This window comes from Camelimonas sp. FR25 (assembly GCF_059740505.1).
Genome location: NZ_JCAWFG010000073.1, coordinates 57,672 through 105,544, shown reverse-complemented (window position 1 = coordinate 105,544; position 47,873 = coordinate 57,672). Strand labels below are relative to the sequence as shown.

General features: G+C 67.6%; 43 protein-coding genes and 1 riboswitch (1 of these 44 only partly in view). Of the genes, 27 read left to right on the top strand and 16 right to left on the bottom strand.

The genetic code is table 11. From position 1 onward, the window contains the following. Positions 1–257: 257 nt before the first annotated feature. Together AC6A67_RS08710 and AC6A67_RS08705 are read left to right on the top strand one after the other, a co-directional pair. Positions 258–995 carry a YoaK family protein gene (locus AC6A67_RS08710; RefSeq protein WP_498036155.1) on the top strand — a complete coding sequence of 246 codons (738 nt, stop codon included), beginning with the start codon at positions 258–260 and terminating at the stop codon, positions 993–995. Between the two features lie 89 nt (positions 996–1,084). Beyond that, positions 1,085–2,218, top strand: a complete 1,134-nt coding sequence (locus tag AC6A67_RS08705) for a cupin domain-containing protein (RefSeq protein WP_498036154.1) — start codon at positions 1,085–1,087, stop codon at positions 2,216–2,218. 163 nt (positions 2,219–2,381) lie between these two features. Here AC6A67_RS08705 and AC6A67_RS08700 read toward each other — a convergent pair whose 3' ends face one another. Both AC6A67_RS08700 and thiC read right to left on the bottom strand, forming a co-directional pair. After that, positions 2,382–3,074, bottom strand: a complete 693-nt coding sequence (locus AC6A67_RS08700) for a YoaK family protein (protein ID WP_498036153.1) — start codon at positions 3,072–3,074, stop codon at positions 2,382–2,384. A 443-nt stretch (positions 3,075–3,517) separates the two neighbouring features. After that, positions 3,518–5,389: a phosphomethylpyrimidine synthase ThiC gene (thiC, locus tag AC6A67_RS08695; protein WP_498036152.1), complete on the bottom strand. Its 1,872-nt coding sequence runs from the start codon at positions 5,387–5,389 to the stop codon at positions 3,518–3,520. Positions 5,390–5,592: 203 nt separating this feature from the next. Continuing rightward, positions 5,593–5,741, bottom strand: a riboswitch (TPP riboswitch). A gap of 205 nt (positions 5,742–5,946) precedes the next feature. Here thiC and AC6A67_RS08690 point away from each other — a divergent pair. Then, positions 5,947–6,732 (top strand): SDR family oxidoreductase, encoded by a 786-nt coding sequence (locus tag AC6A67_RS08690; RefSeq protein WP_498036151.1) that lies wholly within the window; start codon positions 5,947–5,949, stop codon positions 6,730–6,732. A 146-nt stretch (positions 6,733–6,878) separates the two neighbouring features. On the opposite strand, the gene AC6A67_RS08685 is transcribed toward AC6A67_RS08690, so the two are convergent. From AC6A67_RS08685 to AC6A67_RS08675, 3 genes are all read right to left on the bottom strand, one after another. Further along, the gene (locus AC6A67_RS08685) at positions 6,879–7,724 is read right to left on the bottom strand and encodes a class I SAM-dependent methyltransferase (RefSeq protein WP_498036150.1); all 846 of its coding nucleotides are present in this window, start codon (positions 7,722–7,724) and stop codon (positions 6,879–6,881) included. Between the two features lie 32 nt (positions 7,725–7,756). Next, positions 7,757–8,446, bottom strand: a complete 690-nt coding sequence (locus AC6A67_RS08680) for a pyrimidine 5'-nucleotidase (RefSeq protein ID WP_498036161.1) — start codon at positions 8,444–8,446, stop codon at positions 7,757–7,759. A 304-nt stretch (positions 8,447–8,750) separates the two neighbouring features. Continuing rightward, positions 8,751–9,671: a crotonase/enoyl-CoA hydratase family protein gene (locus AC6A67_RS08675; RefSeq protein WP_498036149.1), complete on the bottom strand. Its 921-nt coding sequence runs from the start codon at positions 9,669–9,671 to the stop codon at positions 8,751–8,753. Positions 9,672–9,997: 326 nt separating this feature from the next. Here AC6A67_RS08675 and AC6A67_RS08670 point away from each other — a divergent pair, with 326 nt between their 5' ends. Continuing rightward, positions 9,998–10,783, top strand: a complete 786-nt coding sequence (locus AC6A67_RS08670) for an SDR family NAD(P)-dependent oxidoreductase (protein ID WP_498036148.1) — start codon at positions 9,998–10,000, stop codon at positions 10,781–10,783. A gap of 112 nt (positions 10,784–10,895) precedes the next feature. On the opposite strand, the gene AC6A67_RS08665 is transcribed toward AC6A67_RS08670, so the two are convergent. Further along, complete coding sequence (locus AC6A67_RS08665) at positions 10,896–12,044, bottom strand: extensin-like domain-containing protein (protein WP_498036147.1); 1,149 nt, start codon at positions 12,042–12,044, stop codon at positions 10,896–10,898. Positions 12,045–12,700: 656 nt separating this feature from the next. Here AC6A67_RS08665 and rpmH point away from each other — a divergent pair. From rpmH to AC6A67_RS08630, 7 genes are all read left to right on the top strand, one after another. Next, the gene (gene rpmH / locus AC6A67_RS08660) at positions 12,701–12,835 is read left to right on the top strand and encodes a 50S ribosomal protein L34 (RefSeq protein WP_132008764.1); all 135 of its coding nucleotides are present in this window, start codon (positions 12,701–12,703) and stop codon (positions 12,833–12,835) included. Positions 12,836–12,860: 25 nt separating this feature from the next. Beyond that, positions 12,861–13,382 (top strand): ribonuclease P protein component, encoded by a 522-nt coding sequence (rnpA, locus tag AC6A67_RS08655; RefSeq protein ID WP_498036146.1) that lies wholly within the window; start codon positions 12,861–12,863, stop codon positions 13,380–13,382. After that, positions 13,379–15,157, top strand: a complete 1,779-nt coding sequence (gene yidC, locus AC6A67_RS08650; RefSeq protein ID WP_498036145.1) for a membrane protein insertase YidC — start codon at positions 13,379–13,381, stop codon at positions 15,155–15,157. Before rnpA ends, yidC begins: the two co-directional genes overlap by 4 nt. 419 nt (positions 15,158–15,576) lie before the next feature. Further along, positions 15,577–16,314, top strand: coding sequence for a ribosome biogenesis GTP-binding protein YihA/YsxC (yihA, locus tag AC6A67_RS08645; protein WP_498036144.1), 738 nt, complete (start codon positions 15,577–15,579; stop codon positions 16,312–16,314). A gap of 31 nt (positions 16,315–16,345) precedes the next feature. After that, complete coding sequence (locus tag AC6A67_RS08640) at positions 16,346–16,717, top strand: DUF423 domain-containing protein (protein WP_498036143.1); 372 nt, start codon at positions 16,346–16,348, stop codon at positions 16,715–16,717. A 182-nt stretch (positions 16,718–16,899) separates the two neighbouring features. After that, a complete protein-coding gene (gene argB / locus AC6A67_RS08635) occupies positions 16,900–17,787 on the top strand; it encodes an acetylglutamate kinase (RefSeq protein WP_498036142.1) in 888 nt (295 codons plus the stop codon). A 30-nt stretch (positions 17,788–17,817) separates the two neighbouring features. Continuing rightward, a complete protein-coding gene (locus tag AC6A67_RS08630) occupies positions 17,818–17,988 on the top strand; it encodes a hypothetical protein (RefSeq protein ID WP_498036141.1) in 171 nt (56 codons plus the stop codon). A 313-nt stretch (positions 17,989–18,301) separates the two neighbouring features. Here the strand turns inward: AC6A67_RS08630 and AC6A67_RS08625 are convergent, their stop codons facing one another. Next, the gene (locus AC6A67_RS08625) at positions 18,302–22,213 is read right to left on the bottom strand and encodes a hydantoinase B/oxoprolinase family protein (protein ID WP_498036140.1); all 3,912 of its coding nucleotides are present in this window, start codon (positions 22,211–22,213) and stop codon (positions 18,302–18,304) included. 255 nt (positions 22,214–22,468) lie between these two features. Between AC6A67_RS08625 and AC6A67_RS08620 the strand changes: the two genes are divergently transcribed. The 4 genes from AC6A67_RS08620 to AC6A67_RS08605 all read left to right on the top strand — a co-directional run bounded on the left by AC6A67_RS08620 (position 22,469) and on the right by AC6A67_RS08605 (position 25,617). Then, positions 22,469–22,930: a hypothetical protein gene (locus AC6A67_RS08620; protein ID WP_498036139.1), complete on the top strand. Its 462-nt coding sequence runs from the start codon at positions 22,469–22,471 to the stop codon at positions 22,928–22,930. A gap of 16 nt (positions 22,931–22,946) precedes the next feature. Continuing rightward, complete coding sequence (locus AC6A67_RS08615) at positions 22,947–23,711, top strand: ribonuclease T2 family protein (protein ID WP_498036138.1); 765 nt, start codon at positions 22,947–22,949, stop codon at positions 23,709–23,711. A gap of 15 nt (positions 23,712–23,726) precedes the next feature. Further along, positions 23,727–24,581: a 23S rRNA (adenine(2030)-N(6))-methyltransferase RlmJ gene (locus tag AC6A67_RS08610; RefSeq protein ID WP_498036137.1), complete on the top strand. Its 855-nt coding sequence runs from the start codon at positions 23,727–23,729 to the stop codon at positions 24,579–24,581. 424 nt (positions 24,582–25,005) lie between these two features. Then, positions 25,006–25,617 (top strand): glutathione S-transferase family protein, encoded by a 612-nt coding sequence (locus tag AC6A67_RS08605; RefSeq protein ID WP_498036136.1) that lies wholly within the window; start codon positions 25,006–25,008, stop codon positions 25,615–25,617. A 290-nt stretch (positions 25,618–25,907) separates the two neighbouring features. On the opposite strand, the gene AC6A67_RS08600 is transcribed toward AC6A67_RS08605, so the two are convergent. After that, positions 25,908–26,642 (bottom strand): outer membrane protein, encoded by a 735-nt coding sequence (locus AC6A67_RS08600; RefSeq protein ID WP_498036135.1) that lies wholly within the window; start codon positions 26,640–26,642, stop codon positions 25,908–25,910. A 629-nt stretch (positions 26,643–27,271) separates the two neighbouring features. Here AC6A67_RS08600 and AC6A67_RS08595 point away from each other — a divergent pair. Continuing rightward, positions 27,272–28,069, top strand: a complete 798-nt coding sequence (locus tag AC6A67_RS08595; protein WP_498036134.1) for a glycosyltransferase family 2 protein — start codon at positions 27,272–27,274, stop codon at positions 28,067–28,069. A gap of 41 nt (positions 28,070–28,110) precedes the next feature. Next, complete coding sequence (locus AC6A67_RS08590) at positions 28,111–28,884, top strand: SDR family oxidoreductase (RefSeq protein WP_498036160.1); 774 nt, start codon at positions 28,111–28,113, stop codon at positions 28,882–28,884. Positions 28,885–29,019: 135 nt separating this feature from the next. Here AC6A67_RS08590 and pgeF read toward each other — a convergent pair whose 3' ends face one another. Genes pgeF through lgt form a run of 3 tightly spaced genes read right to left on the bottom strand, consistent with a single transcriptional unit; the run spans position 29,020 to position 31,810 of the window. Further along, the gene (gene pgeF / locus AC6A67_RS08585) at positions 29,020–29,781 is read right to left on the bottom strand and encodes a peptidoglycan editing factor PgeF (RefSeq protein WP_498036133.1); all 762 of its coding nucleotides are present in this window, start codon (positions 29,779–29,781) and stop codon (positions 29,020–29,022) included. Next, the gene (locus tag AC6A67_RS08580) at positions 29,778–30,953 is read right to left on the bottom strand and encodes a class I SAM-dependent methyltransferase (RefSeq protein WP_498036132.1); all 1,176 of its coding nucleotides are present in this window, start codon (positions 30,951–30,953) and stop codon (positions 29,778–29,780) included. Before AC6A67_RS08580 ends, pgeF begins: the two co-directional genes overlap by 4 nt. Continuing rightward, entirely contained in the window at positions 30,950–31,810 is an 861-nt protein-coding gene (gene lgt / locus AC6A67_RS08575) for a prolipoprotein diacylglyceryl transferase (protein ID WP_498036131.1), read from the bottom strand. The genes AC6A67_RS08580 and lgt overlap by 4 nt, the downstream gene beginning before the upstream one ends. Positions 31,811–32,264: 454 nt before the next feature. Between lgt and AC6A67_RS08570 the strand changes: the two genes are divergently transcribed. The 5 genes from AC6A67_RS08570 to AC6A67_RS08550 all read left to right on the top strand — a co-directional run bounded on the left by AC6A67_RS08570 (position 32,265) and on the right by AC6A67_RS08550 (position 36,724). Continuing rightward, positions 32,265–32,588, top strand: a complete 324-nt coding sequence (locus tag AC6A67_RS08570; RefSeq protein ID WP_498036130.1) for an accessory factor UbiK family protein — start codon at positions 32,265–32,267, stop codon at positions 32,586–32,588. Positions 32,589–33,360: 772 nt separating this feature from the next. Then, complete coding sequence (locus AC6A67_RS08565; protein ID WP_498036129.1) at positions 33,361–33,864, top strand: type III secretion system chaperone family protein; 504 nt, start codon at positions 33,361–33,363, stop codon at positions 33,862–33,864. Positions 33,865–34,103: 239 nt separating this feature from the next. Then, entirely contained in the window at positions 34,104–34,925 is an 822-nt protein-coding gene (gene proC / locus AC6A67_RS08560) for a pyrroline-5-carboxylate reductase (protein ID WP_498036128.1), read from the top strand. 135 nt (positions 34,926–35,060) lie between these two features. Further along, complete coding sequence (locus AC6A67_RS08555; RefSeq protein ID WP_498036127.1) at positions 35,061–35,846, top strand: TetR/AcrR family transcriptional regulator; 786 nt, start codon at positions 35,061–35,063, stop codon at positions 35,844–35,846. Between the two features lie 434 nt (positions 35,847–36,280). Then, entirely contained in the window at positions 36,281–36,724 is a 444-nt protein-coding gene (locus AC6A67_RS08550) for a translation initiation factor 2 (RefSeq protein ID WP_498036126.1), read from the top strand. Positions 36,725–36,851: 127 nt separating this feature from the next. Here AC6A67_RS08550 and AC6A67_RS08545 read toward each other — a convergent pair whose 3' ends face one another. The 3 genes from AC6A67_RS08545 to AC6A67_RS08535 all read right to left on the bottom strand — a co-directional run bounded on the left by AC6A67_RS08545 (position 36,852) and on the right by AC6A67_RS08535 (position 39,776). Further along, positions 36,852–38,294 (bottom strand): ATP-binding protein, encoded by a 1,443-nt coding sequence (locus AC6A67_RS08545; protein WP_498036159.1) that lies wholly within the window; start codon positions 38,292–38,294, stop codon positions 36,852–36,854. Positions 38,295–38,421: 127 nt separating this feature from the next. Then, positions 38,422–39,153: a response regulator gene (locus AC6A67_RS08540; protein ID WP_498036125.1), complete on the bottom strand. Its 732-nt coding sequence runs from the start codon at positions 39,151–39,153 to the stop codon at positions 38,422–38,424. 83 nt (positions 39,154–39,236) lie between these two features. Further along, positions 39,237–39,776: a MarR family winged helix-turn-helix transcriptional regulator gene (locus tag AC6A67_RS08535; RefSeq protein ID WP_498036124.1), complete on the bottom strand. Its 540-nt coding sequence runs from the start codon at positions 39,774–39,776 to the stop codon at positions 39,237–39,239. A gap of 362 nt (positions 39,777–40,138) precedes the next feature. Here AC6A67_RS08535 and AC6A67_RS08530 point away from each other — a divergent pair, with 362 nt between their 5' ends. After that, positions 40,139–41,017: a branched-chain amino acid aminotransferase gene (locus AC6A67_RS08530; RefSeq protein WP_498036123.1), complete on the top strand. Its 879-nt coding sequence runs from the start codon at positions 40,139–40,141 to the stop codon at positions 41,015–41,017. A gap of 228 nt (positions 41,018–41,245) precedes the next feature. On the opposite strand, the gene pgsA is transcribed toward AC6A67_RS08530, so the two are convergent. Continuing rightward, positions 41,246–41,839, bottom strand: a complete 594-nt coding sequence (pgsA, locus tag AC6A67_RS08525) for a CDP-diacylglycerol--glycerol-3-phosphate 3-phosphatidyltransferase (RefSeq protein WP_498036122.1) — start codon at positions 41,837–41,839, stop codon at positions 41,246–41,248. 112 nt (positions 41,840–41,951) lie between these two features. Continuing rightward, positions 41,952–44,126: an excinuclease ABC subunit UvrC gene (gene uvrC, locus AC6A67_RS08520; protein ID WP_498036121.1), complete on the bottom strand. Its 2,175-nt coding sequence runs from the start codon at positions 44,124–44,126 to the stop codon at positions 41,952–41,954. 704 nt (positions 44,127–44,830) lie between these two features. On the opposite strand from uvrC, the gene AC6A67_RS08515 reads away from it, so the two are divergent. From AC6A67_RS08515 to AC6A67_RS08500, 4 genes are all read left to right on the top strand, one after another. Further along, positions 44,831–45,775 carry a ribose-phosphate pyrophosphokinase gene (locus AC6A67_RS08515; protein WP_498036120.1) on the top strand — a complete coding sequence of 315 codons (945 nt, stop codon included), beginning with the start codon at positions 44,831–44,833 and terminating at the stop codon, positions 45,773–45,775. A 224-nt stretch (positions 45,776–45,999) separates the two neighbouring features. Continuing rightward, positions 46,000–46,734 carry a 7-cyano-7-deazaguanine synthase QueC gene (gene queC, locus AC6A67_RS08510; protein ID WP_498036119.1) on the top strand — a complete coding sequence of 245 codons (735 nt, stop codon included), beginning with the start codon at positions 46,000–46,002 and terminating at the stop codon, positions 46,732–46,734. Between the two features lie 321 nt (positions 46,735–47,055). Further along, positions 47,056–47,652: a superoxide dismutase family protein gene (locus AC6A67_RS08505; protein ID WP_498036118.1), complete on the top strand. Its 597-nt coding sequence runs from the start codon at positions 47,056–47,058 to the stop codon at positions 47,650–47,652. A 126-nt stretch (positions 47,653–47,778) separates the two neighbouring features. Further along, positions 47,779–47,873, top strand: the 5' end (the start) of a protein-coding gene (locus AC6A67_RS08500) for an enoyl-CoA hydratase-related protein (RefSeq protein ID WP_498036117.1). The gene runs 799 nt beyond the window's last position; 95 of the gene's 894 nt are visible here — the first part of the coding sequence; it begins with the start codon at positions 47,779–47,781; the stop codon falls past the right edge of the window.

Below are 47,873 nucleotides of genomic sequence, written 5' to 3'. Positions count from 1 at the left end.
CCACGCTGGGGTCACACAGTCAGCACGATCATTCCACAGTATCCGACTGTACGATGACGGCGCCGGGCCATGTTCCGGCAGATCAGAATAGAATCATTCCAATAACTGTCATCACAAAGACGTGAACAATCGTTAAATTGGTCAATTGTTGGCCAAAAGCATGGCGCTTCCGCGACGAGGCCCCAGTAGGGTTGGCTTGAACTTGACCGTGCCACGCGGACGGCGACTGCCGTCACGGAATGGGAGATTGCGCCGGTATGACAGCCGCAACGGTGGGGGAACACCCCGAACTCACGCGCTACCCGCTGATGGAGAAACCGCTAGTCGGCTTCCTGCTGGCGGCGATGGCCGGCTCCATGAACGCCTGGACGCTGGCCAATGCCCAGACCTTCGCCACGGTGCAGTCCGGCAACGTGGTGCAGAGCGGCTATCGCCTGGTGCAGGGCGACTGGCAGGCCTTCTGGTTCTCCACCCTGTCCGTGCTGGCCTTCGGCATTGGCTCCGCCCTGTGCGGCGCGCTGATGACCGCCATGCTGCGCAAGGGCAAGGTCTATACGCCGGTGGTGCTGTTTGGCATTTGCGTCGTGCTGCTGGCGCTGGCCTTCTGCGCCCGTGGCGGCGTGATGGAGCCGCAATATATCGCTTATGCGATCAGCTTCCTCGCCGGCGCCCAGGGCAATGCCTTCCACAAGAACCGCGGCATGCTGTTCGGCGCCGTGGCTGTCACCTTTGTGGTGCAGATGGCGTTTAACTTCCTGATCCAGGCGCTGTTCTCGCGCACCGGTATCAACGGCAAGTCTAACCTGTCGTGGGCGGGCATCTTCTTCCTCACCCTGCTTGGCTTCGCCGGCGGCGGCGCCATTGGTTTCTTTGTCGACCAGCAATTCTCTGGCGCGGCGATTTTCCTGCCGGCGGCCATCGCTCTGGCGCTGGGCTTTATCGCGCTTGGCGAGCCGCGTGAGGCGGACCCGACCCCTGGCGGTCTGATCGGCTGACGCCTGCTCGCGGCGACGCTTGCCTGCGGCGAGACCTGCTCGCCGCAGCGACGTGAGTCGCCGCCACCCCATAACCTTCTGGAGGCCCTATGACTGATCTTGTGCAACCCATTCGCGGCAGCCTCGGCGCCGATATCGTCGGCCCGCGCAATCCCCAGGTCGAGGCGCAGAACCCGGACATCCTGTTGCCGCCTGCCACCGACCATGGCGGCATTCCAAACCTGAAATTCCCCTTCGCCATGGCCCACAACCGTCTTGAGGACGGCGGCTGGGCGCGCGAGGTCACCCAGCGTGAGATGGGCTCGCTGAAGGAGCTGGCCATCGTCAACATGCGCCTGCCCCCGGGCGTGGTGCGTGAGATGCACTGGCACAAGGAGGCCGAGTGGGCCTATGTGGTCAAGGGCCGGGTGCGCTTCTACATTATCGACGACCAGCGCCAGACGCTGGTGGAAGACCTCGGCCCCGGCGATCTGTGGCTGGCGCCGGCAGGCTTCCCGCACGCCATTCAGGGCCTCGAAGAGGGCACCGAATTCGTGCTGGTGTTCAACGACGGCAATTTCTCCGAAAACCAGACCCTGCTGGTGACCGAGCTGTTCGCCCACACCCCGCGCGAAGTTCTGGCCAAGAACTTCGGCGTGCCGGTTGAGGCGTTTGACGGCATTCCGGCTGAAGAGAAATACATCTTCCGCCAGCCTGTGCCGCCGCCGCTGGACGAGGTGCGCCGCGACCTGGGCGCCGTCAATTTCACCGACAAATACGTGTTCCGCGCTGCCCAGGCCGAGAAGACCGAGTGCGTCGGCGGCTCGGTGACGGTGATTGATGAGCGCAATTTCCCGGTCACCAATCTGGCCGCGCTGATCATCGATCTGGAGCCAGGCGCCATGCGCGAGATTCACTGGCACCCCGACGCGGACGAGATCCAGTATTATCTCTCCGGCCAGGCGCGCATGACGGTGTTCGACGCCGTCGACAACGCCCGCACCTTCGATTTCGTGGCGGGCGACGTCGGCTATGTGCCGAAGACCCTGGCGCATTACATCGAGAACACGGGCACGGAGCCCATGCGGGTGATCAATGTGTTCCACACCGGCAAATATCGTGACGTGTCGCTCAACAACTGGCTGGCGCTGACGCCGCGCCATCTGGTCGAGGGCCATCTGGATGTGGGCGATCCGCTGATGTCGTCGTTCACCGCCGAACGTCGCCCGGTGACCAGGGGCTGATAAGCCGCGATACAAAAAGGGGCGCTCCGGCGTCCCTTTTTTATGGCCCCGCCGCGCCCTCATACCAGAACCCGATGAGCTTCACTCATCGGGTTCTGGCCAAGCCCGTGCGGCGCCTGAGCATTTCAGGATGCGGATGCGTCAGCATCCGCGCATCCTGGCATCACAGATCCGCGGCGGGGGACGGCGCGCGGCTGGCGATCCACAGATGGATCAGCGCAAGGGCTGTGGCCCACAGCACCGGCGTCAACAACGCCACGATATCGCCGGCGTAAAGCGACAGCGCCGCCCCGACGACGGCGCCGCCGCCCAGCGCCAGCCACGACAGCGCATAGGGCGCCAGCGCTGAAAACGGCGCCCGCCCCAGCGACCAGCGCGCCGCGCCTTGCGCCGCCGCGACAAACGCCCCGGTGACGAAGGTGCCGCCGACGGGAGCGCCGCTGATCAGCCGACGCACATTGTTGAGCAGCCCCATGGCGAAGGCGAGCGGCAGCATGTGCAGGGTGCTGACGCCAGAGGTGCGCACCAGGGTCAGCGCCACCGCCAACGCCACCGCCGCCGCCAGAAACAGCGGCGCGTGCGAGCCAGAGCGGCTCACCTCGCGCATCATCGCCCCACAGAACACGCCGGCGAAGAACGCCCCCAGCACGCAGGCCACCCGCAGCGCCCAGCCCCCCTGGCCGCTGGCCAGCGCCACCGCCAACTGGGTGCTGTTGCCGCTCATAAACGAGACGAACACGCCGCCCAGCAGCAGCCAGCCAATGGCGTCGACACAGCCAGCCAGCGCCACCTGACACAGCAGCAGCGTGGTCTGGGCGGCGCGCGGCAAATGATCGACCGGCGACGGCAATTGCATGGGCTGCTCCTGGATCACACACGGCGGGGCGCCGCCCACAAGGCGCGGCCGCGCATCATGGCGCGCGCCTGGCCGGGCGGCAATGCGGCGGGCGGAGCGTTGCGACCGGCGACGGGTGGGGCGGCTGATGTGGTGGAGGTGGTTGAAGACGTGGATGGTCGGGTCAAGCCCGACCATGACGGTGTAGAAGCGAAAAGGCGGCGAGACAGGACTTTCGCCGCCCCCCTCTCTTCACCCACGTCCCCTCACGCCCTCACCCCTCGGCCCGTCACCTGCTGCCCTCTCCACTCTCGCCCTCTCCCGCTCCCCGCCGTCATGCCCGCGCTTGTCGCGGGCATCCACGCGTTACCTCTGGCCGTTCACAGTCCAGCCGTCTGCGCCCGGCATGCGCGCCGCCTGTGAACCGCCAGAACCACCCGCAACGCCAGGCGCGTATCGGCGCCTCAGTCCCGCGCCGCCTCCACATAGATCTGGCCGCCGACTGCGGCGAATTCGGCGCTTTTGGCCTGCATGCCGCGCATCGCCGCCTCCTCCAGCGCCCGCCGCTCATTGTCGCCCATGGCGGCGACCTCGGCGCGCAGGTCCTGGGTGATCTTCATCGAGCAGAACTTCGGCCCGCACATCGAGCAGAAATGCGCCACCTTGTGGGCGTCCTTCGGCATGGTCTCGTCGTGGAAGGCGCAGGCGGTGTCCGGGTCGAGCGACAGGTTGAACTGGTCTTCCCAGCGGAAATCGAAGCGCGCCCGCGACAGGGCGTCATCGCGCAATTGCGCCGCCGGGTGGCCCTTGGCGAGGTCAGCCGCATGGGCCGCCAGCTTGTAGGTGATGACGCCGGTTTTCACGTCATCACGGTTGGGCAGGCCCAGGTGCTCCTTGGGGGTGACGTAGCAGAGCATGGCGGTGCCGAACCAGCCGATCATCGCCGCGCCAATGGCCGAGGTGATGTGGTCATAGCCAGGGGCGATGTCGGTGGTCAGCGGGCCAAGCGTGTAGAACGGCGCCTCGCCACAGGCCTTGAGCTGCTTGTCCATATTGGCCTTGATCTTGTGCATCGGCACGTGGCCAGGGCCCTCAATCATCACCTGGCAGCCCTTGTCCCAGGCGATCTTCGTCAGTTCGCCCAGCGTCTCCAGCTCGGCGAATTGCGCGGCGTCATTGGCGTCGGCGATCGAGCCAGGGCGCAGGCCGTCGCCCAGCGAGAAGGTGACGTCATAGCGGCGCATGATGTCGCAAATCTCGTCGAAGCGCTCGTAGAGGAAGCTCTCGCGATGGTGCGACAGGCACCAGCGCGCCATGATCGAGCCGCCGCGCGACACGATGCCAGTGACGCGGTTGGCGGTGAGCGGCACGAAGGGCAGCCGCACCCCGGCGTGGATGGTGAAATAGTCCACCCCCTGCTCGGCCTGCTCGATCAGCGTGTCGGCGAACACGTCGAAATCGAGTTTCGCCGGATCGCCGCCGACCTTCTCCAGCGCCTGATAGATCGGCACCGTGCCGATCGGCACCGGGGAGTTGCGCATGATCCAGCTGCGGATGTTGTGAATGTTGCGGCCGGTCGACAGGTCCATCACCGTATCCGCGCCCCAGCGCGCCGCCCACACCAGCTTCTCCACCTCTTCGGCGGCGCTCGACACCACCGCCGAATTGCCGATGTTGGCGTTGATCTTGACCAGGAAGTTCCTGCCGATGATCGTCGGCTCAAGCTCGGGGTGGTTGATATTGGCGGGGATCACCGCCCGGCCCCGCGCCACCTCAGACCGTACGAATTCCGGCGTGATGAAGGTCGGGATCTCCGCGCCAAAATCCTCGCCATCGGCCCGCCGCGCAGCCGCGCCATCCGCCATGGCCTGACGCCCGGCGTTCTCGCGATGGGCGATGTAGATCATCTCTTCGGTGATGATGCCGGCGCGGGCGAACTCCAGCTGGGTCACCATCTGGCCGTCACCGGCGCACAGCACCGGACGCTGCGCCGGGCAGGCCGGCACCAGCCGCGCGCCGCTGGCCCCGCCATTGTCCTCCGGGCGCACGGCGCGCGGCTGCACGGTGGCGAAGCCACGCCCGGCGACCCAGCTGGCGCGCGGCTGCGGCAGCCCCTGGGTCAGATCGATGCTCACCTCCGGGTCGGTGAACGGCCCCGAGGTGTCCTGCACCAGCAGCGGCGGCTCGCCGGCGCCCGCCGACAGGGTGATTTCGCGAAACGGAACGCGGATATCGGGTCGCTCAGCTGTGGGGCTGTAGATCTTGCGCGAGCCGCGAATGGCTGCGGTGGTGACGGCGGCTGGCGCGCTGGCGCCCTGAAAGATGGCGTCGCTCATGGCATGCACCCTGGTCGTTGTGGCTGGGAAGCGGACCGGGCGCACACAACGAGGGGACACATGGACGCCATGGGCGCCATGGACCAGACATCTGGCCAATAGGGGCGATGCAGGCGCGCGCAGGCGCCGCCGGGGAGCCGGCGGGGCGACATCCGCCACAGGCGGAACGCAAGATGCGCGCTAAAGGCGCATGCATGGGGCGCAACACGAGCAAGTTCCTGTCCCTCCGCCGGTATGACCCGGTTCAGGTTCAAAGGGTCACCACAGCGTGGGCGCATGGCCGCCGGTTTCCCGGAATGACGCGCCGACAGGTGGAATCTCAGCCCGCTCACGGGCCCCCCTCGGAATGGCGCCAGACTGCGCTACAGCCGCGCCAACGTCAATCGCCGCAAGCTGCGTCGTCCGCCGGCGAGGCGCCCACCGGGCGCGGCCGACTCGCGTGACACGCCGGCCGTTCAGGCGCCGCGTCTGGAACGCCGCTCTCGCCACACCTCTCTTGCCTCGCCGCTCTCGCCCCGGCACAACCGGCGACACGCAGCGCAACCATGGAGGCGGGCATGAACAGCAGCGAGACCCAGGGCGTCGCCCCGTTCCGGCTCGATGGTCAGGTGGCGCTGGTGACTGGCTCCGGGCGCGGCCTCGGGCTGGAGATCGCGCGCGGTCTCGCCCGCGCCGGCGCCGTCACCGTGCTCAGCGGCCGCAACGCCAGCCAGTTGGAGCAGGCCCGGCGGCGACTGGCGGCGGAAGGCGGCGACGTGCATGCACTGGCCTTTGACCTCACCGACGACGTAGGCGTGACCGAGGCGCTGGCCACGCTGATGCAGCGCTTTGGCCGTCTCGACATTCTGGTCAATAACGCCGCCGCCCGTGACCGGCGCAGTCTGCAACAGTTCGGGCCCGGCGACATGCAGGCGCTGCTCGCCGCCAATATCACCGCGCCCTTCGAGCTCAGCCGCAAGGCGGCGGCGCTGATGCAGGCGGCGCGGCATGGCCGCATCATCAACATCACCTCCATCGCCGCCAGCATCTCGCGGGCGGGGGATGCGCTTTACACCACCTCGAAAGGCGGCCTCGACGCCATGACCCGGGCGCTGGCCGCCGAGCTTGGACCGCATGGAATCACCGTCAACGCCGTGGCGCCGGGCTATTTCGCCACCGAGGCCAACGCGGCCATGGCCGCCGACGCCGACATCGCCGCCTGGCTCGGCCAGCGCACCTCGCTAGGCCGCTGGGGCCGCCCGGAAGAGATCACCGGCGCCGTGGTGTTCCTCGCCTCGCGCGAAGCCTCCTACATCACTGGCCATTCGCTGGCGGTGGACGGCGGCTTTCTGGCGCATTTCTGAGGCGCGACAGCCGCTGACCGCAGGACGCGGCCCCTGCGTCGCGCATACGAAAGTGCGGTGAGCACGACTCATCGCACTTTGGTCAAGCCCGTGCGGCGCCTGAGCAATCCAGGATGCTGATGCGTCGGCATCTTCGCATCCTGGTATCAGGCCCTGGCGCTGACCACCCAGATGGCGGCGTCGAACCAGATGCGGCCGTCGCGCTCATGCTGCTTCAGCATCTCCATCACTTTGGCGCGCGCCGGCTCCATGGCCTCGGGTTGTTCGCGCAGCACCCCGGCCAGCGGGCCGATGCGCAGCGCCTGCTCCAGCGCCACCTCAAATGGCTGGCCGCCGACCTGCTGGTCATGCGCGGTGATGGCGATGTCGCTGAAGCCAGCCTCTTCGAGAATGGAGCGGATGCGGCTGGCGTCGGCGAAGGCGAAGGGCCCGGGAGCCAAAGGATCAGTTTTCGGCGGCTTGACCGGGAAGGTCGCATAGGCCGCCCGATAGGGCGCCAGCAGCACCGGGTTTTCATCGGGCCTGCGCCAGCAGACGAAGGCCAGCGGCGCGCCCGGCTTCATACTGGCGCGGATATTGGCGAAGGCCGCCGGCGGATCATCGAAAAACATCACGCCGAAGCGCGAGAACGCCGCGTCGAAAGCCGCGCCCCCCGCCGCCAGATCGGCGATCTGCGCGTCAGCCTCGACAAAGGAAGCGTTGGTCACGCCCTGCGCCGCCGCCAGCTCGCGGGCCCGCGCCAGCATGGGCGCGGAAATGTCGACGCCGACCGCCGCGCCAGCGCCGACCTGCGCCGCCAGCTCCAGGGTGTTGCCGCCGCAGCCGCAGCCAATGTCGAGCACGCGCTGACCGTCGGCGAGCGGCAACAGGGCCAGCGCCTCAGCAGACAGCGGGGCGAATTGCGCATCGAGCAATTCCTGCAGATCCACCCAGGAGCGCACGGCGCCGGTGTTCCAGAATTCCGCCTGGGCCGCATTGGGTCGCGCTGTCATCATGTCCTCCCGCAGGCCATGCGGGCGCCATCTCAGCCCCGCGTCACGCCTTCGAGGAAGCTGACCAGATCATCGGTGATGTGGTCAACATGCGCCAGCTCCTCCCGCGCCTGTTCGAACGGCTCGCGATAGGGGTCGGGCGTCGCCGGCAGCACCAGCGCCGTGGTCATGCCCAGGGCGTGGGCCGGGGCGAGATTGCGCGCCATATCCTCGAAAAACGCCGCGCGCGCCGGGTCTACCTCATAGTGCGCCAGCAGCGTGTCATAGGCGCCCTGCTCCGGCTTGGGCACGAAATTGGCGGCGAGAATGTCAAAGCAGCCGTGGAAATGGTCGTGCAGGCCGAGCTTGCGGCAAATGTTCTCGGCATGGCGCGCCGAGCCATTGGTGAAGATCAGCTTGCGCCCTGGCAGCGCGCCAATCGCCGCCGCCAGCTGGGCGTTCGGGGCCAACAGGGTGAGATCGACGTCATGGACGAAATCAAGATAATCGCCTGGATCAAGCCCATGCTCATCCATCAGGCCGCGCAGCGTGGTGCCGTGGCTGTGATAGTATTTTTTCTGCAGGATGCGGGCTTCGACCGGGTCGAGCCTGAAATAATCGGCCACGAACTGGGTGATGCGCTGGCCGACCTGCGGCCATACCTGCGCCTCATGCGAATACAGCGTGTTGTCGAGGTCAAAAATCCACGTATCGACGTTGGCGAAACCGCGCGCGTCCGACATGTCGCCTGTACTCAAGGGAAGCTCCAGCCTGTACCGGCGCCTGCGGGTCCGTTGTGCCTGCGCCGGTCGGCTATGTAACGCCAAATACCGGCGTTCGCACCCGTTTTCATATGGACCGCCCCCCTCGCTCCCGCCAACAAAAATGGCCCCGGAACGCTCCGGAGCCATTGTGTAGCGGCATAAGTGTGGGTCGTACCGGCTTTTACCAGAACCCGATGAGCGTGATAGATCGGGTTCTGGCCAAGCCCGTGCGGCGCCTGCGCATTTAAGGATGCGGATGCGTCAGCATCTTCGCATCCTGATATTACTTGTATTCCGGCTCCTCGTACCACGGGAAGAACGACGGCATGTCGGTCGACACCTTGTCCGGGAAGTTCGGCAGGCGCTTTTCGAGGAAGGAGGTGACGCCTTCCTGCACGTCGCGCTGCTTGCCCCGCCAGAAGATGGCGCGGCTGTCGACGCGATGGGCGTCCATCGGATGCTCGGCGCCGAGCATGCGCCACATCATCTGGCGCATCAGGGCCACCGACACCGGCGCGGTGCGCTCGCTCCACGACCGGGCGATCTCGCGGGCGCGCGGCAGCAGCTCGTCCGCGGCGACCACTTCCTTGACGAGGCCGCCAGCGAGGGCTTCCTTCGCGTCAAACACGCGACCCGAGAAGGCCCAGTCCGTCGCCTGCTGGATGCCGACGAGGCGTGGCAGGAACCAGCTCGAGCAGGCTTCCGGCACGATGCCGCGCTGCGAGAACACGAAGCCGAAGCGGGCGTTCTCGGAGGCGATGCGCACGTCCATCGGCAACTGCATGGTGGCGCCGATGCCGACGGCCGGGCCGTTGATGGCGCCGATGACCGGCTTCAGGCTGTTGAAGATGCGCAGGGTCAGGCGACCGCCGCCGTCGCGCACCGCAGGGTCAGCGGCGAGGTCCGGCTTGCCATCGCGACCGAGCGGCAGATCGGCGCCGCTGCGGCGGTTGTCGTAATTGAAGGTGTCGCCGCCAGCGGCGAGGTCGGCGCCAGCGCAGAAGCCGCGGCCTTCGCCGGTGATGATGATGACGCGGACATTGTCGTCAGCGTCGGCCTTGTCGAAGGTGTCGATCATCTCCTGCATCATCTGGCCGGTGAAGGCGTTCAGACGATCGGGACGGTTCAGCGTCAGGGTGAGGATGCCGTCGGACAGCTCGGTCTTGATGGTCGAGCCTTCGGTCTTGACTGATTCGTAGGACATGCAGGTTCCCGCGTTTGCTCCCTGGAACATGATGACCAGGGGCCTGGCCAGCGTGCTCCGCATTGTCATTGACGTCGCTCCGCGCCAGGCGACATGGGCCTGGCGCCGACCGGCGCATTGTGGGCCGTTCCCGGACCGCGCGGCGTCGCCCGCAGGCGACTGGACCGGCGCGCGTCAGCCAGAGCGTCAGGCGCCCGCCGCTTCCGGGCAGGCGCGTCCGGGATGGTCTGCCCCAGTTGTGACAGAACAAGCGTTAGATAGGAAGCCTCTTCCGCCGCGCCGTCCGCTCATGCTAGCTCTTGCACAACACTCCCGGGAGGACTTTCATGAACAAGGATTTCGACCTGTCGCATCGCGTCGCCATCATCACCGGCGGCAATGGCGGCATTGGCCTCGGCATGGCGGACGCGCTGGTGCGCGCTGGCTGCTCGGTGTCGATCTGGGGCCGCAACGCCCAGAAGAATGAGGCGGCGCTGGCCCAGCTCAAGGCGCACAACGCCGGCAAGGTCGAGGCCCGCATCTGCGACGTCTCTGACCGCACCTCGATCGATGACGCCTTCCGCGCCACCCTGGCCGCCTTCGGCCGCGTCGACGGCTGCTTCGCCAACGCCGGCATCGGCGGCGGCGGCCGCAAATCCTTCGTCGACCGCACGCCGGAAGAATGGCGCGAGATGTTCGCCACCAATCTCGATGGCGTGGTTCAGGTGTTCCAGCTCGCCGCCCGCCACATGATCGAGCGCGCCGGCAATGGCGACGCCTTCGGCCGCCTCGTGCCGACCTCGAGCCTCGCCTCGATCTCCGGCACCGCCCGCAATGAGCACTACGCCGCCACCAAATCCTCGCTGAACGCGCTGGTGCGCGCCCTCGGCGTCGAGCTGGCCCGCTACGGCATCACCGCCAACGCCATTCTGCCGGGCTGGATCAAGAGCGAGATGACCGAAGGCATCATGGGCAATGACAAGTTTGTCGCCAATGTGCTGCCGCGCATCCCCATGCGCCGCTTTGGCGAGCCGGCGGACTTCGGCGGCATCGCCGTCTATCTGATGAGCACCGCATCGTCCTATCACACCGCCGACACACTGCTGATCGACGGCGGCTACGCGGTTTACTGAGCCCGCAATCGCTGACCGACGCGGCTGCCGTGTCGGTCAGGCGCCTGGTTGAATCACAATGCCCCGGTCGTCGAGACCGGGGCCTTGCCGTTCTAGGCTGGTGTTTGGCCCGTCACGGCCCGCCGTGGCGGCGGCCCCACGCAAGCTCGCCGCCGCCAGCGCCGACACCTGCAGGCGGCAGTGGCGCGGCGCCATAGGCCTGCTGTTGCGGCTGGCCCTGACCATAGGTGGACTGGCCATAAGGCTGTTGGTCATAGGCCTGCTGCTGGCCGCTGGCCTGCGCCGTGTCTTCACCACCGTCATGATCATGGCCAGCGTGATCTTGGCTTGCGTGATCTTGGCCAGCGTGAACTTGGCCAGCGTGATCTTGCCCCGCCTGCGGCTGCTCCCCCATGTCAACGACCGGTTGCGCCGCGCCGCGCGGCGTCTGTACCGGCGCGCCATAGCCCTGGGAGGTCTGCGCCAACGCGCCGCCTGGCCCTGGCTCAAACGGCGCCGGGACCATGGGCGACCATTTCAGCACTGGCCTGCAGATCATCCGCCCCCGCCCATGCCGGGCGAGATCCAGGTGAAGATGGTCATAATGATAAGCGTCCGACCCGGGCCCCAGCACGGTGCTGAACTGCTGGCACGCGCCAGTAAAGATGGTGCGCAGGAACTCCTGGTCGGCGGCGCTGCCGCGCCAGCCGCGCTTAACATTGACGCTGCGGCCATCGGCCAGGGTCATGCCCATAAAGTCGGCGGCGTTGCCGAATGAGTGCTCGGAGCGGCGGCCGCGCGAGCCATTATTCATGCGGCGGCAGGCATAGGTTCCAAAATGAATCTGGGCGACGGGCACGCCATAATATTTCTGCGAGGCTGGCAGCACCACCTCGCCCACCCACTGCTCCAGCGCGGCGATCATCGGGCAGGCCAGCACGCCACGGGTCTTCAGGGTGACGGCGCCATTGAGAATCGCCGTGACCCGGAACGGGCTGTCCATGCCGCAGGCCCCTGGTCCGCTGATCGACTTCATCGGCTGCATGAATTCGGAAGCGCGCACCTGCTTGCGCGCCAGGCACTGCGCCTCAGCCTGACCTCGCCAGGGCTCGCGTTGCTCGCCGCCAAACATGCCGCAGCCCGCCAGCGCCGCCAGCATCACCATGGCCGCCAGACGTATCGCCAGCTGCGGCGCCCGGCGGCGCAGGGAAACGCCGCCCTGCTCCGTCATGTTACCTGAACCGCCGAAGGGCGCGGGCGCGCGCCAGGAGAATCCGCTCACAGGTCTATCCCAAGCTCGGACCAGACGGCGGCGACGCCCCCGCGCCACGCAGGCCCCGCGGACGCCCCGGACGGGCCCGCGTTCTGGCCCGACCTTGCGCGCCGAACCCTAACGGGGGCTGAATCGATTCTGCCCGGGCGATGGAAAGCCCTGACTTTGCCTCGCGCCGAGGCTCGGGCTATGGTTAGTGGAGCGTAAATCACCGTGTCTGGGTGAGGCATTCCAGTTGGCGGCGCCCCCGGGTAGCCCCCGGCACAACGACAGGCCGCCCGGCCGGCCGTCGCGCGAAGCCCCACCGCAGAGCCGCTGGCAACGCCGCTCGGATGCGGGCGCCCGGCGGAAACTGGCTGCGGCGCAGGTTCCGCCTGCGACACGACGGCGAGGCGTCGGAATTGCGGGGTCCTGACGCCCCGTGGATCACGGCGCAGGCGGCGCTGTTTAGGCGCTGGGATCACGCCCGATCGCCCCCCTGGCGCGTTGACTTTCAAAACGGCTTCATCCATAAGCCCGCCATGGGTTGGCGGGCGCCCGCGCGGGCGCCGTTTGCTTTTTGACCACTGATTTTTAATCGGCGCCGCAGGTGAGCTCTTCCAGCGTCCACACTGTGGCCGAGGCGGGCGGACGAAACCGCAGCCGCTTACGACCGGAGAAGTACCGTGAAGAGGACCTATCAACCGAGCAAGCTCGTGCGCAAGCGCCGTCATGGCTTCCGCGCCCGCATGGCGACTGTCGGCGGCCGCAAGGTCATCGCCGCCCGCCGCGCCCGTGGTCGTCAGCGCCTCTCGGCCTGATCAGCGCAGCATGGAGGCTGCGCCTGTGACCAAAGTCGCAGCTGCGGCCACCCGGCTGACCAAACGCGCCGAGTTTGTCGCGGCGGCGGCAGGACGCCGCTTCCATACGCCGCGAATGACGGTTCAGGGAATCATGCGCACGACGGCTGCTGACATTGACGCAGGAATGCGTGTCGGCTTCACGGTGACGAAGCGCATCGGCAACTCGCCTGAACGCAACAGAATTCGCCGTCGCCTCAGGGCGGCGGTCGACCTCGCCAGGACCTCCTGGCCTGATGCCTCGCTTGACCTGGTGCTCATAGCCCGGCGCGACGCCATCACCGCCCCCTTCGAACAGCTTGTCGACGATTTGCGCAGGGCTGCCCCGGCAGTGCTGACGGGCAAAGGCGCCTCTGCGCCCAAAGGCCCGCGTAGCAACGCCCCGCGCGGCAAGGCCGCTGGCGGCGCGATCACCCGCGACGCCCAGCGCCGGCGCGGCAAGGGCGCTGCACAGCAAGCGCCGTCGCCCGCCGCCGACGTTCAGAACCATACGGACAACAGCCCATGAGCGATGACAATCGCAATCTGATCGTGGCGATCGCCCTGTCGATCGCCATTCTGATTGGATGGACGTATTTCTTTGGTCAGCCGGGCCAGTCCAACAAGCTGCCGGCCCAGACGACCCAGCAGGCCGCCAACCCCGGCCAGCCGGGCCAGATCGGCCAGCCGGGCGCGCTGCAGGCCATCCCGGTTGATCGCGACGCCGCCATCAAGGCTGGCCCGCGCGTCGCCATCGACACCCCGGCCATCCGCGGCTCGATCTCGCTGACCGGCGGCCGCATCGACGACGTGGCGCTGAAGCACTATCGCGAGACGGTAAACCCCAACAGCCCGAACATCGTGCTGTTCTCGCCGATCGGCGCGCCCAACCCATATTACGCCGACTTCGGCTGGATCGGCGACGCTGGCGCCAATGTGGCGCTGCCCCAGGCCAACACCGTCTGGACAGCTGACAGCGATCGTCTGACCGACAAGCAGCCGCTGACCCTGACCTGGGACAATGGCCAGGGCCTGCTGTTCACCCGCAAGATCTCCGTCGACCAGGACGCCATGTTCACCGTCGAGCAGTCGGTGAAGAACACCGGCGCCGCCCAGGTGACCCTGTATCCGTTCTCGCTGGTCTCCCGCTGGGGCCGCCCGCACACCGAAGGCTATTTCGTGCTGCACGAAGGCCCGGTCGGCGTGCTCGGCAAGGCTGGCCTGCAGGAGCCGACCTATGACAGCGTCGGCAAGGACCCGGTGCTGTATGGCAATGTCCGCGGCCAGGTGTTCAAGGATACGGTCGGCGGCTGGATCGGCATCACCGACAAATACTGGGCTTCGGCGGTGGTGCCGGACCAGAGCGCGCCGTTCGAGGGCCGCTTCACCGTCACCGAAGGCGCCAAGCCGATCTACCAGTCGGACGTGCGCGGCGGCGCGAAGACCATCGCCCCGGGCGCCCAGGTCAGCGACACGGTGCGGCTGTTCGCCGGCGCCAAGCAGGTCGCCGCCATCGACGGCTACGCCAGCCAGTATGGCATCAAGAGCTTCGACCTGCTGATCGACTGGGGCTGGTTCTATTTCATCACCAAGCCGATGTTCTTCGTGCTTGATTTCATCTTCAAGCTGGTCGGCAATTTCGGCGTCGCCATCCTGCTGGTCACCGTGCTGGTCAAGCTGGTGTTCTTCCCGCTGGCCAACCGCTCTTACGCCTCCATGGCCAAGATGAAGGCGCTGCAGCCCGAGATGACCGCCATCCGCGAGCGCTATGCGGATGACAAGGTGAAGATGCAGCAGGAGACCATGGAGCTGTACAAGCGGGACAAGATCAATCCGGTCTCCGGCTGTCTGCCCATGCTGATCCAGATCCCGGTGTTCTTCGCCCTGTACAAGGTGCTGCTTGTCACCATCGAAATGCGGCACGCGCCGTTCTTCGGCTGGATTCGCGACCTCGCCGCCGCCGATCCGACCAATCTGTTCACGCTGTTCGGTCTCATTCCCTGGACGCCGCCGACCATGCTGCATCTCGGCATCTGGCCGATCATCATGGGCGTGACGATGTTCCTGCAGATGAAGATGAACCCGGAGCCGCCGGATCCGATCCAGCGCGCCATGTTCGCCTGGATGCCGGTGATCTTCACCTTCACGCTCGGTTCGTTCCCGGCGGGTCTGGTGATCTACTGGAGCTGGAACAACTTCCTGTCGGTGCTGCAGCAGGGCTACATCATGAAAAAGAACGGCGTGAAGATCGAGCTGTTCGACAATCTGAAGAAGCTCTTCGTCCGCAAGCCCAAGGCCGCCTGAACAGGCGTCGCCAACACCACGCGCCATGGGGCGGCCTGAAGGGGCCTCCTTTGGCGTCAGATGATGCGATCCCGGCGGCGCCCCCGCCGGGATTTGTTTTGGCGGGACCACCAGCATGGGCGAGCACAGTGCCTTTCGCCCGCCCAGGACGCGCTGACTACCAGAACCTGATGAGTATGACTCATCGGGTTCTGGCCAAGCCCGTGCGGCGCCTGAGCATTTCAGGATGCGGAAGCGTCAGCATCTTCGCATCCTGGTAGACGCAGCAGAAATCGCCCCTGCGCGATCAAAAGCCGGCATGATCGGATACAGATTATCCGCCGATTGCTCTATAAGCCGCCGCAACACCCTGGCCGCGCGACAGCGCCGCCTGCGCCGCCACGGCCCTCAACGCCAGGCGCCCTGACAGTGAGAACCGCATGAGCGACGAAACCGGTCACACCCCGCCTGACGCCGACGGCGGCGCCGCGCCCGCCGCCTCGTCCGCGCAAGCGTTCGATGAGGCGACGCTGGAGGTCGGCCGCCGGCTGTTCGCCGGCCCGGCGGAGTTCTATTGGGCCACGGCGAAGATCGACGGGCTGCCGCCGATGAAGGATATGGAGGTGGCGTTCGCCGGCCGCTCCAATGTCGGCAAGTCCAGCCTGGTCAACGCCCTCACCGGGCGCAACACTTTGGCGCGCACCTCCAACACGCCCGGGCGGACGCAGCAGCTGAACTTCTTCCAGATCGGCCCGGAATGGGGCCAGTTTTCGCTGGTCGACATGCCCGGCTATGGCTTCGCCGCCGTGGGCAAGGACAAGGTCGCCGCCTGGACGCGGCTGATCCAGGACTATCTGCGCGGCCGCGCCAATCTGGCCCGCGTCTATGTGCTGATCGATTCCCGCCATGGGCTGAAGGCCATCGACATCGACGTGCTCGATGGCCTCGACCGCGCCGCCGTGTCCTATCAGGTGATCCTGACCAAGGTGGATTCACTGAAGAAATCCGAGCTGGCCGGCCGCATCAGCGGCATCGAGCAGGCGCTGAAGAAGCGCCCCGCCGCCTATCCGCAGGTGCTCGCCACCTCCAGCCGCACCGGCGAGGGCGTCGCCGAGGCGCGGGCGGCGGTGATCCAGCTGATGCGCGAGCGCGGCTTCGACCCGGTTCCGCCCGTCTGATCCCGCCTGTCCTGCTCACCTGGAGACACCCATGCCTGAACGGCTACTTCTCATCCTCGGGGCTATCGCCGGCTTTTTCGGCGTGATGGCGGCGGCGGCCAGCGCCCATGTCGGCGGCGGCGACAATTTGAAGACCGCCTCGCAGTTCCTGCTGTTTCACGCGCCGCTGCTGGCGGCGGCCCCGGCGATCGTGCGCAGCGGCGCGGTGCATCGCCACCTCACCCTGCTGGCGCTGATGCTCGTGGCGTTTGGCGTGGCGCTGTTCAGCGGCCAGTTGGCCCTGCGGGCGCTGAAAGACGCCTCGCTGTTCGCCATGGCCGCGCCCACTGGCGGCACGCTGCTGATGATCGGCTGGCTGATGCTCGGCGTCGCGGCGCTGGTTCCGGCGCGCAAGCCGGACTGAACGCGCTGGCGCGGGCGGACCGGCGCTCCCTCCTCCGCCCCATGTAGTCGGCTGGCGCTGGCGGACCGGAGTGAAATCGTCGACGCGGCGCGGCGCCGATGCGTTGACCCCGCGTCCGCGACGTGTTGAACATCGGGCGCGATTTCTCGCGGCATTTTCGATCCGGCTGACGGCAGGCGCTCATGACCGAACTTCCCGACGTATTCACCCAGGCAGAAATTCTGGTTCAGGCGTTGCCGCACATGCAGCGCTATGATCAGGAGATCATCGTGATCAAATATGGCGGCCACGCCATGGGTGATCCGGAAGCCGCCCAGGATTTCGCCCAGGACGTGGTGTTGCTGGAGCAGGCGGGCGTGAAGCCGATCGTCGTGCACGGCGGCGGCCCGCAGATTGGCCGCATGCTCGACAAGCTCGGCATCAAATCGGAATTCGCCAACGGCCTACGCATCACCGACAAGGCCACCGTCGAGGTGGTGGAGATGGTGCTGGCCGGTTCGATCAACAAGCAGATCGTCGGCACCATCTCGGCCGAAGGCGGCAAGGCCATCGGCCTGTGCGGCAAGGACGGCAATATGGTCGTCGCCCGCAAGGTCGGCCGCACCACACCGACCGATTCCAACATCGAAAAGCATGTCGATCTTGGCTTTGTCGGTGAGCCGGAGCGGGTCAATCGCAGCGTGCTCGACGCGGTGCTGGCCGCCGAACTGACTCCGGTGCTGGCCCCGGTGGCCAATGGCGAGGACGGCGCCACCTATAACGTCAACGCCGACACCTTCGCCGGCGCCATCGCCGGCGCCATGCGCGCCAAACGGCTGCTGCTGCTCACCGACGTGCCTGGCGTGCTCGACAAGGACAAGAAGCTGCTGCCGGAGCTGACGGTCGACCAGATTCGCGGCCTGATCGCCGACGGCACCATCACCGGCGGCATGATCCCCAAGGTCGAAACCTGCATCTACGCGCTGGAACAGGGCGTCGAGGGCGTCGTCATCCTCGACGGCAAGACCCCGCACGCCTGCCTGCTGGAGCTGCTCACCGACCACGGCGCCGGCACGCTGATCCGCAAATAAGCGCCGAAGCCGTCAGGCCAGGATGCGAGGATGCTGATGCATCCGCATCCGGAAATGCTCAGGCGCCGCACGGCGCTTAACCCGAACCCGATAGGTCATGCTCATCAGGTTCTGGCGTCAGGCGGCGAACAGCACAGCAATGACACAACGGTCGGGCTCACGCCCGGCCGTTTGCGTTCGACCCCGCGCGACCAGCGCTGATGCCCGCGCCAGCGCCCGTGCTGATGCCAACGCCCGTGCTCGTGCCGGCGCCCGTGCTCGTGCTCGTGCCGGCGCACAATGAAGGCCGTCATGCCCGTGCTCGTCACGGGCATCCACGTCTTTCCCCCTCCGGCGCGCCCTGCGTTATGGCGGAAGGCGGCGTGGTCAGTCGCAGCGTTACCACCGACGGAGGGACACCTGCCACGGCCAAACGCGTGGATGCCCGTGACGAGCACGGGCATGACGGCGGGGGTGGGGCCGGGGGTGGCGATTGGGCGATCGTGCCCCCGCTCTCACCCCAGGCGCCGCGTCCTCACTCCGCGCGCAGCGCCGGATCGCCGAAGCCGCCGCCGGTGGGGGTGATGATGGTGACGGCTTCGCCAGGGGCCAGCGATATCTGGGCCGAACCGCCGAGCACTTCGAGCTCGCCGTCGCGGCGGCGCACCAGATTGCCGCCGGTCTGGCCGGGCGCGCCGCCGAACAGGCCATGCGGCGGCTTAAGGCGGTGGCCGGAGAGGATGGCGCACTCCATCGCCTCGCGAAACCGGATGGTGCGGCTGACGCCGTCGCCGGCGTTCCAGCGGCCCTTGCCGCCTGATCCCTTACGGATGTGGAAATCCTCCAGCACCACCGGGAAGCGGCTCTCCAGCACTTCCGGATCGGTGAGCCGCGAATTGGTCATATGAGTCTGCACGGCGGCGACGCCGTCGAAGCCGTCGGCGGCCGTGGCTGTCGCCGCATCATAGCGCTGGCCATGGATGCCGGCCGGCGCGCCGGAGCAGATGGTCTCGTAATATTGGTAGCGATCATTTCCGAAGGTCAGATTGTTCATGGTGCCCTGGGCTGAGGCCAGTACGCCGAGCGCGCCAAACAGGCAGTCGGTCACCGCCTGGCTGACCTCGACATTGCCGGCCACCACCGCCGCCGGCCATTGCGGCGCCAGCATCGAGCCCTGCGGCACGATGATGCGCAATGGCCGCAGGCAGCCCGCGTTCATCGGGATGTCGTCGGCGGCCATGACGCGGAAGGCATAGAGCACGGCGGCGCGGGTCACCGGCTCCGGGGCGTTGAAATTGTCGGCCTGCTGCGGCGACGTGCCGGTGAAATCCACTGTCGCCCCGCGCCGGTCGGCGTCGACGCTGATGCGCAGCTCAATGGCGCAGCCCTGGTCCATCTCCACCCGGAAGGCGCTATCCGCAAGCTGCGCCAGCACCCGCTGCACGCTGGCGCAGGCGTTGTCCTGGACATGGCCCATATAGGCCTCGACCGCGTCCAGGCCGAAATGGCCGAGCATGCGGCGCAACTCCGCCGCGCCCTTCTCATTGGCGGCAATCTGCGCCTTGAGATCATTGACGTTCTGCTCAAGATTGCGCACCGGCCAGCGCCCCCCGCTGAGCAGCGCCCGCAGCTCCGCCTCGCGCATCTCGCCGCGATCGACCAGCAGGAAATTGTCGATATAGACCCCTTCCTCCTCGATGCTGCGGGCGCGCGGCGACATGGAGCCAGGGGCGATGCCGCCGACATCGGCGTGGTGGCCGCGCGAGGCCAGCCAGAACAGGATGCGCGCGCCAGCGTCGTCGAACACCGGCGTGCACACGGTGATGTCCGGCAGATGCGTGCCGCCATTGTAAGGCGCGTTGAGGCAGAACACGTCGCCAGGCCGGATGGTCGGATTATTGGCGATTACCGTCGCCACCGAGGCGTCCATGGAGCCCAGATGCACCGGCACATGCGGCGCATTGGCCACCAGATTGCCGGCGCCGTCGAACACGGCGCAGGAGAAGTCGAGCCGCTCCTTGATATTCACCGAACTGGCGGTGTTCTGCAGCGTCAGGCCCATCTGTTCGGCGATCGACACATAGAGGCTGTTGAAGATCTCCAGCATCACCGGATCGACCGCAGACCCCGGCGCGCGGCGATCGGCGCGCGGTTCGATGCGGGTGAGCATGAGATCGCCGTTGCGGCGCATCACGGCGCGCCAGCCAGGCTCAACCACTACGGTCTGATTGGGCTCCACCACAATCGCCGGGCCATCGACAAAGGCGCCGGCGACCATCTCCGCCCGGGCCGCCACCGGCGCATCGCGCCAGCCGCCCTGGCTGTAAAAGCGGGTGCGGCCCTGCAGCGGCGCCGGCGTGAGCGCCTCATCGCGCGCGCCCTCATTCGCCATGCCTTGATCGCTGGGCGCGCCGCCGCCAGCGCATTCCACCTCGATCGCCTCTACCACCAGGGCGCGCCCCGCCTCGACGAAGCCGTAGCGCTGCCGGTGCGCCGCGGCGAAGCGCCGGGCCAGCGCATCCGCCGTATCGTCTGCCTGCACGGGCAGATGCAGGGCGCTATCGGATCCGGCGTAGCGCACATGCGCCCGCACCGCGACCCGCACCCCGGCTGCGTCAACGCCGTCGGCGCCGTTGACGCCCTGGGCAGCCAGCTCCGCGCGGCATTGCTCCGCCATGTCCTGCGCCGCGGCCGCGATCGCCGCCGGGGCCTGCTCATCAAGGGCGATGTCGAGCCCGCGCGTGCGCGTGGCTGTGACCTCGGCGAGGCCCATGCCATAGGCGGACAAAAGGCCGGAGAACGGGTGAATCAGCACCGTCTCCATGCCCAGCGCATCGGCGACGAGGCAGGCGTGCTGGCCGCCAGCGCCGCCGAAGCAGTTGAGCGCATAAGCGGTGACGTCATGGCCGCGCTGCACCGAAATGCGCTTGATCGCCTCGGTCATATTGGCCACGGCGATGGCGATGAAGCCATCGGCGACCTGCTCCGGGCTGCGGCCATCGCCGACCTGCTCCGCCAGGCTGGTAAAGGCGGCGCGCACCGCGTCGACGTCGAGCGGCTGATCCTGCTGTGGGCCAAAGATCGCCGGAAACAGCGCCGGATCGAGCTTGCCGAGCATGACATTGGCGTCGGTGACGGCGAGCGGGCCGCCGTTGCGGTAGCACATCGGCCCAGGCATGGCGCCGGCGGATTCGGGCCCCACCCGAAAGCGGGCGCCGTCATAGCGCAGCAAGGAGCCGCCGCCCGCCGCCACCGTGTGGATCATCATCATCGGCGCGCGCATGCGCACGCCGGCGACTTCGGTCTCGAACGCCCGCTCATAGTCGGGCAATCGCCCGGCGTCGCCCTCATTGCCGGCCTCGCCGTCAAAATGCGCCACATCGGTCGAGGTGCCGCCCATGTCGAAGCCGATCACCTTCGGGAACCCCGCCGCCAGCGCCGTGCGGGCCATACCGACCACGCCGCCCGCCGGGCCCGACAGAATGGCGTCGCGCCCCTGGAACAGCCGCGCCGAGGTCAGGCCGCCCGACGAGGTCATGAACATCAGTCGCACGCCATCGGCATTGTCCGCCGCCGCGCCATCGTCGCCGCTGAGCCTGAGGCCAAGCTCCTCAGTCACCTGGGCGACGTAGCGGTTGAGCACCGGCGACAGATAAGCGTCGACCACCGCCGTATCGCCACGGCCGACGAATTTGATCATCATCGAGGCCTCATGCGAGGCGGTGACCTGGGTGAAGCCCATGGCGCGGGCGATCGCGGCGGCGCGGGCCTCATGCTGCTGGTATTTCCAGCCATGCATGAACACGATGGCCAGCGCCCGCCAGCCGTCATCGCGTAGCCGCTGCAGCGTCACCCGCAACTCATGCTCATCCAGCGGCTGCTCGACCGTGCCGTCGGCCAGCACCCGCTCCTCGACCTCGGCGACCACGCCATACAGCTCTTCCGGCTTGGCGATCTGGCGGGCGAAAATATCGGCGCGGGCCTGGTAGCCAATGCGCAAGGCGTCGCGAAAACCGCGCGTGGTCAACAGGGCCGTCGGCTCGCCCTTGCGCTCCAGCAGCGCATTGGTGGCGACAGTGGTGCCCATGCGGATGTCACGGATCAGCCCCGGCGGTATCGGCGCGCCGGGCGCAAGCCCCAGATGCTCGCGGATCCCCTGCACCGCCGAATCCCGCCATGTGGCGCGTTCGGCGCAGGCGTCGCCGTCTCCCGGTGCCGCTCCGGCTCCGGCTCCGCCGTCGCCATGGCGCAGCGCCGGGTTTTGCGACAACACCTTGCGGGCGTGCAGATGCCCATCCGGGTCGCGTCCTATCACATCGGTGAAGGTGCCGCCCCGGTCGATCCAGAAATCCCAGCGCCCGGCGCCGCTGGCCGCAGAGCGGCCCTGCCCGGCTGGCGCAGGCTGCGGGGTCTCGACCTGCGGATGCTGTGCCGGGGTGTCGCTCATCGAAATCTCCTGCCCCGCTGCGGGGCGCGCGCGCCTGAGCGCCTCAACGGATAATGCGCATGTGCATGGTCATGGCCACGCACCCGTGGCATAACCGATTCACGGAATGGAAGGAGGTCGCGCCAGCGCACGACCGCAGGTTTCCGTTCAGCCAGCGTCGCGCGACGGCGACTGGCGCACACAGGCTGATTGTAACGGGTAGGCGCCATGTTCAAACCGAATTCGCTGAGGCCGCTTTCGCTTCCGGCGCAGGCAATGGCCGCGCTGGCCTTCGCCGCTGGCGTCACCGCTCTGGCTGGCGCCGCCGTCGCCCGTGATCAGGTCCCGGCCGAGACCCGCACCCACCCCTGGTCGGCCGTGCTGCCAGGCTGCGCCGACAATATGGTGCTGTACAAGGTCTCCGACCGCTTTGGCCGCACCGAGGCCAATTATTGGAACTCCAGCCTCAAGATCACCGCTTACGACCAGATCACCACGCTGGCTGACCGTCCGCACGGGCTCGATTATATTCCGCGTCGCTATTGCAGCGCCCGCGCCTGGATGTCGGATGGCTATTACCGCACCGTGTATTATTCGGTGGCCGAAGCGCTTGGTATGCCTGGCCCAGGCCTGTTCAACGCCGGCTATGAACCCTATGGCGTGACCTATTGCGTGGTCGGCCTCGATCGTGGCTGGAGCAAACCGCCAGGCTGCCGCTCCGCCCGCCCGCAAAACTGATCGCTGTCGCCGCGCCATGTCCTTGCAGTCGAAACGCATCATTGGCGGCGTCGCCATCGCCGGGGCGCTGCTTGGCGTCGGGCTGATGGCCGACGCCATGTTTGGCGACGGCGACGCAGGCGCGCCCCCTAGCCTCAATTTCACCAGCCTCAGCTTCAACCGGGCCGAAGCGCAATCTGGCCGTCCGCAGGCCGATCGCGGCGCGGTCCCTGGCCGGTTCGACCAATATGTGCTGGCCATGTCGTGGTCGCCGGGATTCTGCGCCCGCGAGGGCATCCGCAAGCAGCGCAGCCAGTGCGACATTGGCGAGCGCAATGGCTTTGTGGTGCATGGGCTGTGGCCGCAATACGCCAGCAATGGCTACCCCAGCGAATGCGCCCCTGCGCCGCGCTATCCATCGCGCATGGCCCTGCGCGCCGCCGAAGGGGTGTTCCCTGAAGAAGGGCTCGCCCGTCACCAGTGGCGCAAGCATGGGACCTGCTCGGGCAATACCGCCGTCGACTATTTCCGCGACGTGAAACGGGCGCGCGAGATGGTGAGCATCCCCGACGCCTATCGCGATCTGGACCAGCCGATGCGCAGCTCGGTGATGGAGCTGAAGCGCGCCTTCGTCGCCGCCAATCCGCGCCTGCGCGCCGACATGATCGAGGTGTCGTGCAGCCGCGGCGCGTTGCAGGAAGTCTATATCTGCTTCAGCAAGGATCTGCGCGGCTTCGAGCCCTGCGCCGACATGGGGCCGCCGCGCTGCCGCTCGGGCTTTCAGGTTCAGCCGCCGCGCTGACGCTCAGGATTTGCCGTGAACTATCGCCACGCCTTCCATGCCGGCAATTTCGCCGACGTCATGAAGCACGCCCTGCTGGCGCGCCTGCTGACCCATCTGCAGCGCAAGGACACGCCGTTTTTCGTGCTCGACACCCATGGCGGCGTCGGCCTCTATGATCTCGACGCCGACGAGGCGACGCGCACCGGCGAATGGCTGCGCGGCGTGGCGTTGACCGAAGCGCCCTTCGCGCCCGCCGTTGAAGAATTGCTGGCGCCGTGGCGCGCCGCCCTCGCCGCCACCCGCACGCGCCATGGCGCCGCCGCTTTTCCCGGCTCACCGATGCTGATTGGCGAGATGCTGCGCCCCGGCGACCGGGCGCTGGCGGTGGAGCTGCACCCGGCGGATGTCGAGCGGTTGAGGCAGGCGCTGGCCCCGGTGCCGCGCATCCGCGCCCTGCACCTCGACGGCTGGACGGCGCTGCACGCCAATATTCCGCCGAAAGAGCGACGCGGCCTGGTGCTCATCGACCCGCCCTATGAGCAGCCAGGCGAGCTGATGGCCGCCGTCGATGAGGTGACCCGCGCCTTGCGCAAATGGGCCACGGGCATTGTCGCGCTGTGGTATCCGGTCAAGGACCGGCGGCAGATCGACCAGGCGGCGGCGCGGCTGCGAGCCAGCGGCCTGCCGAAACTGCTGCGGCTCGAAATGTTTATCGACAGCGATGGCCCGCCCGACCGGCTGAATGGCAGCGGCCTCTTCATCGCCAACCCGCCGTGGCGGCTGGATGAAGAAGCCAGGGTGTTGCTGCCGGCGCTGGCGGCCAGATTGGCCCCGGACGGACGAGGCGACGCCCTCGTGCAGTGGATTTCCGGCGAAGAGCGCGCCTGACACCGAAGAACACAGGCCCGGCGCCCGATTCGGTCGCCCCTCCCAGCGCCTGAACCTGCCAGGAAGCCTGGGCGGCGCCACGCCGTCGCGTGAGCCGCCAGCCGCGCGAGGCTCGCCCAGACCAGGGGGCTCTTGCTCCTCATACCCCGGCGATAGCGCTTGCGCCGCAACCCATGCACGGGCAGATTCTCTCCCGCCCCGGCGCTGCTGCAGCGCTGTTGCGGCGTCACGCCTATGAGGCGCTGGCGTCTGACCATGGTTGAGCGACGTCCACGCAAGAGACGCGCCAGCCAGCACAGGAAACGCAGGAGCGGCGCCCCATCGGCCATTCAGGCCCGATGCGACGGGTTGCGCTCCGCCCAGACAAGGATGGGGCCTGTCCAGATCCGGCGACGGCGGGTCGGGCCCCGATGGGGGTACTCACATGCAATTGCGCTCGTCGCCACTTTCACCCTATGCGCGCATGGCGCTGATCGCCGCCGACGTGCTCGGCCTCGGCGATCAGCTGACGCCGACGCCGGCCAGCGTGTTTCCGCCTGACGCCGAGCTGGCGCAGCAGAACCCGCTGGGCAAGATCCCGGTGCTGCTCACCGATGACGGCCAGGCGCTGTACGATTCGCGGGTGATCCTCGATTATCTCGACCATCTGGCTGGCGGCGATCGCATCATTCCCGTCAGCGCCGGGCGCTACGAGGTTCTGCGCCTGCAGGCCCTGGCCATCGGCATCATCGAAGCGGCGGTGCTGCAGGTTTATGAGAAGCGCTTCCGGCCCGACGAGCGCCAGCATCCGGAATGGGTCGCCGCCCAGGCGGCCAAGGTGACGGCGGCGTTGGCGGCGCTGGAGGCGAGCCCGCCGCCAGAGGTGGGAACAGCGCGCGCCGTGCCTGACGTCGGCCAGATCGCCCTCGCCTGCGCCCTCGGCTATCTCGACTTCCGCTTTGACGGCGCCTGGCGCGGCGACTGCCCGAAGCTCGCGGTCTGGCTGCAGCAATTCGAAAGCAAGGTCCCGGCCTTCGGCGCCACCCGCCCGGGCTGATCGACGGCAGAGAACGATGAGCCGTGCGCTGGACTGACGGCGGCGCGCGTGGTCGCCCGCCGCTTTCGGCGCAATGAGCAAGCGCCCGGCGTCTCAATGAAGATGATCCGAAGACGTGCGCGCCGCGACAGATGAGCTCGTGGCGCTGCTGTCGCGCGCGCTGGCCTTATCCCGACGGACCTTGCCGGCCCTGCGCCTGTCCCGCGCCGGATTTTACCGGGCCCAAAACGGAAAAACCCGGCGACCGAGGTCGCCGGGTTTCCCATAAAACGGGGAAGATCCCCGAATTATCAGAACTTGTAGTTCAGGCCGACGCGCACAACGCCGAACTCGTTGCGCTTGTTGTTGCCACCGAAGTAGGCCTGGTCAGCCAGGTACCAGTTGTTCTTGTTCTTCTCGAGCGACACATACAGACCCTCGACCTTGGCGGTCAGGTTGTCGGTGAATGCGTACTCAAGACCACCGCCGAGCACCCAGCCAGCCTTGGTGTCGCTGTTGTTGCCGCGGTAAGCCCAGTCGTTCACGCCGTAGTAGCCACGGTCGCTGCCGCCGCCGCCGTAAGCGAAACCACCGGTCACGTAGACGAGGGCGCGGTCGATGGCCACACCGGCGCGGGCGCGGACGGTGCCGAACCACTCAATGCCGCTGTTGCTCTCGTAGCCCCAGTAGCCCTTGCTCTTCAGGTCGGCGTACTGGATGTCAGCTTCGGCGCCGATCACGAACTGGCCGATCTGGTAGTTGTAGCCGATCTGGCCACCACCGACGAAGCCGCCGTCGTTCGAGGACGAGCCGTAGCCGTAGTAGGCGTACGAAGGAGCATACAGGTAGCCGTAGTTGCTTTCCTGATTGGTGTTCCAGCCGTAACCAGCGTTCACACCGACGTAGAAGCCGGTCCAGGTGAACACGGGAGCAACAACCACCGGAGCAACCGGAGCGTACTTACGCGAAGGCAGGTCAGCAGCGAAAGCGGAACCGGCGGCCAGCATGGTGGCGGCGGCAACGCCAGCAAGAAGAATCTTTTTCATCACTCACTCCGTTCTTTGCTTGCGATGGAGGGCTTGCGCCGCTCACCGCGAGTTATAGGCACTTACACCGACCTGCGCCGGGATGTCTGTAGCACTCCCGCAACAGCGCCTGTCGGCTTTAAGGCAAGATTGTGAACCGCTGCCCCAAAACTGGGAGAAGTTCATCCAGTCCGCCTTCAGACCCGCACGTTTGGCCCCGCACTGACGGCGCCCTCATATCACCATGTAACTGGATGGAGATCTGAGGGCGCCGCTTGACCCAGCCGGTCTAACGTCGCCGTTGTCCGTCGCCTGTGAGCACATTCATATCCAAAATGCGGCCAAAGTGGAGCGAAACCCGATCTCGTGGCTAAAGAGATGTTAATGGGGCGCATTGCAACGCAAAATCATGGACTTAAACATTGTCTCGCCCGCATTTTCGCCGCTCGGCGGCGGGCCAGAACAGGGAAACGGCGGCGCTGCCGCCAGCGCAGGCCCGGGCCTGCGTTGGGGTGCGCCGTTTTTGCCACACCCGGACCTGGCGGCCGCCGCGCTGCCGACGGGCTGGGTGCGCTGACGCCGACCGCCCGTCGCCTTGCTGAGGCGCTTGGCTCATGGCAGTAGCTGGCGACACACAGGACCAGGGATCGATGTCGAACGCCGCCCTTCACATTTCCGTGTTTGTGATTGCGCTCAATGAGGCGGACCGCATCCGGCCCGTGCTCGAAGCGGCGCGTCAGCTGTCTGACGATGTCATCGTCATTGATTCCGGCTCCACCGACGGCACCCAGCAGGTGGCGGAGGCGGCGGGCGCCAAGGTGATCCATCATGACTGGCCTGGCTATGGCCTGCAGAAGCGCTTTGGCGAAGACCAGTGCCGGCACGACTGGGTGCTCAATCTCGACGCCGATGAGGTGATGCCGCCCCGGCTGATCGCCGAGATCAGGACGCTGTTCGCAGGTCATGGCCCGCAGCAGGACGCCTTTCGCATTCCCATCGCCGAGATGTTCCCTGGAGAGAAGGAGCCGCACCGCTTCGGCTTCTCTCTCGCGCCGGTTCGGCTGTATCGCCGCAGCGTCGGCCGCTACTCGGCCTCGCCAGTGCATGATCGTGTCGACCTGCCGCCGACGGCGCGGGTCGGCAAGCTTCGCGGCGTCATCCATCATTATTCGGTGCGCTCCATCGGCGACCAGATGGCCAAGCTCAACCGCTACACCGACATGCAGGCGGATGATCTTGCGGCGCGCGGCGTCAAGGTCTCGGCGCTGCGACTGCTGGTGGAGTTCCCCGCCAACTTCCTCAAGGCCTATATTGGCCGGCGACATGCGCTGCGCGGGGTCTATGGTTTCATGACGGCGATGAATTTCGCTTTCTACCGCTATCTGCGCGTTGCAAAACATATAGAGCGACGCCTCGCGGAGCAGGCGCGCAAGGAGGGGCGGCTTTGAGCGAGGCGCGCGATGCAGCGACCCGGACGGTGGCGGCGCAGATGAATGAGGCGCTGAATTCGCCAGCGCCGGCGGCGCTGGTCACAGGTGGAGCCAAGCGCATCGGCGCGGCGATCTGTCTTGCGCTGGCCCGCGCGGGCTATGCGGTCGCCATCCATTGCAACCGCTCTGAGGCGGAGGCGCGCGAGCTGGCTGGCCGCATCCACGCCATGGGCGGCCGCGCCGCCGTGGTGCGCGCTGATCTGGAGAACGCCGTCGACACCGGCCGACTGGTGGCCGAGGCCAGCCAGCTCATCGGGCCGCTGACCCTGCTGGTCAACAGCGCCTCGCTGTTCGAATGCGACGCCGTGCTCGACCTCGACATCAATTTGTGGGAGCGCCAGTTCGCGGTGAATTTGCGCGCTCCGGCGATCCTCGCCAGCGCTTTCGCCCGGGCTTTGCCTGCCGGCGCCCATGGGGCGATCGTCAATATCCTCGACCAGCGGGTGTGGAAGCCGACGCCGCGCAATTTCTCCTACACGCTGACCAAATCGGCGCTGTACACCGCCACCCGCACCATGGCCCAGGCGCTGGCCCCCACTATACGGGTCAACGCCGTGGGACCTGGCCCAATTCTGGCCAGCGAACGCCAGACCGCTGACGATTTCGCCACCCAGATCGCCAGCCTGCCGCTGGCCCGGCAGATCGATCCGGACGAGATCGCTGACGCCGTGCTGTGGCTGGCGCGGGCGCGCAGCGTCACCGGCCAGATGATCGCCGTCGACGGCGGCCAGCACCTGGCCTGGCGCACCCCGGACGCGCTGATCGCCGAATGAGGCGCCTGGCGCCAGAACCCGATGAATATGACACATCGGGTTCTGGTTAAGCCCGTGCGGCGCCTGAGCATTTCAGGATGCGGATGAGTCAGCATCTTTGCATCCTGGTATGAAGCCAGTCGCTATCTGCAGCAATCAGGCGAGGGCGATGGCCGATATCAGCCGGCCATAATCTGGCTCGGCGCGATGGGTGCTGCGGCGATAGCTGAAGAAGCGGGCCGCGTCAGAATAGGTGCACAGCCCCAGATCGTGGAAGGCGCCGACGCCCGCCGCGCCCAATCGCGCGCCGATATAGGCCGGCAGGTCGAACATGGCGTGGCCGGGGCGCGTCGACGGGGCGAAGAACCGGGCGTTGTCAGGGCCCGCCGCAACGACATTCTCGACAAATTCCGGACCGACCTCATAGGCGGCCTGGCTGATGGTCGGCCCGAGCGCCGCCGTCACCTGGCCGCGCCGCGCCCCCAATCGCTCCATGGCGTCCAGCGTCGCCTCCAGCACGCCAGAGACAGCGCCACGCCAGCCGGCGTGGGCGGCGCCGATCACCTGGTTTTCCGCATCGACAAACAGCACCGGGCCGCAATCGGCGGTGGCGATGGCCAGACCAAGGCCCCGGGTCGCCGTCACCATGGCGTCGGCGCGCGGCCGCTCGCTCCACGGCGCCGTCACGCTCACCACGTCGGGCGAATGGATCTGGTAGAGGCTGAGGAGGCGCTCCGGCGCGACGCCGATCTCCTGGGCCATGCGGCTACGGTTCTCATGCACCAGTTGCGGTGCGTCGGATGAGCCGACTCCGCCGTTCAGCGACTGGTACAGCCCGCCAGACACGCCGCCTTCGCGGGTGAAGAAAGCGTGGCGCACGCCCGGGGCGGCGGCGAGGGCAGGCGCGGTGATCTTCATGGTCGCCTCAGGGTTCGGACGATGGACGGTTGCGGCATGTGCGGCGCCTCGCGCCGCGGCGACAGGCCCGGCGGCGGCGCCAGCTGCGAGGCGGCGATGGCCATGACCTTGAACAGCGCCCCCATGCCGCCGGCCTCACTCGAAGTCAGGCGGCGCAGGCCCTCCTCGATCTGGCGGCGCTGCGGCTCGCGGGCGTTCCGCTTGAGCTGCTCGGCCCGGGAGTTGGCGCCGAGGGCACGCAGGAACGCCCCCTGCTCCACCGGCCCATCCACCACCACGCCACGCGCCAGCGCCGCGCGGGCCAGCGCGCCAAAATCCACATGGGCGGTGAGGTCGGCCTCGCCTGGCGTCGACAACGGGTGGACATATTGATGCCGGCGCACCGCCTGCAGCGTATCGCCAAGCGCGCTGACCGCATGACCATAGTCAATGATCAGCGCTGCGCCGCCGAAGCGCCGCAAGCGGTCAGCCAGGCCGGTGATCATATTGATGCTGGCCACGGGGATTTCCATCACCGCGCCCTCCTCGCCCGGCAGCTCCTCAAGGCCAGGCTCCACATCAGCCGCAAGGCCGAACAGCAGTCCGCCATCGGCAGCCAGGCCAACCAGCCGCTCGCGCCAGCCTTCCGGCGAGCGCACATATTGGCGCACCGGCAGCGCGTCGAAGAACTCATTGGCGATGACGATCATCGGCCCTTCCGGCACATCCTCGATACGGTCGCGCCACGCCACCGGGATCGACGACAATTCGCCCTCGGCCGACAGCGCCTTGCGCTGCAGCTGGCGCAGCACCGGGCTGGTCTCCACCAGATTGAGCCGCACGGCGTTGCGGAATTGCGGGGCGACGCGGGCGGCGCGCAGCGCGTCGGCCATCAGCGCGCCGCGCCCGGGACCCAGCTCCACCAGCTGGATGTCGCGCGGGCTGCCCATCATCCGCCAGACTTCCGCTGACCACAGGCCGATCAGTTCGCCAAAGATCTGCGAGATATCCGGGGCGGTGATAAAATCGCCATCGGCGCCGAACGGATTGCGCGAGATGTAGTAGCCCATGGTGGGGTGGCCGAGGCACAGCCCCATATAGCGCTCGAGCGGAATCGGCCCCTCGGCGGCGATGATGCGCACAATCTCCCGTCCCAGCGCCGTGGTCGGCGGCGCAGCCAGCCGTGTCGTCACGCCTGCGCCTCCTTCTGGATGGTGCGGCCGCTGAGGCCCAGCCACAGCAGGATCACGCCGGCGATGAACAGGGGGATGCACAAGATCATGCCCATGGTCAGCCCGCCCTCAAGGAAGCGCACATCGGCGCCGAGCAGGAAGCCAAGCTGCGGGTCGGGCTCGCGGAAAAATTCGCAGACGGTGCGGGCGATGGCGTAGCCAACCGCGAACACCCCGGCGACCACGCCAGGACGACGGAAGCCGAACAGGCGCACGGCAATGGCCACGACGATGAACAGGATCAGGCCCTCGGCCAGCGCCTCATAGAGCTGGCTAGGGTGGCGCGGGATGGGCCCGCCATGCGGAAACACCATGGCCCACGGCACGTCTGGCGCTGGCCGCCCCCACAGCTCGCCATTGATGAAATTGGCGATGCGCCCGAGAAAAATCCCGATCGGCGCCACCGCGCCCGCCACATCGCACAGCGACAGCGGCGACAGGCCGCGCGCGCGCGCCAGCAGCCACATGCCGGCGATGGCCCCAAGAAACCCGCCATGGAACGACATGCCGCCGTTCCACACCGCGAAGATCGACAGGGGATCGGCCAGATATTCACGGAAATTATAGAACAGCACATAGCCAAGCCGGCCGCCGAGCACCACGCCGAGCGCCACATAGACCAGCATGTCGTCGAGATCATTGCGGGTCGGCCGGCGCACGTCGCCCCACAGACCGCGCGCGCCAATCAGCTTGCGCGCATAGAGCCAGCCGCCAAGAAGGCCGACGATATAGGCCAGCGCGTACCAGCGCACGGCCAGCGGGCCGACCGAGAAGATGACCGGGTCGATCACCGGGAAAGGAATGGCGAATACGGGCATGGCGGATCCGGGGTCTCAGGCATGACAGCGCCGCTTCTCCGGCCCTGGGGCCGCAGCGAACAGGAGGCGACGCCACCATGCCCTGGTGATTCTGGCGGATTTCTAAACGGCTGACGACCGCTCTGACGAGGACGCCTGTCCGCAGGCATAAGCCGCCGGACAATCATTGGCCAGATCAGTGGCGGCGACAGGCGCCAGCGACTTGCCGGATGGGCGGCCCGCGTGGCCGCCCCGGTTGCTGATCGGCCTGCGCCCCACTATCTAGAAGGCACGCCTGCGCATCCGGCGCCGCCTGCCGCCAGTCTGGCGCAACGCGGCGCGCCGGAGCGACTGGCGCGCCCTGCCGTCAGACGACAGCGTCTGGCCGGAGCACGTGGCGCGCAGAACAATGAAACTGAGCGCATAATCTGGCTGGTCACGCCGGATCATGCCCTGGCTCCGCTGGAGAACGGCCATGTCGATCGGTTCAAACCGCCTGCTTGATGAACTGTCGCGCCTCGCCACCGACGCGGTTGGCGCCGCCCAGGGCGTGCGTCGCGAGGCCTCCGCCGTGGCGCGCGGCCAGATCGACCGGCTGACCCAGTCGCTCGACATGGTGTCGCGCGAGGAATTTGAGGCGGTGCGCGACATGGCGATCGCCGCCCGTGAAGAAAATGACCGCCTCGCCGCCCGCATCGCCAAACTCGAGGCGGCGCTGGTCGACAGCGAGGGTCGTCCGGCGACGGCGGACGAAGGCCCCGCGCCACGCGGCGATGAAGGCTCAGTGGTCGCAGACTGACACGCCTGATGACGCAGGCGGCGCGGCGCCCGTGGGCGCCCTGCCGCCAGTATGGTTTCACAACAGCGTGACGGCGCACAAATGCCCGCGCGAGCAGGAGGTGCGCCAGCCCGCGCGCGTCGTCTGCTGCGCGACGTTTCAGAGTGCGTTCGGTCAGCTTCGCCGACACCCCGCGCCTGATCGTGTGCCCCAGCGAAAATACGGGCTCTGGCGGTACGCCGTCGCCACCGTGCCGGCGGCCTGATTTGGCCCCGACGTCGCATTGGCGCGCCCCATTCCCGCCCCCTCGACAACCCACCATTAACAGAGCCGTGTGTGGACAAGGCGCGCCCTGGGCGACGCCAGCCGCCTGCTGGCGCGGTCGCTTGTGGACAGCGCCCGGACGGGCGTTGTGGCGCGCGCCAAAATCCCGGACAGTTCAGCATGTTCGCAGGCGGATTCCTGCGCGTTATAGTCAAACGACAGGTGATTCGCCCGCTTCATCATGGACGGGCGCAGCGGTGTTCTGACGAATACTCCGGCTGCCCTGAGGTTTGACCAGGCGCCGGGCAGGTGTTTGCGTGGCTGCATCAGCGGAGCGCGCCTCACAGGCGGCGCGACGCGGCGTGGCCACAGCGGCTGGCGGCGCGGCGGCGACGGGCTGTCCCAGATATGCTGGGGCCCCACGTCCCTGTCGCCTCCAGCGCGAGATGTTGCGTGTGCGCCGCGTCAGGTTCGCCCAGCCCGCCCCCGGGTCCCGCGCCTGCGCCGACCAACAGCGAAGGGCCCCGACATGACCTTTACCGAACTGGCCATGATCTCCCGCAGCGAACATCCGCTCGATGTGCTGGAACGTCTGGCCGCCAGCCAGGACTGGGCGTTCGATCGTGAGGATGACGACGAGCTGTCGGTCACCGTCAGCGGCAGCTGGGCCGAGTATCACATCGCCTTCACCTGGGTTGAGGAGGTGGAGGCGCTGCATGTGGCCTGCGGCTTCGATCTGCGCACGCCGGCGCGGCGGCGCAATGAGATCGTGGCGCTGGTGGCGTTGATCAATGAGCAGCTGTGGCTGGGACACTTCGACCTGTGGGCCTCCGAGAATGTGGTGATGTATCGCCACGGCCTGCTGCTGGCTGGCGGGGCAGAACCGACCCAGAGCCAGTGCGAGGTGCTGATGACCACGGCGCTGGAAGCCTGCGAGCGCTATTATCAGGCGTTCCAGTTCGTGCTGTGGGCCGGCAAGCCCGCCCGTGAGGCGCTCGACGCCGTGCTGTTCGAGACCCAGGGCGAGGCCTGAGCCGAAGCCCAAGCCTCAACCTCAGGGCGAAGCCAGGCGGTCGCGCGCGGTCAGCCGCGACCAGCATTGGCTGGCGCCTTTCCTCGCCTTCCCGGCGCTGTGGCCACCACATCTTTCCTTGCGCGCCAGCCGGCGCTATGCACCGGGCCGATCCGCGTCGCCGCAGCAGGCTGGCGGCGGACGTTCCATGACCGCCGGGAACTGTGGCCGCATGCCGCCCCGGCCGCAGAGAGGCCCCCATGGCGCAGTTTCCCGCATCCATCGTACTCGCAGGCGCCGGCCGCATGGGCGGCGCCATGCTGGAAGGCTGGCTTGAAGGCGGCCTCGATCCGGCCAGCGTCCAGGTGATCGAGCCGCACCCGTCAGCGGAATTGCTGGCCCTCGCCGCCCGCTTCGGCTTCGCCCTGAACCCGGCCGCAGCAGAATTGCGCCAGCCGCGCGCCCTGGTGGTCGGCGTCAAGCCGCAGATGCTGGCGGAAGCGGCGCCTGCGCTCGCGCCGCTGGCCAATGGCGCTGGCTTCATTCTGTCGATTCTCGCCGGCAAGACCATCGCCAACCTCTCCGCCGTGTTCCCCGACGCCGCCGCCGTGGTGCGGGTGATGCCGAACCTGCCGGCCTCGATTCGCCAGGGCGTCAGCGTCGCCGTCACCGACGCCCGCGCCGACGCCGCCATGCGCGCCGAAGCCGACGCGTTGCTGCAGGCGGCGGGCACGGTGGAATGGGTCGAGGATGAGGGGCTGATCGACGCCGTCACCGCCGTCTCGGGCTCGGGCCCCGCTTATGTGTTCCATCTGGTCGAGGCCATGGCCCAGGCTGGCGTCGCCGCCGGCCTGCCTGCCGCGCTGTCTGAGCGCCTCGCCCGCCAGACGGTGATCGGCTCGGGCGAATTGCTGCGGGCCTCCAGCGCCGGCGCCGGCGCGCTGCGCGAGGCGGTCACCTCCCCCGGCGGCACCACCTTCGCCGCGCTGCAGGTGCTGATGCGCGACAAAGACGGCATGCCCGCCCTGCTCGAAGAGGCGATCGCCGCCGCCGCCCGCCGCTCGGCTGAACTCTCCGGCTGACTGGAGCAGGCCACGGCCCAGGAAACCGCCATCAGGCGCCCGCATCGCCGGGCGCCTTTTCCGTTGGCGGCGGCGCGACATAATGCTGGCGCCGACAGGGCGTTGAATGCGAAGCTTGCCGGAAGGAGAAGCCCGATGTCCCCAGCCGCCGACGCCACAGGCGCCCCCAGGGGTGCAAACCAGGACATGTCGCGCCCGCCACGCGAGCGCATCATTGAGGCGCTGATGGCGCTCGCCGCCGAACAGAAATGGAGCGAGATCGGCGTCAATGAGATCGCCAGCCGCGCCGGCGTCAGCCTGCCGGAGTTTCTCGCGGCGTTCCCGTCCAAGGGCGCGGTGCTCGGCGGCTTCGCCCGCATGATCGACATGAAGGTGCTGGCCAGCCATGCCGCCAGCGAGGATGACCTCGGCGGCGAACCGCCACGCGAGCGCCTGTTCGACATCATCATGAACCGGCTCGACCACATGGGGCCGTATCGCGACGGCCTCCGCGGCGTCTACGCCGGCGTGCGCCAGGAGCCGCTGACCATTGTGGCGCTGAACAAGGTTGCGCAAAATTCGTGGCGCTTCATGCTCGCCGCCGCCGGCATCAACACCGAGGGGCCAATGGGCGCCCTGCGCATCCAGGGCGCGGCGGTGCTGTTCGCCCGCGTTGTCGAGACCTGGCTTGACGATGACGACCCTGGCCAGGCCCGCACCCTGGCCAAACTTGATCGCGAGCTGGAGCGCGGCGCCCGCGCCCTGTCGCTGGCCGATGACGCCTGGAAAGTCACCGCGCCGCTGCGCCGCCTCGCCTGCGCCGTGCTCGATCGGGGCTCAGGCCGGCGTTCGCAGCACAAGCCCACGCAAGCCGACGCCGATGGCGCCGATGCGCCAGAAGCGCGAGCCGGCAAAGGCGATAACACTGCAGCGCCAGTCTGACTGGGCTGATCACTGCGGCACGTTGCGCATGGGCAAACTGCGCCAATGCGCAAACATAGGCCGCCACACGAGCCTGGGCGCCCGACGCGCTGCATTCAGACGCTCTCAGGTCCCGACTTGAGCGCCATCCTGAGGTCGCTCCAAAGCGAACAGGCGGCAGCTGCCTGCCAGCGCCTCCAATGCGGTGCGGTCAATCTGCCCCTGCCCACTGTGACGCGCGGCCTATGCTGAAGTTCAGGGCAAGCGATTTGGCGCCAGGCTGCGAAATTTGCAGCAAGAATGCTCGGCGAGCCTTCGTATCGTACTGCGCCGAACTAATTATACCTTTGTATTGCAACAGCACATCTCCACACCATTAATCGACCCAATGGTTGCAGCGATGGGCATCGCCCCCTCAGATCATGGGCGCAACCCACTCCCAGGCGACCCATTTCATGAAAAATCTCACGATTGCCACCGCGTTCGCTCTGAGCGCCCTCGCGCTCGGCGGCTGCGCCACCATCACGCGCGGCACGACCAACCAGGTCACCTTCCAGTCGGAGCCGGCTGCGGCGGAGATGCGCACTTCTGCGGGGCAGACTTGCATCACGCCCTGCACCCTCACGGTGTCACGCAAAGCGGAGTTCACTGCAATATTCAGCAAGGCGGGCTATCAGGAAGTGCAGATCCCGGTGCAGACCCGGGTCGCCAGTAGCGGCGCCGCAGGGTTCGCAGGCAATGTGCTGGTCGGCGGCGTGGTGGGCATGGCAGCCGACGCCGCCAGCGGCGCCACGCTTGAGCACACGCCCAATCCGGTTATCGCCAATATGACCCCAACGCCGCCTCGCGCCCACCACCCGGCCCGCCGCCACCACCGTAAGGCGCGCCCGACAAGCTAAGTCTTTCTGGAGCATGATCGTTGGGGCCTGCACGCACGCATCCACCCGATGTTCTTGCCGCCAGTGCAATCGGCCCCGGATGCGCCCGGTTTTGGCAACCCACGCCACCCTGTAACGGTGTCCTGGGTTAAACCGGCACGCGCACCATTGCCCGCACGCCGCCGAGCGGGCTGTCCTGCAGCACCACATCGCCGCCGTGGGAGCGGGCGATATCGCGGGCGATGGCGAGGCCGAGGCCGGAGCCGCCTTCGTCCTGATTGCGCGCCTCGTCGAGTCGCACGAATGGCTTGAACACCTCCTCACGCTGCTCGGGCGGCACGCCCGGGCCATCGTCATCCACGGTCACCACCAGCCAGCGGGCGTCGCGCATGGCCGCGAGGGCGATGGTCGCGCCGTGGCGGGCGGCGTTGGAGGCGAGGTTGACGACGAGGCGGCGGAAGGAATCCTCGCGCACCTTCACCCGCAAATCCCCCGAGGTGCTGAGGCTGACATTGTGGCCGACCCGTTCGAGGTCGAGCTGCACGTCCTCAAGCAATTCGCCGACATCGGTCTCGTCCGCCTGCTCCTCGGCGTCGCCGCGGGCAAAGGCGAGATAGGCCTCGAGCATGCGCGTCATCTCGTCGACGTCCTTGCGCAGGTCGGCGACGTCCGGGTCGTCGTCGGGCATCAGCGCCAGCGACAGCTTGAACCGGGTCAGGATGGTGCGCAGATCGTGGCTGACGCCGTTGAGCATGGTGGTGCGCTGCTCCATGGCGCGCTCGATACGGCGCTTCATCTCCATGAAGGCGACGCCGGCCCGGCGCACTTCCGCCGCGCCGCGCGGCCGGAAATTCGGCTCGCGGCCCTTGCCGAAATCCTCGGCGGCGTCGGCCAGCCGCAGCACCGGCCGGATCTGGTTGCGCAGGAACAGGATGGCGACAATCATCAGCACCAGCGCCGTGCCGAACATCCACATCAGGAAGATGTGCGAGTTGGAGGCATAGGCAAGGCTGCGCCGCGCCAGAATGCGCATCACCGTATTGTCGAGCTGGACGCGAATCTCGATCAGGCTGGATTTGCCTACGGTGTCGATCCAGAACGGCCGCGCCACCTGCTTGCGGATTTCCTCCGACAGCACGCCGTCGAGCAGCGAGAAGAACGGCTTGGGCTGCGGCGGCGGCAGGCGGTCGCCAGGCAGAAAATCAATATCCATGCCGAGCCGGTCGGCGGCGATGCGGGTGATGGTCTGGTCGTCGGTATCCTGCGGATAGCTCTGGTAGACGTCGATCAGCGCGGCGATGTCGGCGGAGACGGCGGAGGACATACGCCGGGTCACGGTCTGGTAGTGACGCTCCAGAAACACATAAGCGATGACGGATTGTAGCAGCAGCATCGGCGCGATGATGATGATCAGCGAGCGGGCGTAGAGGCCCTTCGGCATCACCGAGCCGAGCCAGCGCGCCATGCGCCGCCACAGCCGCCGGGGCGCGGCCAGCGCCTCCCCCGCCTTTCGGGCGAAGGCTGTGACCCGTGGCGCCCGGCGCTCCGCCGCGGACCGCCAGGAGCGCGTCGCCGGGCCCACGGCGGCCATGACGGCGCCGCCGGCCTCACGCGCAAGGGCCGCCGCCGAACGGGCGCCAGCGCCAGCGCCGCGCAGCAGCTGTCGCGTCTGGGCGCCCAGCCTTCGCAGTCGCGCGTCGGCGTCCCGCGTCTGCATGTCAGCCATCCACGAGCAGCCGGTAACCGACGCCGCGCACGGTTTGCAGCCAGGCCGGATTGGCCGGGTCGTTTTCGATCTTGCGACGCAGGCGGTTGATCTGCACGTCCACCGTGCGCTCGCTGGCCGCCGCCGGGCCGCCACCGGAATGGCCGGAGATCACCTCGCGCGGCACGTTCTCGCCATTGTGGCCGGCGAGGATGGTGAGGATCTCGCGCTCGCGATCGGTGAGGCGCACCACCTCCTCGCCCCGGCGCAACTCGCCCCGGTCGAGGCGGTAAGTGAACGGGCCGAAGCTCACCTGCTCCGGCGCGGCGGATGGGCCGGAGGTGGCGGCGACCCGGCGCAAGATCGCGCCGATGCGCAGCAACAGCTCGCGCGGCTCAAATGGTTTGCCGAGATAATCATCGACGCCGATCTCGAGGCCGCGAATGCGGTCCTGCGGGTCGCCGCGCGCCGTCAGCATCAGTATCGGGGTGTTCAGCGTGCGCCGCAGCCGCGCGGCGAAATCGAAGCCATTTTCGCCCGGCATCATCACGTCGAGCACCATGACGTCGAACTGCATGTGCACGAGGCGCGAGGCGGCGTCGGCCGCGTCGGCGGCGGCGGTGACGCGATAGCCATTGTCGCCAAGAAACCGCGCCAGCAGATCGCGCAGGCGGCGGTCGTCATCGACCACCAGCACATGCGGCGCGTCATCCAGCAAGGGCGCACGGGCGCGGGCTGCGGCCATCTGCATCACTCCATCAGCGCCGAGGCGCCCGCATCAGCGCCGTAGCGGCGGCGCCGCGCCAGGCCCGGCCTGCCGTGCGGCGGTCAGCGATTCCGCCCGATGGCGATGCGGGCCGCCCCGGTGTCGGGCCAGTCCACCAGCGCATCGAGAAACCGCACCACATGCTCCCGCGCCGCAGGGGCGCATTGGGCCAGCGCCCGATTGATGCGCTGGCTCTGCAGCACGGCGAGCTCATGGGCGAGCGCCGCGCCTGCATCGGTAACGTACAGCAGGCGCTGTCGCCGGTCAGCCTCTCCTTCGCGCTGCGTGACATAGTTCTTGTCGAGCAGCTCCTTCAGCACGCGATTGAGCGACTGTTTGGTGATGCGCAGCAGCTCGAGCAGGCCGGCGACCGTCATGCCGGGATTGCGGCTGACGAAATACAGCACGCGATGGTGGGCGCGGCCAAAGCCATCCGCCGCCAGCCGGCGATCGGCGTCGCCGACGAAATCGCGATAGGAGAAAAACAGCAGTTCAATGATGTCCAGCGCAGGCGCCGCGTCAGCGTCGGAGACGCGGCCCGGGGCGTGCTTCGCCGGGTCGCCTGCTCCCGCCCGGTACTGGCTCACCCGGCAGTCAGACACATGAACCTCCATTATGTCAGCTCTATTGACATATCACGATTTGCCGCCAGCTCGTCAAGTCGCGGCGCTGGCAGCGCTATCGGGCGGAAAAGTCGCGATGGCGGCGCGCTGGAGGCCGCGCCAAACGGGCAGGATATAGCCCTGCGCAGCTAAAGCAGGACTTGTCAGCATGGCGGGTTGTAGCGGACAGTGCGGCGCAACGTTTTCTACGCCATGCGATCGGCCGGCGACGGCCGTCGGGGTGTTTTCATACAAGGCGATCAGCAGGGGCGCGGCCCGCGACAGCGGCGACCGGTCATGCCCTGGCGACAGGCTCACTGGCCCGCGCAAGACGGGCGCACAGGAAGAACAGGGAGAGATACATGTCCGCACTACCCATGGACAGCCGCGACGGCTTCATCTGGTTCGACGGCAAGCTTGTGCCATGGACGGACGCCCGGATTCATATCCTGACGCACGGGCTGCACTACGCCTCCTGCGTGTTTGAGGGCGAGCGCGCCTATGGCGGGCAGATATTCAAGACCCGCGAGCACGCCGAGCGCCTCAAGCAGTCGGCTGAGCTGCTCGACTTCATCCTGCCCTATTCCGTCGACGAGCTGTGCGCCGCCAAGGATCTGGTGATCGCCAAGAACAATCTGCCGGATTCTTACGTGCGCGCCTTCGCCTGGCGCGGCTCGGAGGCGCTGGGCGTCTCCGCCCTCGGCAACAGCATCCATGTGGCGATCGCCGCCTGGGAATGGCCGAGCTATTTCGATCCGGCCGAGCGGCTGAAGGGCATCCGCATCACCATGGCCGATTACAGAAGGCCTGACCCGCAGACGATCCCGTCGCGGGCCAAGGCCTCGGGCCTGTACATGATCTGCACCATCTCCAAGCACAAGGCCGAGCGCAATGGCTATGCCGACGCGCTGATGCTCGACTGGCGCGGCCAGGTGGCCGAGTGCACTGGCGCCAATATCTTCTTCACCAAGGATGGGGTGCTGCACACGCCGCTGGCCGACGCCTTCCTCAACGGCATCACCCGTCAGACCGTCATCGCGCTGGCCAAACGGCGCGGCATCGAGGTGCGCGAGCGGGTGATCATGCCGGAGGAGCTGGGTGATTTCGAAGAGTGCTTCATCACCGGCACCGCCGCCGAGGTGACGCCGGTGAGCGAGATCGCCGACTGGCGCTTTACGCCCGGCGCCATCAGCAAGGCGCTGATGGATGATTACAGCGCCGAGGTGCTGATCAAGGTGTGAACCGCCGGTTCCTCTGGCGCGATCGGCGCCGGAGGACCGCCGCGCGGCTGATGCAGACGCCAGCCCAGCCAGCTGCTGCATCAAGCGGCGGTTGCGGCGGGCGTTGTGCTGTTTGGCGGTGAAAACCTGCGCTTCATTGCGGGGCGATGACGCATCCATCACCTGAAAGGCTCATGGGCCGCCCTGGCCCTGGCGGAACCGGATGCGCCGCGCCCAAGGGATGTCGTGTCAGCGCTTCTGTTCGTCCGCCGCGATCAGATGGCGGATGCCGGCGCGCATATAATCCCAGCCTGTGTAGAGGGTGAGCAGCGCCGCGACCCACAGCATGACGATGCCGATATCGCGGGCGTGCGGGACGACCGCCTCGCCAGCCGTGCCGGAAATCAGGATGCCGACCGCCAGCAATTGCACGGCGGTCTTCCATTTGGCCACCGTCGACACCGGCACGCTGACGCGCAGTTCGGCGAGGAACTCGCGCAGGCCCGACACCAGGATCTCGCGCGACAGAATGATGATGGCGGCCCACAGCGAATAGCTGCGAATGTCGCCCACGGCGCACAACATCAACAATGAGGCGGCGACCAGCACCTTGTCGGCGATGGGATCGAGCATGCGGCCAATGGCCGATTGCTGCGACCAGGCCCGGGCCAGATAGCCGTCGAGATAATCGGTGATGGCGGCCAGCGCGTAAATCGCCAGCGCCAGCCAGCGCATGGTGTGCTCATGCGGCCAGAACAGGCAGCCCACCACCGCCGGAACAGCCAGCAGGCGCGCATAGGTCAACAGATTGGGCAGGCTGTAGGCGGTGGAGCGTCTGGTCACGGGAAGTCAGCTCATGATCGGGGCTGGCGGCGCCGGCGGGCGCGCGCATGGCATGGGAGCGTCAGGCAAGGTGTGCAGGCGATGCAGACCACCGCGAGCATGACAGCGTTCATCAGCCGGCGCCATCATGAAAGAAACCGTAAACAGCCCGGGCGGTCGCGGCATTTACGCCTGGCGTGCGCATCAGGTCGTCCAGTGAGGCGGCGGCCACCGCCTTGGCGGTGCCGAAGGCCAGCAGCAGCGCCCGCTTGCGCGCCGGGCCAATGCCCGCGATCTCATCCAGCGGGCTGCGCATCATGTCCTTCTTGCGCCGGGCGCGATGCGTGCCAATGGCGAAGCGGTGGGCCTCATCGCGCAACCGCTGGACGAAATACAGCGCCGGATCGCGCGGCGGCAGCCGGAACGGCGCCCGCCCCTTGATGAAGAAGCTCTCACGGCCAGCGTCACGATCCGGCCCCTTCGCGATGGAGACCAGCGCCACGCCGCTGACCCCGAGCTCGGCGAACACCGCTTTGGCCGCCTCATGCTGGCCGCGACCGCCGTCGATCAGCACCAGATCTGGCCAGGCCGGCATGGCGGCCGCGTCCGCATCGGCGTCCACATCTGCATCAACCTCATCGTCTGGCGCGAGACCGGCGCCTTCCTGGGGAGGCTGGAGGGCGGCGGCGAGGACCGGCGCGGGCTGCGGCTCCTCCTTGAGCAGGCGGGCGAAGCGGCGGCGCAGCATCTCCTTCATCATGGCGTAGTCGTCGCCAGGCGTCAGATCCTCGGAGCGCATGTTGAAGGTGCGATAATGGGTCTTGGCGAAGCCATTGACCCCGGCGACGATCATGCCGCCGACCGCATTGGTCCCCATGATGTGGGAATTGTCATAGACCTCGATGCGACGCGGCGGGCGCGGCAGGCCAAACGCCGCCGCCAGCGCCTGCATCAATTTGTGTTGCGACGCCGTCTCGGCCAGCCGCCGCGACAGCGCCTCATGGGCGTTGCGCGCCGCATGGTCCGCCAGATCGCGCTTTTCGCCGCGCTTTGGCGTCGCCACCTCGACGGCGCGCCCGGTTTTGGCGCTGAGCGCTTCGGCCAGCAGCGGCCGCTCATCAGGCTCGGTCGACGTCAGGATCAGCCGTGGACAGGGGCGATCGTCGTAAAACTGGGCGATGAACGCCGCCAGCACCTCGCCCGCCGCCATCGAGCGGTCGGCGCGCGGGAAATATGAGACATTGCCCCAGTTCTGGCCGTTGCGGAAAAAGAACGCCTGCACGCAGAACTGGCCCGCCTGCTCGGCGACGCCGAAGACGTCGGCCTCATCCACAGTGCGCGGATTGACCTCCTGGCTCGACTGGATCGCCGACAGCGCCGCCAGCCGGTCGCGATAGCGCGCGGCCTTCTCGAATTCGAGATTCTCCGACGCCGCCTGCATGTCACGCGCCATGCGCGCCCGCACCTGGGTGCTGCGGCCAGACAGGAAGTCTTTGGCCTCCTGCACCAGGCCATCATAGTCCTGCGGCGAAATCTCATTGGTGCACGGCCCGGAGCAGCGCTTGATCTGGAACTGCAGGCAGGGGCGGGTGCGGTTCTCAAAATAGCTGTCGGTGCAGCTGCGCAGCAAAAACGCCCGCTCCATGGCGTCCAGCGTCCGCGTCACCGCGCCAGCATTGGCGAAGGGGCCATAATAGTCGCCAGGCCGGTTGCGGGCGCCGCGATGCTTGACGATCTGCGGCGCGCGATGACCCGAGGTCACCAGAATATAGGGGAAGGACTTGTCGTCGCGCAGCAGCACATTGTAGCGCGGCCGCAACTGCTTGATGAGATTGGCCTCCAGCAGCAGCGCCTCGGTTTCGGTGCGGGTGGTGACAAATTCCATGCGCGCCGTGGCGGCGATCATCCGCGCCGTACGCGCCCCGCCGTGGCCGACGCCACGCGTGTAACTGGCGACGCGATTCTTGAGGTTGCGCGCCTTGCCGACATAGAGCACCTCGCCCTCGGCGTTGAACATGCGATAGACGCCAGGCGAGCCAGGCAGGGTGCGCCAGAATTTGCGGATGACCTCGGCCCCGGCGGCCAGGGCGCCGCTGGCCATCGCGGCGTCGCTTGCGGCGAAGTCGAGATCGACGCCCGAGGAGCCTTCATCATAGCGCGTGACGGCGCTCGCCGCGTCTCCCACGTCCGCGGGCTCGGCGCTTGGCGTGTCCGTCTGGTCCCTCGCCGGCGCAGCCGTCTGCGGCGCGCCTTCGGCATCGGCCGTCGGTTCGGGGTCTCGTCCGGTGGGCGCAGCGGAAACGGTCATCAGCTGGATTTAAGCGCCCGCGCCGAGATGTCAAAGCCAGCGCCAAGGTCCGGGTCGACGCAAAGTGGCGCAGACAAGTAGTGACGACCGGGCCGCGGGCCCACGTCGGCGCAAAGCGTCGGCCGCCCGATAAAATACCGGGGCGTGGCCAAAACGTGACAGCAGGCGACGGCCGGGCGCCGACAACGCGGCGCACGTCGACACGACTGGCAGGTCGGCGCGCAATGGCCTGGCGCCCGCCAGAGCCAAGGCAGAAGCTGGGCTGAAGCGCGACGAGCCGCCCGCCTCCTGCGCCGTGACACGGTCGTGGGCCTCATTCGCCGCTCCGGCTGGCGCCATGCTGGACCCATGCCGCCGCACGACGATGGCTCCACTGCGCAGCGCGCGCACGCCGCGCCGCATTCCCGGCGCGATATGGCGCTAATTCACTGATATAACGTGATAAATACCCAACCTCGCCCGACGCGCCGCCGGGCTGGCGCCGCAGGGTTCGGCGGATCGCGCCTTATTTGCCGCGCAGACTCCTGTTGTTCCCGTGCGTCGTCGCTGGTAAGAGCGCGGACATCCAGTCAGCAGCGTCCGTTAACCGCAGTTCCGCAGTCCCTGCGGCCTGGCGTTGCACATGAATTCCGGCCTGCCATAGGCCGTTCCGGTCGGTCGCCGCACGCAGCGCCGCCGGTCACACCAAGAGAATGGCCGTCAGGATGAAACCCTCCATCAAGCTCGTCGCCGGCAACTCCAATCGCCAGCTTGCAGAAGCGATCGCCCAGTATCTGGAGACGCCGCTGGCGACCTGCCAGGTCAAGCGCTTCGCTGACATGGAAGTGTTCGTGGAAATCCAGGAAAACGTGCGCGGCGAGGACGTGTTCGTGATCCAGTCCACGTCCTACCCGGCCAATGACCATCTGATGGAGCTGCTGATCATCATCGACGCCCTGCGTCGCTCGTCAGCCCGCCGCGTCACCGCCGTTCTGCCCTATTTCGGCTACGCCCGTCAGGACCGCAAGCCGGGCCCGCGCACGCCGATCTCCTCCAAGCTGGTGGCCAATCTGATCACCCGCGCCGGCGCCGACCGCGTGCTGACGCTGGACCTGCACGCCGGCCAGATCCAGGGCTTCTTCGACATCCCCACCGACAATCTCTACGCCGCCCCGGTGATGGTGCGCGACATCAAGGAGCGCTTCGCCGGTGAGGAAGTGATGGTGGTGTCGCCAGACGTGGGCGGCGTGGTGCGCGCCCGCGCCCTCGCCAAGCGCATCGACGCCCAACTCGCCATCGTTGACAAGCGCCGCGAGCGCCCCGGCGAGAGCGAGGTGATGAACATCATCGGCGACGTCACCGGCCGCTCCTGCATCCTGATCGACGACATCGTCGATTCGGGCGGCACGCTGTGCAACGCCGCTGAAGCGCTCCTGAAGCAGGGCGCCAAGGAAGTCACCGCTTATTGCACCCATGGCGTGCTGTCGGGCGGCGCCGTGGCCCGCATCGCCTCCTCCAGCCTGAAGGAGATGGTGATCACCGATTCGATCCAGCCGACCGAAGCGGTGCGCGTCGCCAAGAATTTCCGCGTGCTGTCGATCGCCCCGCTGATCGGCGAAGCCATTGGCCGCACCGCCACCGAGAGCAGCGTCTCCAGCCTGTTCGACTGATATGGGCCGATGAGCAGGCCCGATCGGGTTCTGCTCAGGCCAATGCGGCGACTGGCGCCTCAGGTCGCGGATGCCCCAGCATCGTCGCGGCCTGGATTGAGCGCCCGCCCCATCTGATCGCCAGCCCGGAAGCAGCGCCGCCGCTTCCGGGCTTTTTGCGTTATAAGCGGGCGTCGCCGCCCCGCTGGCCAGCATCACCGCGCCAGCCGCCTTCAGGAGCTCCCATGCAGCTGAACAATGACCGCGCCCTTGTGCTGCTGTCCGGCGGACAGGACAGCTCGACGTGCCTCGCCTGGGCGCTGGCCCGCTTTGGCGAAGTCGAGACCATCGGTTTTGACTATGGCCAGCGCCATGCGGTGGAGCTGCAGTGCCGCGACGCCATTCGCGCCGCTTTCGCCACGCCTACGGCGCAGCTGCCTGGCCGGCTGGGCGATGACCACATGCTGAAGCTCGATGCGCTGGGGGCGATTTCCGACACCGCCATGACCCGCGACATCGCCATCGTCGCCAATGAGAGCGGCCTGCCCAACACCTTTGTGCCTGGCCGCAATTTGCTGTTCGCCACCTTCGCCGCCGCCGTGGCCTATCGCCGGGGGTGCCGGCACATCGTGCTCGGCGTCTGCGAGACCGATTATTCCGGCTATCCGGATTGCCGGGACGACACCATCAAGGCGCTACAGGTGGCGCTGAACCTCGGCATGGAGACGCGCTTCGTGCTGCACACGCCGCTGATGTGGCGCGACAAGGCCGCTACCTTCGCGCTGGCCGTGGAGCTGGGCGGCCAGCCGCTGCTCGATCTGATCATCGAAGCCAGCCACACCTGCTACGTCGGCGATCGCAGCCAGCGCCACGACTGGGGCTATGGCTGCGGCGCCTGCCCGGCCTGCGACCTGCGCGCCGACGGCTGGCGCAGGTTTGTGGCGGGCAAGGCCGCGCCGCGCCCGGCGGCGGACGACTGAGGCCGCGCGTCGGGCTTTGGGCTGGCTGGCGTCGCCCTTTGCGGGCGATCGGCAGGCGCTGGGGCGATGATAGAATGGCAGAATGAGGCTTTGTGCCCGCCAGCTACTGGCGTGCCGTCCTGACCCCGTCCTTGCGCCTCGTGGACCCTTGCGCCTTCCGCGGAGGCCAGCGCAGGCCCCGTGCCTGAAATTCCCTTCTGGCCAAAGGCTTGCACGGCTCAGCCCGTCTCATCAGCGCAGGCGCCATGGAACCGACGCGATTTCGCCCCGCTTCCCCTTCAAGCTGCCGCCCTCCGCAGCAGCCTCGAAAGGATGAAGCCCATGAGTGGACGACGTTGTGGACGACGCTCCCTGACATCGGCCTCCCTGCTCGCCGCCGGGATCACCGCCTGCCTCAGCCTGCCCGCCATCGCCCAGCCGGCGACGCCCTCGGCTCCAGCCGCAGCCCCAGCCGCCACCGCCGCCTTCGTCGGCAAGGACGGCGGCAAGGCCGGGACCGCCCAGCTCTACGAGACGCCCTCTGGCGTGCTGATCCGGCTTGAGGTGCGCGGCCTGCCGAAGAAGCAATGGGTCGCGCTGCACGCCCATGAGCACGGCGCCTGCAGCCCCCATGACGGCAACAAGGCCGCTGGCGGCCATTTCAACCCGACGGGCGCCCAGCACGGCTATATGGCCCCGGGCGGCCCGCACGCCGGCGATCTGCCCAATCAGCAGGTGGGCGCCGATGGCGTGCTGCGCGCCGAGGTGTTCGCGCCGAAGCTGTCGCTCGGCGGCGCGGGCCGCGCCACCTCCGACCTCGTTGGCCGCACGCTGATGATCCATGCCAAAGCCGATGATTATGTCAGCCAGCCAGCAGGCGATTCTGGCGACCGGCTGGCCTGTGCGCCAATTGTGCGGGCGTCCACGCCGAAGCGTTGACGCTGACATCTGCATGCCCACGAACGCCAGAGCGCCGACGCGCGACGGCGCGGGGGTTTTGCCCGCTCGACGGCGACGGTTTGGGGCGGGATACTGGCCTTAAAACAAGGTGCAGGAGGACGCCCCATGACAGATCAACAGGACGCCGGCCAGGGTCAGCGCCCGCCCGGCGACGACGCCGTATTGCTGATCGACGCGCCGGCCCCAAAGGTGCGGCGGCT

Excerpts from the sequence above, each read along its gene's own strand:
- uvrC (WP_498036121.1), bottom strand. The coding sequence starts at position 44,126 with ATGACCGTTTCCGCTGCGCCCACCGGACGAGACCCCGAACCGACGGCC.
- AC6A67_RS08685 (WP_498036150.1), bottom strand. The coding sequence starts at position 7,724 with ATGACAGCGCGACCCAATGCGGCCCAGGCGGAATTCTGGAACACCGGC.
- proC (WP_498036128.1), top strand. The coding sequence starts at position 34,104 with ATGGCGCAGTTTCCCGCATCCATCGTACTCGCAGGCGCCGGCCGCATG.
- AC6A67_RS08700 (WP_498036153.1), bottom strand. The coding sequence starts at position 3,074 with ATGCAATTGCCGTCGCCGGTCGATCATTTGCCGCGCGCCGCCCAGACC.
- AC6A67_RS08690 (WP_498036151.1), top strand. The coding sequence starts at position 5,947 with ATGAACAGCAGCGAGACCCAGGGCGTCGCCCCGTTCCGGCTCGATGGT.
- AC6A67_RS08710 (WP_498036155.1), top strand. The coding sequence starts at position 258 with ATGACAGCCGCAACGGTGGGGGAACACCCCGAACTCACGCGCTACCCG.
- AC6A67_RS08550 (WP_498036126.1), top strand. The coding sequence starts at position 36,281 with ATGAAAAATCTCACGATTGCCACCGCGTTCGCTCTGAGCGCCCTCGCG.
- lgt (WP_498036131.1), bottom strand. The coding sequence starts at position 31,810 with ATGCCCGTATTCGCCATTCCTTTCCCGGTGATCGACCCGGTCATCTTC.
- AC6A67_RS08565 (WP_498036129.1), top strand. The coding sequence starts at position 33,361 with ATGACCTTTACCGAACTGGCCATGATCTCCCGCAGCGAACATCCGCTC.
- AC6A67_RS08615 (WP_498036138.1), top strand. The coding sequence starts at position 22,947 with ATGTCCTTGCAGTCGAAACGCATCATTGGCGGCGTCGCCATCGCCGGG.
- AC6A67_RS08555 (WP_498036127.1), top strand. The coding sequence starts at position 35,061 with ATGTCCCCAGCCGCCGACGCCACAGGCGCCCCCAGGGGTGCAAACCAG.
- AC6A67_RS08675 (WP_498036149.1), bottom strand. The coding sequence starts at position 9,671 with ATGTCCTACGAATCAGTCAAGACCGAAGGCTCGACCATCAAGACCGAG.
- AC6A67_RS08705 (WP_498036154.1), top strand. The coding sequence starts at position 1,085 with ATGACTGATCTTGTGCAACCCATTCGCGGCAGCCTCGGCGCCGATATC.
- pgeF (WP_498036133.1), bottom strand. The coding sequence starts at position 29,781 with ATGAAGATCACCGCGCCTGCCCTCGCCGCCGCCCCGGGCGTGCGCCAC.
- AC6A67_RS08570 (WP_498036130.1), top strand. The coding sequence starts at position 32,265 with ATGTCGATCGGTTCAAACCGCCTGCTTGATGAACTGTCGCGCCTCGCC.
- AC6A67_RS08670 (WP_498036148.1), top strand. The coding sequence starts at position 9,998 with ATGAACAAGGATTTCGACCTGTCGCATCGCGTCGCCATCATCACCGGC.
- AC6A67_RS08625 (WP_498036140.1), bottom strand. The coding sequence starts at position 22,213 with ATGAGCGACACCCCGGCACAGCATCCGCAGGTCGAGACCCCGCAGCCT.
- AC6A67_RS08545 (WP_498036159.1), bottom strand. The coding sequence starts at position 38,294 with ATGGCCGCCGTGGGCCCGGCGACGCGCTCCTGGCGGTCCGCGGCGGAG.
- AC6A67_RS08630 (WP_498036141.1), top strand. The coding sequence starts at position 17,818 with ATGCTGATGCATCCGCATCCGGAAATGCTCAGGCGCCGCACGGCGCTT.
- thiC (WP_498036152.1), bottom strand. The coding sequence starts at position 5,389 with ATGAGCGACGCCATCTTTCAGGGCGCCAGCGCGCCAGCCGCCGTCACC.
- AC6A67_RS08590 (WP_498036160.1), top strand. The coding sequence starts at position 28,111 with ATGAATGAGGCGCTGAATTCGCCAGCGCCGGCGGCGCTGGTCACAGGT.
- AC6A67_RS08595 (WP_498036134.1), top strand. The coding sequence starts at position 27,272 with ATGTCGAACGCCGCCCTTCACATTTCCGTGTTTGTGATTGCGCTCAAT.
- AC6A67_RS08605 (WP_498036136.1), top strand. The coding sequence starts at position 25,006 with ATGCAATTGCGCTCGTCGCCACTTTCACCCTATGCGCGCATGGCGCTG.
- argB (WP_498036142.1), top strand. The coding sequence starts at position 16,900 with ATGACCGAACTTCCCGACGTATTCACCCAGGCAGAAATTCTGGTTCAG.
- AC6A67_RS08640 (WP_498036143.1), top strand. The coding sequence starts at position 16,346 with ATGCCTGAACGGCTACTTCTCATCCTCGGGGCTATCGCCGGCTTTTTC.
- AC6A67_RS08530 (WP_498036123.1), top strand. The coding sequence starts at position 40,139 with ATGTCCGCACTACCCATGGACAGCCGCGACGGCTTCATCTGGTTCGAC.
- AC6A67_RS08680 (WP_498036161.1), bottom strand. The coding sequence starts at position 8,446 with ATGTCGGACGCGCGCGGTTTCGCCAACGTCGATACGTGGATTTTTGAC.
- AC6A67_RS08505 (WP_498036118.1), top strand. The coding sequence starts at position 47,056 with ATGAGTGGACGACGTTGTGGACGACGCTCCCTGACATCGGCCTCCCTG.
- queC (WP_498036119.1), top strand. The coding sequence starts at position 46,000 with ATGCAGCTGAACAATGACCGCGCCCTTGTGCTGCTGTCCGGCGGACAG.
- yidC (WP_498036145.1), top strand. The coding sequence starts at position 13,379 with ATGAGCGATGACAATCGCAATCTGATCGTGGCGATCGCCCTGTCGATC.
- AC6A67_RS08515 (WP_498036120.1), top strand. The coding sequence starts at position 44,831 with ATGAAACCCTCCATCAAGCTCGTCGCCGGCAACTCCAATCGCCAGCTT.
- AC6A67_RS08620 (WP_498036139.1), top strand. The coding sequence starts at position 22,469 with ATGGCCGCGCTGGCCTTCGCCGCTGGCGTCACCGCTCTGGCTGGCGCC.
- AC6A67_RS08540 (WP_498036125.1), bottom strand. The coding sequence starts at position 39,153 with ATGGCCGCAGCCCGCGCCCGTGCGCCCTTGCTGGATGACGCGCCGCAT.
- yihA (WP_498036144.1), top strand. The coding sequence starts at position 15,577 with ATGAGCGACGAAACCGGTCACACCCCGCCTGACGCCGACGGCGGCGCC.
- AC6A67_RS08600 (WP_498036135.1), bottom strand. The coding sequence starts at position 26,642 with ATGAAAAAGATTCTTCTTGCTGGCGTTGCCGCCGCCACCATGCTGGCC.